Origin of the sequence: Streptosporangium sp. NPDC049078 (assembly GCF_040648855.1) — a bacterium.
Lineage (GTDB): Bacteria > Actinomycetota > Actinomycetes > Streptosporangiales > Streptosporangiaceae > Streptosporangium.
Genome location: NZ_JBEZEL010000012.1, coordinates 57,672 through 114,764 on the forward strand (window position 1 = coordinate 57,672; position 57,093 = coordinate 114,764).

Annotated in this window: 52 protein-coding genes and 1 tRNA gene (2 of these 53 running past the window's edge); 34 read left to right on the top strand and 19 right to left on the bottom strand. The window is 69.7% G+C overall.

Annotation, left to right across the window (positions count from 1 at the left end; genetic code table 11):
* From AB0B90_RS21420 to AB0B90_RS21460, 9 genes are all read left to right on the top strand, one after another.
* Window positions 1-138: the 3' portion of a Ppx/GppA phosphatase family protein gene (locus AB0B90_RS21420; RefSeq protein WP_350949997.1), read on the top strand. 822 nt of this gene lie to the left of the window's left edge; only the last 138 of its 960 coding nucleotides appear in the window; its start codon lies off the left edge, out of view; it ends in the stop codon at window positions 136-138.
* A 168-nt stretch (window positions 139-306) separates the two neighbouring features.
* Window positions 307-1,464, top strand: coding sequence for a hypothetical protein (locus tag AB0B90_RS21425; RefSeq protein ID WP_362924254.1), 1,158 nt, complete (start codon window positions 307-309; stop codon window positions 1,462-1,464).
* 282 nt (window positions 1,465-1,746) lie between these two features.
* Window positions 1,747-2,547 carry a uracil-DNA glycosylase gene (locus AB0B90_RS21430; RefSeq protein WP_362924256.1) on the top strand — a complete coding sequence of 267 codons (801 nt, stop codon included), beginning with the start codon at window positions 1,747-1,749 and terminating at the stop codon, window positions 2,545-2,547.
* Window positions 2,548-2,716: 169 nt separating this feature from the next.
* A complete protein-coding gene (locus AB0B90_RS21435) occupies window positions 2,717-4,033 on the top strand; it encodes an FAD-dependent oxidoreductase (protein WP_350949994.1) in 1,317 nt (438 codons plus the stop codon).
* A gap of 241 nt (window positions 4,034-4,274) precedes the next feature.
* Window positions 4,275-4,347 (top strand) — tRNA-Leu (locus AB0B90_RS21440).
* Window positions 4,348-4,559: 212 nt separating this feature from the next.
* On the top strand, window positions 4,560-4,943 hold the full coding sequence (locus AB0B90_RS21445) for a helix-turn-helix domain-containing protein (RefSeq protein ID WP_350949993.1): 384 nt from the start codon (window positions 4,560-4,562) through the stop codon (window positions 4,941-4,943).
* A 147-nt stretch (window positions 4,944-5,090) separates the two neighbouring features.
* Window positions 5,091-5,876, top strand: coding sequence for a Bax inhibitor-1/YccA family protein (locus tag AB0B90_RS21450; RefSeq protein ID WP_350949992.1), 786 nt, complete (start codon window positions 5,091-5,093; stop codon window positions 5,874-5,876).
* Between the two features lie 187 nt (window positions 5,877-6,063).
* A complete protein-coding gene (locus AB0B90_RS21455; RefSeq protein WP_350950018.1) occupies window positions 6,064-6,291 on the top strand; it encodes a DUF4287 domain-containing protein in 228 nt (75 codons plus the stop codon).
* Between the two features lie 68 nt (window positions 6,292-6,359).
* Window positions 6,360-6,770, top strand: a complete 411-nt coding sequence (locus AB0B90_RS21460) for a PPOX class F420-dependent oxidoreductase (protein WP_350949991.1) — start codon at window positions 6,360-6,362, stop codon at window positions 6,768-6,770.
* A 105-nt stretch (window positions 6,771-6,875) separates the two neighbouring features.
* On the opposite strand, the gene AB0B90_RS21465 is transcribed toward AB0B90_RS21460, so the two are convergent.
* From AB0B90_RS21465 to AB0B90_RS21475, 3 genes are all read right to left on the bottom strand, one after another.
* Window positions 6,876-8,096: an acetyl-CoA C-acetyltransferase gene (locus tag AB0B90_RS21465; RefSeq protein ID WP_362924259.1), complete on the bottom strand. Its 1,221-nt coding sequence runs from the start codon at window positions 8,094-8,096 to the stop codon at window positions 6,876-6,878.
* A 177-nt stretch (window positions 8,097-8,273) separates the two neighbouring features.
* Complete coding sequence (locus AB0B90_RS21470) at window positions 8,274-9,617, bottom strand: PQQ-binding-like beta-propeller repeat protein (protein WP_362924261.1); 1,344 nt, start codon at window positions 9,615-9,617, stop codon at window positions 8,274-8,276.
* Window positions 9,618-9,676: 59 nt separating this feature from the next.
* Window positions 9,677-10,651 carry an SGNH/GDSL hydrolase family protein gene (locus AB0B90_RS21475; protein ID WP_350949988.1) on the bottom strand — a complete coding sequence of 325 codons (975 nt, stop codon included), beginning with the start codon at window positions 10,649-10,651 and terminating at the stop codon, window positions 9,677-9,679.
* 134 nt (window positions 10,652-10,785) lie between these two features.
* Between AB0B90_RS21475 and AB0B90_RS21480 the strand changes: the two genes are divergently transcribed.
* The gene (locus tag AB0B90_RS21480) at window positions 10,786-12,156 is read left to right on the top strand and encodes a cystathionine beta-synthase (RefSeq protein ID WP_350949987.1); all 1,371 of its coding nucleotides are present in this window, start codon (window positions 10,786-10,788) and stop codon (window positions 12,154-12,156) included.
* A gap of 24 nt (window positions 12,157-12,180) precedes the next feature.
* Here the strand turns inward: AB0B90_RS21480 and AB0B90_RS21485 are convergent, their stop codons facing one another.
* Window positions 12,181-13,476: a histidine kinase gene (locus tag AB0B90_RS21485; RefSeq protein WP_362924263.1), complete on the bottom strand. Its 1,296-nt coding sequence runs from the start codon at window positions 13,474-13,476 to the stop codon at window positions 12,181-12,183.
* 315 nt (window positions 13,477-13,791) lie between these two features.
* On the opposite strand from AB0B90_RS21485, the gene AB0B90_RS21490 reads away from it, so the two are divergent.
* The gene (locus tag AB0B90_RS21490) at window positions 13,792-14,931 is read left to right on the top strand and encodes a cystathionine gamma-synthase (RefSeq protein ID WP_350949985.1); all 1,140 of its coding nucleotides are present in this window, start codon (window positions 13,792-13,794) and stop codon (window positions 14,929-14,931) included.
* 239 nt (window positions 14,932-15,170) lie between these two features.
* Here AB0B90_RS21490 and AB0B90_RS21495 read toward each other — a convergent pair whose 3' ends face one another.
* Window positions 15,171-15,599 carry a hypothetical protein gene (locus tag AB0B90_RS21495; protein WP_350949984.1) on the bottom strand — a complete coding sequence of 143 codons (429 nt, stop codon included), beginning with the start codon at window positions 15,597-15,599 and terminating at the stop codon, window positions 15,171-15,173.
* A 168-nt stretch (window positions 15,600-15,767) separates the two neighbouring features.
* Complete coding sequence (locus tag AB0B90_RS21500) at window positions 15,768-15,941, bottom strand: hypothetical protein (protein WP_362924265.1); 174 nt, start codon at window positions 15,939-15,941, stop codon at window positions 15,768-15,770.
* 272 nt (window positions 15,942-16,213) lie between these two features.
* Between AB0B90_RS21500 and AB0B90_RS21505 the strand changes: the two genes are divergently transcribed.
* Window positions 16,214-16,636: a DUF6292 family protein gene (locus tag AB0B90_RS21505; RefSeq protein ID WP_350949982.1), complete on the top strand. Its 423-nt coding sequence runs from the start codon at window positions 16,214-16,216 to the stop codon at window positions 16,634-16,636.
* Window positions 16,637-16,758: 122 nt separating this feature from the next.
* Here AB0B90_RS21505 and AB0B90_RS21510 read toward each other — a convergent pair whose 3' ends face one another.
* Together AB0B90_RS21510 and AB0B90_RS21515 are read right to left on the bottom strand one after the other, a co-directional pair.
* Window positions 16,759-18,702, bottom strand: coding sequence for a hypothetical protein (locus tag AB0B90_RS21510; protein ID WP_362924267.1), 1,944 nt, complete (start codon window positions 18,700-18,702; stop codon window positions 16,759-16,761).
* Between the two features lie 9 nt (window positions 18,703-18,711).
* Entirely contained in the window at window positions 18,712-20,109 is a 1,398-nt protein-coding gene (locus tag AB0B90_RS21515) for a sigma 54-interacting transcriptional regulator (RefSeq protein WP_350949980.1), read from the bottom strand.
* Window positions 20,110-20,469: 360 nt separating this feature from the next.
* Between AB0B90_RS21515 and AB0B90_RS21520 the strand changes: the two genes are divergently transcribed.
* A complete protein-coding gene (locus AB0B90_RS21520) occupies window positions 20,470-21,651 on the top strand; it encodes an FIST N-terminal domain-containing protein (RefSeq protein ID WP_350950017.1) in 1,182 nt (393 codons plus the stop codon).
* 124 nt (window positions 21,652-21,775) lie between these two features.
* On the top strand, window positions 21,776-22,984 hold the full coding sequence (gene ilvA / locus AB0B90_RS21525) for a threonine ammonia-lyase (protein ID WP_350949979.1): 1,209 nt from the start codon (window positions 21,776-21,778) through the stop codon (window positions 22,982-22,984).
* Between the two features lie 63 nt (window positions 22,985-23,047).
* Here ilvA and AB0B90_RS21530 read toward each other — a convergent pair whose 3' ends face one another.
* The 3 genes from AB0B90_RS21530 to hppD form a co-directional block, all read right to left on the bottom strand.
* Window positions 23,048-24,520 (bottom strand): M1 family metallopeptidase, encoded by a 1,473-nt coding sequence (locus AB0B90_RS21530; RefSeq protein ID WP_362924269.1) that lies wholly within the window; start codon window positions 24,518-24,520, stop codon window positions 23,048-23,050.
* Between the two features lie 73 nt (window positions 24,521-24,593).
* Window positions 24,594-25,229, bottom strand: coding sequence for an RDD family protein (locus AB0B90_RS21535; protein WP_350949977.1), 636 nt, complete (start codon window positions 25,227-25,229; stop codon window positions 24,594-24,596).
* A gap of 101 nt (window positions 25,230-25,330) precedes the next feature.
* Window positions 25,331-26,440, bottom strand: a complete 1,110-nt coding sequence (gene hppD / locus AB0B90_RS21540) for a 4-hydroxyphenylpyruvate dioxygenase (protein ID WP_350949976.1) — start codon at window positions 26,438-26,440, stop codon at window positions 25,331-25,333.
* Between the two features lie 102 nt (window positions 26,441-26,542).
* Here hppD and AB0B90_RS21545 point away from each other — a divergent pair, with 102 nt between their 5' ends.
* The 3 genes from AB0B90_RS21545 to AB0B90_RS21555 all read left to right on the top strand — a co-directional run bounded on the left by AB0B90_RS21545 (window position 26,543) and on the right by AB0B90_RS21555 (window position 29,592).
* Window positions 26,543-27,022 carry an Lrp/AsnC family transcriptional regulator gene (locus tag AB0B90_RS21545; RefSeq protein WP_350950016.1) on the top strand — a complete coding sequence of 160 codons (480 nt, stop codon included), beginning with the start codon at window positions 26,543-26,545 and terminating at the stop codon, window positions 27,020-27,022.
* A 102-nt stretch (window positions 27,023-27,124) separates the two neighbouring features.
* A complete protein-coding gene (locus AB0B90_RS21550; RefSeq protein WP_362924272.1) occupies window positions 27,125-29,305 on the top strand; it encodes a transglycosylase domain-containing protein in 2,181 nt (726 codons plus the stop codon).
* A gap of 137 nt (window positions 29,306-29,442) precedes the next feature.
* Window positions 29,443-29,592, top strand: a complete 150-nt coding sequence (locus AB0B90_RS21555; protein WP_362924274.1) for a hypothetical protein — start codon at window positions 29,443-29,445, stop codon at window positions 29,590-29,592.
* A gap of 359 nt (window positions 29,593-29,951) precedes the next feature.
* Here the strand turns inward: AB0B90_RS21555 and AB0B90_RS21560 are convergent, their stop codons facing one another.
* A complete protein-coding gene (locus tag AB0B90_RS21560; RefSeq protein WP_362924276.1) occupies window positions 29,952-32,003 on the bottom strand; it encodes a thioredoxin domain-containing protein in 2,052 nt (683 codons plus the stop codon).
* 588 nt (window positions 32,004-32,591) lie between these two features.
* On the opposite strand from AB0B90_RS21560, the gene AB0B90_RS21565 reads away from it, so the two are divergent.
* From AB0B90_RS21565 to AB0B90_RS21575, 3 genes are read left to right on the top strand one after another with little or no spacing between them, the layout of a single operon-like run.
* Window positions 32,592-33,191 (top strand): DUF2243 domain-containing protein, encoded by a 600-nt coding sequence (locus AB0B90_RS21565; RefSeq protein WP_362924278.1) that lies wholly within the window; start codon window positions 32,592-32,594, stop codon window positions 33,189-33,191.
* Complete coding sequence (locus AB0B90_RS21570) at window positions 33,149-34,096, top strand: cytochrome c oxidase assembly protein (protein ID WP_362924280.1); 948 nt, start codon at window positions 33,149-33,151, stop codon at window positions 34,094-34,096. The genes AB0B90_RS21565 and AB0B90_RS21570 overlap by 43 nt, the downstream gene beginning before the upstream one ends.
* A gap of 51 nt (window positions 34,097-34,147) precedes the next feature.
* Entirely contained in the window at window positions 34,148-35,308 is a 1,161-nt protein-coding gene (locus tag AB0B90_RS21575; RefSeq protein ID WP_350950389.1) for a hypothetical protein, read from the top strand.
* A 203-nt stretch (window positions 35,309-35,511) separates the two neighbouring features.
* On the opposite strand, the gene AB0B90_RS21580 is transcribed toward AB0B90_RS21575, so the two are convergent.
* The 4 genes from AB0B90_RS21580 to iscB all read right to left on the bottom strand — a co-directional run bounded on the left by AB0B90_RS21580 (window position 35,512) and on the right by iscB (window position 38,538).
* Complete coding sequence (locus tag AB0B90_RS21580) at window positions 35,512-35,829, bottom strand: GNAT family N-acetyltransferase (protein WP_362924282.1); 318 nt, start codon at window positions 35,827-35,829, stop codon at window positions 35,512-35,514.
* Between the two features lie 146 nt (window positions 35,830-35,975).
* Window positions 35,976-36,176 (bottom strand): hypothetical protein, encoded by a 201-nt coding sequence (locus AB0B90_RS21585; RefSeq protein ID WP_350950386.1) that lies wholly within the window; start codon window positions 36,174-36,176, stop codon window positions 35,976-35,978.
* Window positions 36,177-36,210: 34 nt separating this feature from the next.
* On the bottom strand, window positions 36,211-37,107 hold the full coding sequence (mca, locus tag AB0B90_RS21590) for a mycothiol conjugate amidase Mca (protein WP_362898887.1): 897 nt from the start codon (window positions 37,105-37,107) through the stop codon (window positions 36,211-36,213).
* Between the two features lie 27 nt (window positions 37,108-37,134).
* The gene (gene iscB / locus AB0B90_RS21595; RefSeq protein ID WP_362924284.1) at window positions 37,135-38,538 is read right to left on the bottom strand and encodes an RNA-guided endonuclease IscB; all 1,404 of its coding nucleotides are present in this window, start codon (window positions 38,536-38,538) and stop codon (window positions 37,135-37,137) included.
* Between the two features lie 411 nt (window positions 38,539-38,949).
* Between iscB and AB0B90_RS21600 the strand changes: the two genes are divergently transcribed.
* From AB0B90_RS21600 to AB0B90_RS21655, 12 genes are all read left to right on the top strand, one after another.
* Complete coding sequence (locus AB0B90_RS21600; RefSeq protein ID WP_362924286.1) at window positions 38,950-39,378, top strand: DUF4307 domain-containing protein; 429 nt, start codon at window positions 38,950-38,952, stop codon at window positions 39,376-39,378.
* Between the two features lie 112 nt (window positions 39,379-39,490).
* Entirely contained in the window at window positions 39,491-39,991 is a 501-nt protein-coding gene (gene greA / locus AB0B90_RS21605; protein WP_350950305.1) for a transcription elongation factor GreA, read from the top strand.
* Window positions 39,992-40,190: 199 nt separating this feature from the next.
* The gene (locus AB0B90_RS21610; protein WP_362924288.1) at window positions 40,191-41,486 is read left to right on the top strand and encodes a C40 family peptidase; all 1,296 of its coding nucleotides are present in this window, start codon (window positions 40,191-40,193) and stop codon (window positions 41,484-41,486) included.
* 270 nt (window positions 41,487-41,756) lie between these two features.
* The gene (locus AB0B90_RS21615) at window positions 41,757-42,284 is read left to right on the top strand and encodes a hypothetical protein (RefSeq protein ID WP_350950303.1); all 528 of its coding nucleotides are present in this window, start codon (window positions 41,757-41,759) and stop codon (window positions 42,282-42,284) included.
* 289 nt (window positions 42,285-42,573) lie between these two features.
* Window positions 42,574-44,373 (top strand): phosphoenolpyruvate carboxykinase (GTP), encoded by a 1,800-nt coding sequence (locus AB0B90_RS21620; protein WP_362924291.1) that lies wholly within the window; start codon window positions 42,574-42,576, stop codon window positions 44,371-44,373.
* A 212-nt stretch (window positions 44,374-44,585) separates the two neighbouring features.
* Complete coding sequence (locus AB0B90_RS21625) at window positions 44,586-45,575, top strand: TIGR04222 domain-containing membrane protein (RefSeq protein WP_362924293.1); 990 nt, start codon at window positions 44,586-44,588, stop codon at window positions 45,573-45,575.
* On the top strand, window positions 45,568-46,380 hold the full coding sequence (locus AB0B90_RS21630; RefSeq protein WP_350950300.1) for a DUF692 domain-containing protein: 813 nt from the start codon (window positions 45,568-45,570) through the stop codon (window positions 46,378-46,380). Before AB0B90_RS21625 ends, AB0B90_RS21630 begins: the two co-directional genes overlap by 8 nt.
* On the top strand, window positions 46,373-46,747 hold the full coding sequence (locus AB0B90_RS21635) for a hypothetical protein (RefSeq protein ID WP_362924295.1): 375 nt from the start codon (window positions 46,373-46,375) through the stop codon (window positions 46,745-46,747). The genes AB0B90_RS21630 and AB0B90_RS21635 overlap by 8 nt, the downstream gene beginning before the upstream one ends.
* Window positions 46,748-47,010: 263 nt before the next feature.
* Window positions 47,011-47,796: a TIGR04222 domain-containing membrane protein gene (locus tag AB0B90_RS21640; RefSeq protein WP_350950298.1), complete on the top strand. Its 786-nt coding sequence runs from the start codon at window positions 47,011-47,013 to the stop codon at window positions 47,794-47,796.
* Between the two features lie 282 nt (window positions 47,797-48,078).
* The gene (locus AB0B90_RS21645; protein WP_362924297.1) at window positions 48,079-48,555 is read left to right on the top strand and encodes a hypothetical protein; all 477 of its coding nucleotides are present in this window, start codon (window positions 48,079-48,081) and stop codon (window positions 48,553-48,555) included.
* A gap of 78 nt (window positions 48,556-48,633) precedes the next feature.
* Window positions 48,634-49,401, top strand: coding sequence for an isoprenyl transferase (locus AB0B90_RS21650; RefSeq protein ID WP_350950296.1), 768 nt, complete (start codon window positions 48,634-48,636; stop codon window positions 49,399-49,401).
* A gap of 221 nt (window positions 49,402-49,622) precedes the next feature.
* Window positions 49,623-50,966, top strand: coding sequence for a PhoH family protein (locus AB0B90_RS21655; protein WP_350950295.1), 1,344 nt, complete (start codon window positions 49,623-49,625; stop codon window positions 50,964-50,966).
* A gap of 222 nt (window positions 50,967-51,188) precedes the next feature.
* On the opposite strand, the gene AB0B90_RS21660 is transcribed toward AB0B90_RS21655, so the two are convergent.
* From AB0B90_RS21660 to AB0B90_RS21670, 3 genes are read right to left on the bottom strand one after another with little or no spacing between them, the layout of a single operon-like run.
* Window positions 51,189-51,920: a hypothetical protein gene (locus AB0B90_RS21660; RefSeq protein WP_362924299.1), complete on the bottom strand. Its 732-nt coding sequence runs from the start codon at window positions 51,918-51,920 to the stop codon at window positions 51,189-51,191.
* Window positions 51,917-53,314, bottom strand: coding sequence for a HAMP domain-containing sensor histidine kinase (locus AB0B90_RS21665; protein WP_350950293.1), 1,398 nt, complete (start codon window positions 53,312-53,314; stop codon window positions 51,917-51,919). The genes AB0B90_RS21660 and AB0B90_RS21665 overlap by 4 nt, the downstream gene beginning before the upstream one ends.
* Window positions 53,315-53,343: 29 nt before the next feature.
* Complete coding sequence (locus tag AB0B90_RS21670) at window positions 53,344-54,018, bottom strand: response regulator transcription factor (RefSeq protein WP_350950292.1); 675 nt, start codon at window positions 54,016-54,018, stop codon at window positions 53,344-53,346.
* A gap of 303 nt (window positions 54,019-54,321) precedes the next feature.
* On the opposite strand from AB0B90_RS21670, the gene AB0B90_RS21675 reads away from it, so the two are divergent.
* A complete protein-coding gene (locus tag AB0B90_RS21675; protein ID WP_362924302.1) occupies window positions 54,322-55,092 on the top strand; it encodes a lytic transglycosylase domain-containing protein in 771 nt (256 codons plus the stop codon).
* 60 nt (window positions 55,093-55,152) lie between these two features.
* On the top strand, window positions 55,153-57,093 hold the 5' portion of the coding sequence (locus tag AB0B90_RS21680) for a glycosyltransferase family 2 protein (protein ID WP_350950290.1). The gene runs 36 nt beyond the window's last position; only the first 1,941 of its 1,977 coding nucleotides appear in the window; it begins with the start codon at window positions 55,153-55,155; its stop codon lies beyond the right edge, outside the window.

A 57,093-nucleotide genomic window follows, 5' to 3' on the forward strand; every position in this document is an offset into this window, starting at 1 on the left:
CACCCGGGAAGGGTCGACGTGATCGGGGCGGGGGCGCTCATCCTGGACCGAATAGTGACCCGCTACGGCTTCGGAGACGTGGTCGCCAGCGAGCACGACATCCTCGATGGCATCGCGTGGTCGATTGCTGACTCGTAGCGAGATCTAGACAATTAACCCGTTTAGGGAGTATTGAGGAAAGCTTCCCGTTTATGGTTAGGTAAAGAAGCTTTAGTGAGGCTTTGCCGTAGGGCCCGGCGCAACTGTTGTCGGGGCGGCAACCGTCTCCCGAGCAATCTTGCTTCCCAACGAACGGAGCATCCCCTCATGAAGTCCGGACTAGCCACCAAGCTAGCCGCAGCAGGAGCCAGCGCGGCCATGCTGGCGACGATGGCAGTAGGCATGCTGGCCACGCCCGCAGCGGCGGCCAGTGGTTCGAGCCAGGCGGGTACGGTGGCCTCGGCCGTCGGCAAGCCGAAGCCGGCCGTCTCTGTCGGAACCCCCAAGGCATCGCCCTCGAAGTACAAGGGTGAGTGCCCCGTCGGCGTGACCTTCTCCTCGAAGATCAAGGTGAAGGCCGTCAAGAGCAAGACCACGGTCGCCTACCGGTGGCTGCACGGTGACGGCTCGAAGAGCAAGGTGAAGTCCTTCACCTTCCGCGGCAAGGGCGTCAAGAGCTTCACGGTCAAGGAGAAGTCCACCTTCAAGGGCAACGTCAAGGGCTGGCAGGCCATCCAGGTCCTGTCCCCGCGTGGCGCCACCTCCGCGAAGGGCAAGTTCTCGGTCACCTGTGGCTCCAACGGCGACAAGGAAGAGGTCGTCGTTCCTCGCCGCGTCGACGCCGACGCGTGGGTCGACGAGGGCAACTGCCAGGCTGCCCTGATCGGTCGCATCACCGCCACCGGTACCCGCTGGGTGCACTACCGCTGGGTCGTCAACGGCGAGGTCGTCGAGCGTGACGCCATCCGCGTCAACGGCTCGCGCAAGGTCGTCCACGTGATCAAGCCCGGTGAGAACTTCAGGGGCTGGGCCGTGCTGCAGGTCGTCGGCCCGGTGAAGGCGTCCTCCAACCGCGTCCACTTCAAGATCTGGTGCAAGGACACGTCGCCGAAGGTCTGGGCGTCCGTGGACGGTCCGTCCTTCTACGCGGGCACCTGCCCGACGACCCGCACCTTCACCGGCACGATCGGCGCGAGCGGCCGTACCACCGTGAAGTACCGCTGGATCAGCGACGGTGTGGCGGGCGACTGGAAGTACGCCCACTTCAGCGGCTACGGCTCGCAGAGCCAGAGCGTGTCCGACAGCTGGACCGCCTCTGCCTCCGGTGAGTCCAAGCGTGCGATCGAGATCTACGGTGGCCCGACCACCGGCACCGCGGTCGGCAAGGTCTTCTGCAAGCACCCGCCGAAGCCGACCCCGACGCCGACGCCGACCGTGACCCCCACCCCCACTCCCACCCCGACCGTCACCGAGACCGCCGGCTGAGAACGTCGAGGACACGGTAGGTCGGGGTAGCGCGCCCGGCGGCTGACGCCGGGCCGTGTCCCGAGTGAAACAGGCGGCGCCCGCACCCAGCGGGCGCCGCTTCTCGTTTCCCGCGCCGTCTTCCGGCTTCCCCGAGGCGGGAGGTGGTCCGGGCGCTCCCGTGCGGGCGTGAGTCGAGTGCTCCCGTGCCGGACGCCGTGAGGGCGTGAACCGGGTGGTCTCGCGCGCCGGGCGTCGCGAGCGTGGACCCGGCGCTCTCGCGTGTCGGGCACCATCGAGGACATGAGCTACGTTCCTCCCGGATCCGGCTGGCCCGGTGACCCCGCCCAGCCCGGCACCCCCGTCGCCCACGACCCCGCCGAAGTGCGGAAACTCGCGGGGGAGAGCCGTACCCTCGCGGAGCTCACGGCCGCGCAGTCGGTCTGCCGGGCCTGCCCGCGCCTGGTGGAGTGGCGCGAGGAGGTGGCGACGGTGCGAAGGCGGGCGTTCGCGGAGGAGACCTACTGGGGCCGGCCCATCGCGGGATGGGGTGACGAGAGGCCCGAGGTCCTCATCGTCGGGCTCGCCCCGGCGGCGCACGGCGGCAACAGGACCGGGAGGATCTTCACCGGAGACCGCAGCGGCGACTGGCTGTTCGCCTCGCTGTACCGGACGGGCCTGGCCGTAAAGGAGACGAGCCTTCGCGCGGACGACGGCCAGCGGCTCGTCGGCGCGCGTATGGTGGCCGCGGTCCGGTGCGCACCGCCCGCCAACAAGCCCGAGCCCGCCGAGCGGGCCGCCTGCCTGCCCTGGCTCTCCCGCGAGGTCGCCCTGGTCTCGGCGGAGGTACGGGTGGTCGTCGCGCTGGGTGGCTTCGCCTGGCAGGCGATCTGGCCCGCGCTGAGGGACGCCGGGTACGCCCTGCCGCGGCCGAGACCGCCCTTCGGGCACGGCGCCGAGGTGGAGATCACCTCTCCCCGGGGAAATCCCGCGCACCTTCTCGGCTGCTATCACCCCAGTCAGCAGAACACCTTCACCGGCAGGGTGACCGCACAGATGCTCGACGATCTCTTCAGCAGGGCGAACGCGCTTCGAGGCTTGTGAAGTCGATCACAAAGAGAAGATTGATCGGAATTCTGCTGAGAAGAGTGATGTTTCTAGCTGATGACGGAAATTAGAGCCAGCTTGCCAGATGGGCGGCTGGTGCGACGGGAAGCGTGAGCGTATCCTTGTGAAAGGTTTCACAAGCCTCGAAGCTAAGGACAGTGTCGAAGTGAACCGCAACTCCAAGCACATCGTGGTCGTGGGTGGAGGCTATGTCGGCCTCTACACCGTGCTGCGCCTGCAGCACACCCTCCGCAGGGAGCTCCGCGATGGAAGCGTGCGCATCACCGTCCTGACCCCCGAATCCCACATGACCTACCAGCCGTTCCTCCCCGAGGCCGCCGCGGGAAACCTCTCGCCCCGGCACGTCGTCGTCCCGCTCCGCCGCGTGCTCTCGAAGGCGACGATCCTCAACGGCAAGGTCTCCAAGGTCAACCACGCGGCCAAGACCGTCACCTTCGCCCCCAACGTCGGCACCCCGCACGAGATCGACTACGACATCGTGGTGATGGCCGCCGGGTCGATCTCCCGTACGCTCCCCATCCCCGGCCTGGCCGACGCCGCGATCGGTTTCAAGACGGTCGGCGAGGCGATCGCGCTGCGCAACCGGGTGCTCGAACTCCTCGACCGGGCCGAGAGCGACGACGACGAGGCCCTGCGCAGGCGTGCCCTGACGTTCGTCGTGGTCGGCGGGGGTTTCGCCGGCGTCGAGGCGCTGGCCGAGCTGGAGGACATGGCGGTCGACGCCACCCGCTACTACCGCAACATCTCCCGCGAGGACATGCGCTGGATCCTCGTCGAGGCCACCGACCGCATCCTCCCCGAGGTGGGCCCCGAGATGGGTGCGTGGACCGCCGAGCAGCTGCGTGAGCGCGGCATCGAGGTCAAGATGAACACCCGCCTCGATTCCTGCGAGGGCGGCCTGGTCAAGCTCTCCGACGGCGACGAGTTCGAGTCGGCCACCATCGTGTGGACCGCCGGGGTGAAGCCGAGCCCGGTCGTCAACGCCGGAGACCTGCCCCTCGACGAGCGAGGCAGGATCAAGACGACCGCCCGTCTCACCGTGGTCGGCGTCGAGGACGCCTACTCGGCGGGAGACGTGGCCGGGGTGCCCGACCTGACCAACCCCGGCCAGTACTGCGCGCCCAACGCGCAGCACGCCGTACGGCAGGCCAAGGTCCTCGCGGACAACATCACCCGGAGCCTGCGCGGGCAGGAGCTGGTCGACTACCGGCACAGGTACGTCGGCTCCGTCGCCGGGCTCGGCCTGCACAAGGGGGTCGCCAACGTCTACGGGATCAAGTTGCGCGGGCTCGCCGCGTGGTTCATGCACCGCACCTACCACCTGTCGCGGGTTCCCACCTTCAACCGCAAGGTCCGGGTGACGGCCGACTGGACCCTGGCGCTCTTCTTCAAGCGCGAGACCGTCTCTCTCGGAGAGATCGAGGAACCGCGCACGGAGTTCCGCGCCGCGGCGAGCAACTGAACGCCCGAAGGGCGAACAGACTCCGAGTGTGAACCGGACGTCCGAACCCGGAGAGTGAACGGAACTCCCGAACCCGGAGGTGGCCGACGAGGCCCACCTCCGGGTTCGCCGTTCCCGGCGATGTGCTATTCCTTGACCGGGTCCCCCGAAGGCGGGACGATCCATAAGATTCTCAGCGGAAGTGATGCGACGGTTGCCTTGAGCAGTTACGCATGAGTGGTCCGTTACGTATGATTACGGCGCCCCCGTAGCCCAATGGCAGAGGCAAACCCCTTAAAAGGGTTCGAGTGAGGGTTCGAGTCCCTCCGGGGGCACTCATGATGATCTGCGGAACAAGGCCCGCGACCAGTGAAAACGTGGTCGCGGGTCTTTTCGTGTTATCCGGCTCCGTGTGACCCGTGCCGAACGGTCGGGAGTACCCCTCCCAAATGTGCTCGCAAAACTTTTGGAGTTACATAACTGTGATCATTCTCCGTGGAGTGCCGAGGGCCGGGATTCGATGTATCCCTGGTATAAAATAGTAACCATGAGTAGCGAGGCGAACCTGGAGTCCGTGCTGGGGGCGAACGGGGTCGCCCGGCAGTTGATCGGTCATATCGGGGACAAGTGGTCCCTGCTGGTGATCGCGGCGCTGGGGCACGAGGCCCAGCGCTTCTCCCGGCTCAAGGCGCGGATCGAGGGGATCAACCAGCGCATGCTGACCCGGACGCTACGGGCCCTGGAGCGTGACGGCATCGTCGAGCGCAACGTCTACCCGACCTCGCCGCCCACGGTGGAGTACGTGCTCACCAGGATGGGGCGCGACCTGTCGGTGGCCGTGACCGGCATCTGCGAGTGGGCGCGCCGCAATCTCGAAGAGGTCGAGGCGTCGCAGCGGCTCTTCGACGAGCGAGCGGCAAGACAGACGTGAGGCCCGGGAACCGAAGGCGCCACCTGTTCGTTGGCACCATCGGCGGTAGCCGTACGGTCGCCTGGACAACATGGATATCAGCACGATACGGCCGTGTGACAACCGATCTAATACGCTGATCGCGTAGGTCGCAGCGTGGAGGCAGCGATGGAGAGCAAGAACCCCGTATTCAGTCGGCAGGCCAAGGGCCAGCAGCAAGGTTGGGGCATGCCGACCCCCACCCCTGACCAGCTTCAGGGCATGTACAACACGCCGTCGTACGCGCCGCCCGCACAGCGGACGATGACGATCGACGACGTGGTCGTGCGTGGTTTCATCACGCTTGGCACGCTTGTCGTCTCGGCGGCGGTCGCCTGGGTGCTCAACCTCGGCATGGTCGCGGCGATCGCCGGTGTCATCGTCGGTCTGATCCTCGCCCTGGTCATCTCGTTCAAGTCCAGCACCAACCCCGTTCTGATCCTCGGCTACTCGGTCGCCTACGGTGTCGCCGTCGGTGTGATCAGCCACGTCTACAACGATCTGTACAGCGGCATCGTCTTCCAGGCGGTGGTCGGTACGGCTCTGGCCTTCGCCGCCATGCTGACCGTTTACTCGCTGCGCATCATCCGCGTGACGCCGAAGTTCACCAAGTTCGTCGTGGCCGCCGGGCTGGGCCTGATGGGTCTCATGCTCATCAACCTGGTCGCCGGGTTCTTCATCGAGGACGGCATCGGCATCCGGTCGGGCGGCCCGCTGGCCTACGTGTTCAGCATCGCCACGATCCTCATCGGCTGCTTCTTCCTCCTCCTCGACTTCGACCAGGTCGAGCAGGGCGTGCGGAACGGAGCCCCGGAGAAGTACTCGTGGCTGATGGCCTTCGGCCTCACCGTCACCCTGGTCTGGATCTACCTGGAGATCCTGCGCCTGCTGAGCTACTTCTCGAGTAGCGACTGACGACAGCACGGAGAGGGCCCCGCCGGACGCGTTCCGGCGGGGCCCTCTCGTTTTTTCCGGCGACGGACGAGTGAACGGAAGGCAAAGGGGGATGGACGAACCGCGAAGGAAGAGAGCATCTCAGGGCTTGCTATCTGGGCTTTCGTGATGCACTGTCGAGCAAAGGAGCCTATCCGTGGAGGTGCCCATGTCGTTGAACCACTCGATGGAGACGCAGAGCAAGCTGATCGCCAGGGTTCCGGACATCACCGGACGTGCACTCCCAGAGTGGTTTCAAGCCATCGACAACGGCCCGTCGTTCCTTCGCTGTGACGAGCGAGCCACCTGGCTCGCCAACGAGCACGGGCTGACCCACGGCTACGCCGCGGCCATCGTGCACGAGCACGAGCGGCACCGCCGTACCCGCCACCTGTAAGCCGTCCATCTCCGTGAAGCCCGCGCCGCTCCGGTGGTGCGGGCTTCGGCGTGGGTCATGATGGAGTCATGGATCATGACAAGGCGCGCGGGTTCATCCGCGCCAACCACCGAGCGGTCATGCTGACCTCACACGCCGACGGCCGTCCGCAACTCTCCCCGGTCACCGTGGGGCTCGACGCGGAGGGGAACGCGATCGTCAGCACCAGGGAGACGGCGGCGAAGGTACGCAACCTCCGCAGGAATCCGCAGGTCTCGCTCTGCGTGACGACCGACGCCTTCTTCGGTGAGTGGATCCAGATCGACGGCGTCGCGGAGATCGTCTCCCTGCCCGAGGCGATGGATCTCCTGGTCGGCTATTACCGTGACATCTCCGGCGAGCACCCGGACTGGGACGACTACCGGGCCGCGATGGAGCGGGAGCGGCGGGTGATCCTGAGGATCGCGATCACCCGAGCCGGCCCCGACGTGCACGGCTGACCGCGTCCCGGACACACCCCGGCCGCGCGCTCGCCTGACCGGGGTGGCCCGCGTCGGGAGATATCCCCGGTACGCGGTGCCCGACGACACCGCGCCCGGCCCGGTTCAGCTGAGGCGTTCCAGGACCATCGCCATGCCCTGACCGCCGCCGACGCACATGGTCTCCAGGCCGATCGACCTGTCGTGGAAGGCGAGGCTGTTGATCAGCGTGGAGGTGATGCGGGCGCCGGTCATCCCGAAGGGGTGCCCGACCGCGATGGCGCCGCCGTTGACGTTGAGCCGGTCGATGTCGATCCCCAGGTCCTGGTAGGACGGGATGACCTGGGCGGCGAACGCCTCGTTGATCTCGACGAGGTCCACGTCGCCGATGGCCATGCCCGCCCTGGCCAGGGCCTGCTTCGAGGCCTCGACCGGGCCCAGGCCCATGATCTCGGGGGACAGGCCGGTCACCCCGGTGGAGACGATCCGGGCGAGCGGGGTGATGCCGAGTTCGGCGGCCCGGGTGTCGCTCATCACGATCACGGCGGCGGCGCCGTCGTTCAGCGGGCAGCAGTTGCCCGCGGTGACCGTGCCGTCGGGCCGGAAGACCGGCTTGAGCGCCGAGACCGCCTCGTAGGTGGTCCCCGCCCGAGGGCCGTCGTCCTTGCTCACCACGGTCCCGTCGGGCAGGGTGACCGGGGTGATGTCCTTCTCCCAGAAGCCGTTGGCGATGGCCTTCTCCGCCAGGTTCTGGGAGCGGACACCGAACTCGTCCTGCTCCTGCCGGGAGACGCCTTTCAGCCCGGCGAGGTTCTCCGCCGTCTGGCCCATCGCCACGTAGACGTCGGGCATCAGGCCGTCCTCGCGCGGGTCGTGCCAGACTCCCCTGCCGCCCTCCGCGGCACTCGCCGTGCGGGCCTGGGCGTCGAGGAAGAGCGGGTTCGTCGTGTCGGGCAGCGAGTCCGAGCTGCCCTTGGCGAAGCGGGAGACGCACTCCACGCCCACGGAGACGAACACGTCCCCCTCGCCCGCCCTGATCGCGTGCAGGGCCATCCGGGTGGTCTGCAGCGAGGACGAGCAGTAGCGGGTCACGGTGGTGCCCGGCACGCCGTCCAGGCCGAGCAGGGTGGCGACCACGCGACCCATGTTGAAGCCCTGTTCGCCGCCCGGCAGGCCGCAGCCCAGCATGAGGTCGTCGATCGTGGTCGGGTCGAGCTGGGGGACCTTGGCGAGCGCGGCCTGGATGATCTGTACGGTCAGGTCGTCGGGGCGGATGTCCTTGAGGGACCCCTTGAAGGCGCGTCCGATGGGCGAGCGCGCGGTCGCGACGATGACTGCCTCGGGCATGTGGCTCTCCTGGGTTGATGTCTGCTCCTCCTGCGGAGCGTACCGCGCGGTATGCCCAAAACCGCGCCCAGGGGCGTTGAAACAGAACTTTGTACGGGGAGCGCGAGGCCCCTTCCCGACCGGAGGAAGGGGCCCGGTCGCCCTGTCGGTGACGGGTGACGGCGGTACGGCCGGATGTCAGCCGTACATGCCGGGGGAGGTGCCGTCGCCGTCCCTGATCCCGTGCAGAGCGCCCTTCTCGTCGCGCCACATCCGCCAGCCGTTCTGACTGCCGGTGAACCAGAGGGGCGGGGCGCCCGAGCCGGACACCCGCTTGCCGTCGGCCAGCCTGTACTCGCACAGCGAGGCCACCGAGTAGAAACCGGGGTTCTGGCCCTTGAGTGCGAGCGGCTTGGGGTCGGTCACGCAGAAGGACCAGGCGCGCTCGTCCTTGACGTCGGCCGCGCGGGCGGTGGGAAGGTCGAAGGCGCTACCCGGCTCGCCGTGCCGCAGGAAGCCGACCTTCTCCATGCGAGGCGGGAAGGCGAGCCACCAGCCCGCCTCGGGCACCTGGTCGGCGGAGATCTGGCCGAGCACCCGGCCGCTCCCCGCCTCCAGTCTGGCGAACCCGCCGTACCGGCCCTCCTGGTCGACCGGGCGGACCACCGGGGCGAAGCCGGGACTGCCGCTGGGATAGACGCGGACCACCGACGGGCGCATCCAGTTGACCGTGCCGTCGGAGAGCTTGACGGAGAACAGGCCGAAGGCGGAGACCTTGCTCGTCTTCGGATTGGTGTAGGGGGCGACGTATCCGACGAGGTTTCCCGCCGTCGCGCCGAAGGACCAGCCTCCCGACAGGTCGACTCCGGCGCCGAGGGGCTGCTCGACGGGGAGCCGCCAGACGGCCTTGCCGGTCTTGAGGTCGTGCGCCTCCAGCACGGGGTGGCGGGCCAGACGGAGGAACACCACGCGCGAGGCGTCGGACCACTCGGCCTCGGCGATGCCGGGGATCTTCCACATGGCCTTGCCGGTGGCCGGATCGAGGACGACGACGCGGGCGCTCGCGAGCGCGGTGTTCTCGGACACGCACACGAACGCCCCGCACCGCTGCGGGCCGAAGGTGGAGTGCACCGGGCGACGCCACCTGCGGGCCCCGGTCCTGGCGTCCAGGCCGACGAGCGTGGCCTTCCAGTGGCCCCGCCTGGCGGGGTCGATCGTCACCGCGACGGTCTGCCCGGTGGCGGTCTCGACGATCGCGGGGGCGGGCACCCCCATGCCCGGCAGGCGGCCCGCCATGGTCGAGGGGTGGGCCCACAGCTTCCTGCCCGTGGCGAGGTCGAGGGCGACCGTCTCCAGCGTGCCGTCGGGCTTCATGGAGGTCGTCGTGGCGACGCCACCGGCGGCGGTGGTGCGGCTGACCGCGTTCACCTCGGTGTTGTGCCAGGTGGGATGGTCGGGGGTGGCCGCTTCAGTGCCGGAGCAGCCGCCCAGGGTCAAAGCTCCGGCGAGCACCAGGGCCGGTTTCGCGAGGGGCCGGATCACGGGTATTCCACTCCAATGCGGGCGAGGCGTTACGGCTTCGCAGCGGAGGGTGACCGTGTTCAGGCGTCGTTGGGCCGCATCCACGGCCTTCGGCCGAGTATGGTCACCCACCGTCCGTGAGGTCCGGTCGCTCGCCCGGCGACACGGGTCGCGGAGACCTCGGCGCCGGGCTCCTCCGCGGCCTTGGCCGCCGCGAGGTAGATCGACTCAGTGCGCCGGACCCGGGGCTCGGGCCAGAGTTCCAACGCACTGCATACGGAAGGTAGCACCGCGTAAGCGATCTGGAGATAGCCTTGGGTAGATGGGTGAAAACGATCAAGGCCGAACATCTCCGTGGGGTTCGTGTCGAACTCCGGCCCCAGCAGGTCGGCGAAGGCCACCGTCCGCCCACCCGCCTCGACCACGGCGACGGTCTGCGCGGCGGCGAGCTGGCGGCTCCATCGCCGCGTCACCCAGCGCAGAGGCTGTGCGATCGGCCGGACCGTGCCCAGGTCGGGGCAGGTGCCCACGACCACCTCCGCCCCCGCCTTCCGCAGCCGTTCGACCGCCTTGCGCAGGTGTCGTACGGCGTGGGCGGGCCTGCTCTGCGAGGTGACGTCGTTCGCCCCGATGAAGATGACCGCGATCTCGGGCCTGGCCTTCAACGCCTTGTCCACCTGCTCGCCCAGCTCCGCGGAGGTCGCTCCCGACCTGCCCGTCACGGTGAGCCGCACCGGCCGCTCGGCGATCACGGCCAGCCCGTTCGCGATCAGCACGGCGGGTGTCTCCGCGGGTTCCGAGGTGCCCAGGCCGACGGAGGTGGAGTCGCCGAGCATGACCATCCTGACGGGCTCGCCGTCGAAGGCCCCGTACACCCCGTCCGAAGGCGGTCCCTCCATGCCGTGCGGGCGGCCGACGGTGCGGCGGGCCACCAGCGCCTCGGCCAGTAGCAGGCCGTAGGTCGCCGCGCCGAGCGCGGTGAGGCCCCCTCCGCCCAGGGCGGCCGCCGCGGCGACGCGGCGGGCGACTCGCGCCGTACCCGGTGTCCAGCTCACGTGGCGTCGCTCCCTCCGTACGGGGCGGTAGCGTTGCCTTTGGTGACACAGCCGAGTCCCTGCCACCCCTACGGGGATCGCGGCGATTACGACAACAAGCCGACCGAGCTTTGGTATTTCGAGGTGATATCCCGGTGCGCGTACATGACTCGCTTGTCGAACTGATGGGCAACACCCCTCTCGTCCGACTGAACAAGGTGACAGAGGGCATTTCCGCCCAAGTGCTGGCGAAGGTGGAGTATTTCAACCCTGGAGGGTCGGTGAAGGACCGCATCGCGGTCCGGATGATCGACGCCGCCGAGCAGTCGGGAGAGTTGCGTCCCGGGGGCACGATCGTGGAGCCCACCTCGGGTAACACCGGGATCGGCCTCGCCATCGTGGCCCAGCAGCGGGGATATCGCTGCCTGTTCGTGGTGCCCGACAAGGTGGCCCAGGACAAGATCTCGGTTCTGCGCGCCTACGGTGCCGAGGTCGTGGTCTGCCCGACGGCGGTCTCCCCCGACCACCCCGACTCCTACTACTCGGTCTCCGACCGGCTGGCCAGGGAGACGCCGAACGCCTGGAAGCCCGACCAGTACTCCAACCCGCGCAACACCGAGAGCCACTACCACTCCACAGGGCCGGAGATCTGGGACCAGACGGAGGGCAGGATCACCCACTTCGTGGCGGGCGTCGGCACCGGGGGCACGATCAGCGGCACCGGCCGTTACCTCAAGGAGGTCTCCGGCGGCCGGGTCAAGATCATCGGAGCCGACCCCGAGGGTTCCGTCTACTCAGGCGGCACCGGGCGGCCGTACCTGGTGGAGGGCGTCGGCGAGGACATCTGGCCGGCCAACTACGACACCACGATCTGCGACGAGGTCATCGCGATCTCCGACAAGGACTCCTTCACCATGACCCGCCGCCTGGCCCGTGAGGAGGCGCTGCTGGTGGGCGGCTCCTGCGGGATGGCGACGGTCGCGGCGCTGCGCGTGGCCGAGCGGGCCGGGCCGGACGACGTGATCGTGGTGCTGCTGCCCGACGGCGGACGTGGTTACCTGTCGAAGATCTTCAACGACGAGTGGATGGCCGACTACGGCTTCCTCACCACCTCCAGTGAGGAGGGCCTGGTCAAGGACGTGCTGACCCAGAAGAGCTCCGGCATGCCGGAGTTCGTGCACACCCACCCGCACGAGTCGGTCGACACGGCCATCTCGATCATGCGCGAGTACGGGGTGTCGCAGCTTCCGGTGATGAAGGAGGAGCCGCCGGTCATGGCCGCCGAGGTGGTCGGCTCGATCCTGGAGCGCGATCTGCTCGACGCCCTGTACCGGGGCCGGGTGCGGCCGACCGACCCGCTGGCCGCCCACATGTCGCAGCCGCTGCCGACGATCGGCGCGGGGGAGCCGGTCTCCATCGCCGTCGAGGCACTGGAGAAGGCCGACGCCGCGGTCGTCCTCGACGACGGCAAGCCCGTCGGCCTGATCACCCGGCAGGACCTGCTCGCCTTCCTCGCCAGCCACTAGCCCGTTCTTCAGGGGAGGGCGGGGTCAGAGGGGAAACTCCGCCGTCACCTCCCAGGCCCCGGAGCGGGTGGGGCCGGCCAGCAGACGGCCGCCGAGAGCCTCGACGCGCTCGGCCATGCCCACCAGGCCGAACCCGCCGCCGAGGCGGGCGACCCTGACGTCGGCCAACGAGCCGTAGTTGCGCACCCGCAGCCGCACGGCGCCCCCGGTGGGTGAGGCGCCTTCGCGAGGCGGGGGGCCCGCCGGGGCGGAGGCGGTACGCCGGGCCCGCGGGTCCTGGTCGTTCCCCGTCTTCACGCGTACGCTCTCGGCCCAGGCGCGCAGGTCGGAGCCGTCGGTGAGCTTCAGGTCCGCCTCGACCCAGTCGGTGCCGGGGGCGTGCCTGCGGACGTTGGTCAACGACTCCTGAAGGACCCGGTGGAGGGTGGTCATCACCTCCGGGGCGACGGTGCCCTCGGCGATGCCCTGGCCGATGTCGAAGGTGACCTGGGGGCCCGCGGCGGAGAAACGCTCGACCATCGTGCGCATGTCCATGAGCGTGCTGCCCGGTGAGCGGGCGGCCCCGTCCTCCGCGCGCAGCACGCTGACCAGGCGGCGCATCGAGGTGAGCGCGTCGGCCCCCGCGTTCGCGATCGCCTCCAGGGAGGGGACCACGGCCTCGGGTTTCTGCTCGGCGACGACCTTTGCGGCCTGGGCCTGCACCACGATCCCGGTGATGTGGTGGGCGACCAGGTCGTGCAGCTCCCTGGCCAGCTCCAGGCGTTCGGACCGCCGTACCGTGTCGACGGCCTCCCTGCGGCGCTCCAGCTGGAAGCGGAGGTAGGCGCCGATACCGGCGGCGCAGGACCAGCAGACGAAGAGCAGGAAGCCCGAGGCCGTCGCCGGTTCCCCGCTCATGAAGTTCAGGCGGACGGAGGAGGTTTCGAGCACGATCATCGTCGCCAGGGAGAACAGCGCGGCCCGCCGCACCGGCTCGATCGCGCGCAGCCCGCCGACGGTGAGGACCAGCAGCGACCCGATCTCGGCCACGCCGGGACTGCCGTCGCCGTCGGTGATCCCGATGATCAGGGACGACAGGAACGACACCGTCAGCAGGGTGACGAGCCCGCCGACCCGCCGGCGGTGGCGTAGCGCCACCGCCACGACGCCCACCAGGCCGCACATGAGGCTCAGCAGCATCGCCGGGTTGAGGCCGCCCCTCGACGACGCGACGGCCGAGACCACCATCACTTCGATCAGCAGGAGCAGGACGAGCCAACCGATCAAAGCGATCTCGCTGAGTCTTTTGACCCAGTAGATCAGCCGGTTCGTCTCTCCCACGGTCACCGAGCCTAAGCCTCGTGGAGGAGTGGTCATATCGGCCGTTCGGCCGAATCGTTCCCCGGGGAACCGGTCCTTCAGCGGAAGCGGCGCGGGGAACTCGTCGCCGATGCTTGAGAGGTCGAAGGGGGAAAGAGATGACCATCATCGGGATAGTGCTCCTGTTCGCCGGGCTCGTGGTCGGTGCGGCCTTGACGCTCGCCGACCCGGTCCTGCTCTCGCGGATCGGCGGGGAGCGCGCGGAATAGCGGCGGGGCCGTAGGTGGTGGTTTCGGCTGCCCTGAGGCACCCGCCGCCGCGAGTAACGTTGACCCCATGAACCAAGGATTCGAGACGCTGGCCATCCACGCAGGTCAGGAACCCGACCCCTACACCGGGGCCGTGGTGCCGCCGATCTACGCGGTGTCCACCTACAAGCAGGACGGCGTGGGCGGGTTGCGCGCCGGATATGAGTACAGCCGGTCCGCCAACCCGACCAGGACCGCGCTGGAGGAGGCCATGGCCGCCGTCGAGGGCGGCAGCCGTGGTCTGGCCTTCGCCTCGGGCCTGGCCGCCGAGGACGCGGTGCTCCGGGCGATCTGCAGGCCGGGCGATCACGTGATCATCCCGAACGACGCCTACGGCGGCACCTACCGTCTGTTCGCGAAGGTCCACGAGCGCTGGGGGCTGCACTACGACCCGGCGCCGCTGGGCGACCTGACGGCGGTGGCGGCCGCCGTGACCCAGAAGACCAAGATCATTTGGGTGGAGACGCCCACCAACCCGCTGCTCGGCATCGCCGACATCGCGGCACTCGCCCAGCTCGCGACCGAGTGCGGCGCGCTGCTGGTGGTGGACAACACCTTCGCCTCCCCGTACCTGCAGCAGCCGATCGCGCTGGGCGCGGACATCGTCGTGCACTCCACCACCAAGTACGTGGGCGGCCACTCAGACGTGGTCGGCGGCGCGCTCGTCGCGCGGGACGCCGGAGTGGGCGAGGAGCTCGCCTACCACCAGAACGCGATGGGCGCGGTGGCCGGGCCGTTCGACGCCTGGCTGACGCTGCGCGGTCTCAAGACACTCGGGGTGCGGATGGACCGCCACTGCGAGAACGCCGAACGGGTGGTGGACCTGCTGCTCGCCCATCCTCGGGTGTCCTCGGTGCTCTATCCGGGCCTGGCCGACCACCCGGGGCACGAGGTGGCGGCCAAGCAGATGAGGCGTTTCGGCGGCATGGTCTCCTTCCGGATGGCCGGAGGCGAGGCCGAGGCCGTCGAGCTGTGCAACAGGACCAAGCTGTTCACCCTGGGCGAGTCGCTCGGCGGCGTGGAGTCGCTGATCGAGCACCCCGGTCTGATGACCCACGCCTCGGTGGCGGGCTCGCCGCTGGAGGTGCCCGGCGACCTGGTGCGCCTGTCGGTCGGCATCGAGTCGATCGACGACCTGCTGGCCGACCTCAGCCAGGCGCTGGGCTAGGAGCGGGCGCCGGTCCAGGAGCCGGATCCTGGGCCGGGAACGGGCGTCCGGCCGGGATCGGGTGCCGGACCGGGTGCGGGCGCCCGGCCGGGAACCGGCGCCGGGCAGGCGGCGGCCACCGGGTTCGGAAACGGGCGCGGCAGGGGGCAGCCGTGGCCAGGAAACGGGCGCGGCAGGGAAGCGGCCGTGGCCAGGAAACGGCTGCGGCCAGGAAAGGGGCGCGGTGGGAAAACGCGGGCTCAGGCCGGGCTTCCCCAGACCATCAGCACCAGGATGACCATCCAGATCAGCACGATCACGCCGGAGAGGGCGGCGATCCGGCCGACCTGCACCTTGGCGTCGTCGTCCGGGCTCTCATTGGTGAGGACCCGGATGGCGGTGCGCTGGTCCCGCTCCACCATGACCAGCAGCACCGCGGCGACGATGAAAAGCGTCATGGATACCGACAGATACGGCCTTCCAAGGAATTCGCGGCCCAGCAGCGCCCCGAACAGGAAGACACCGACGGACGCGAAACCGTAAATGCGCGTGGTCTTGTGGAGATAACGCAGGACATCGACGTTCTTGGTGCGGATGAATCTGGGAGTCGACATCGTGGCGGCGGTGATCGGACCCAGGGCGAAGATCGCGAAACCGATGTGCAACCAGAGCAGCAGGTGGTCTGTCATGCGCCAGACATTAGTATCCGGTGATCTCGTCTGGGTACGGCTCGCACGGTGTCACCCGACGGCGTGGCCTTCCTTGATGATCGTTTGAAGGGTCTTCCGCGGAATGGGCGGACGTGCTCCTCGTCCTCCGCCTTTTCACCGGCCCCGTGGTCGAGATGTCGCCGCCGTTCACGACAGGGACGGTTCACCCTCGGCGGTGTCGTACCTGCCCGGACGGTCGTCATCGCGCTCATGGTCCGAGATCGCGTTCTCCTCGCGCGCGTGTGGCACCATGCACACCTCGAAACAGACGCAGACGATGAGCATCAGCACCACGAGAATTCCCGCGAGCATCGGGCTCACTTCTTCCCCCTCCACAACGGTGTTCTTCCTTTATCGGGTAGACAGCGCGGACATCGATGCGGTTGTCACGAAAAGGTCACGGTTGAGGTGAGAGGTGGAATTGACGGTACGCGATTGTCGATCTTCGCGTTCCGCGCGGAGCACGTCCGAGGCGTTAGTAGGATCGTGGGCGAGCTCGTTACCGTGTGATGAGACCGGCGGTGGTGAAACCGTGGTCGTGCCGGACGGGCGTTCGACCAGACAGAGCAAGACGGCACAAGGGAGTGCCCGCCGTGGGTGTCAAACATGTTGAGCCGTATACCGAGGAGTGGCGCGACCAGCCGTCCCGCTATGCCGGCCTCGTCGTCGAGGCGCTGGGCGAGGCGGTCGAGAGCTGGTGGCAGGGTCCCTGCGACCCGCGCACCGTCACCATTCGCCTGACCGGCGGCGACGCGCTGGTCTGGGACGAGGAGAGCGGCTGGCGCCGTGGCCGCTACGCGAGCGGCGACCCCGCCACCCCCACGGTCCTCGCCGACGCCCGCTATCTCGGCGGAGGTCTCCTGCCCTCCCCTGAGCGGGTCCCCTCCGCGATCGCCGACGCCCGCGCGGGCGTCGGCAACAGCACGGCATGGCGGCCCTGCTACCGCTCCTACCGCCACTATCGCGACGGCTTCGATCTGGCGCTCGACGGATACGCCGCCTACGCCAACGCCTGAGCCCGCCTCGGGCCGCGAGCCCACGTCGACCCGGGCCCGCCTCGGCGAGTGCGGCGGGCCCGCAGGAACACGTCAACGCCTGGTCCGCCTCGGGCCGGGAGTCCAATCACCCCGGGCCCGTCTCAGCGGGTGCGGCGGGCCCGCAGGAAGTCGCTGACGACGTACTCGCCCAGGCGGTCGGCGCCGGGGGAGAAGACCCGGCCGCCGTTGCGTCGTCCGACCTCGTTCACGAACTCCTTCAGGCGCTCGTCGTCGGCGAGCATGAAGACGTTGAGCGTCGCCCTGCGCCGGGTCATCTTGTCGACCTCCGCGAGGGTCAGCTCCAGCGTCTCCTGGGTCGGTGGCCACTCGAAGGCCGCCGAGCCGTTGCGCCGCAGGTGGGCGGTGGGTTCGCCGTCGGTGACCACGAGCACGACCGGCTCGAAGTCGGGGTGGCGGTCCAGGTGGCGTCCGGCGATCAGCAGGGCGTGGTGCAGGTTCGTTCCCTGGACCATGTCCCACTCCAGCCCCGCCAGTTCGTCGGGCTGCAGCACCCTGGCGTAGTTGGAGAAGCCGATGATCTGCACCGAGTCCTGGGGGAACTTCGAGGCCACCAGCGCCTGCAGCGCCATCGCCGTCTGCTTGGCGGCGGCCCAGGTGCCGCGCAGCGCCATCGAGTAGGACAGGTCGACCAGCAGGCACACCGCGGCCGCCGTGCGCCGCTCGGTCTCGGCGACCTCGAAGTCGTCGACCGACAGGGTCACCGCGCCGCCCCCGCCGCGCCGGACCCCGTTGATCACGGTACGGACCACGTCGATCGGCTGCTCGTCGCCGAACCGCCAGGGCCGTGATGACCCGGTGAGCTCACCGGCAGAGCCCGCGTCCACCTGGTCGTGGTCGCCGCGGCGCCCGCTCTCCAGGGAGGAGAAGACACGGCGCAGCGCGGTCTCTCCCAGGCGTCGTACGGCCTTGGGGGTGAGCTCCAGCTTGCCGCGCCGGCGCAGGAGGTAGCCCTGCTGCTCCAGCTCGCGCTCGACCTGCCTGAGCGCCTCCAGGTCGTCGACGGCGGAGCGGCCCAGGGCGCGCCGGATCGCCGCCTCGTCGATGTCGTCCAGGCGGGCGCCGGGGTAGTCCTGGCGGAGCGCGGCCTCCAGCTGGGTCAGGTCGGCGAGCTCGTCCAGCGCGCTCACGGCGTCGGACATCCCCATCGGCTCGTCGCCGCTCAGCCGCTCGGGGGTGTTCCAGGCCAGGTCGGGACGACGGGCGTGGAGGGACTCGCCCAGGCGGCGCATCTGCTCGTCCAGCCCGGCCTGCTGGAGGGTCTGCTCGATCAGGTGGTCGAGCTCCTCGCGTTGGGCCGGGGTGAGGGAGGCGAGCAGGCGCTGGGTGGCCGCCGCCCGCCGGGCCAGGGTGTCGACCAACTCCTCCAGGTTCCGGGGCGACTCCGGGAACATGTCCCCATATTTCGACATGAACTGCTCGAAGTCGGCCTGGGTGTGCTCGCCCCGGGCATCCCGGTCGAGCATGTCGTTCAGATCGGACATCATCTCCCTGACCCGCTCCATGGCGGCCGGGTCGGGGTTGGCCAGAGACTGCCGCATGCCGCGGAACTGGCTGTCGAGCACCTCCCTGCGCAGCAGGTCGCGCAGCTCCTCGAAGGTCTTCCCGGCGGCGGCCGAGCGCCACCGGTAGGCGCCCAGCTCCCGGATCGCGCTCGCCGTGTCGTCGGGAAGAGCGGCCAGCTCCGCCTCGCGCAGCCGGGCCTCGTCGGAGGGGTCGGGGAACAGTTCGGCCCGCTCCTGGCCGATCGCCTTGTCCAGCAGCGCCCTGGCCCGCTCCAGCGTGCCGTCGATACGGCCGCGCTCGCGCAGCTCACGGCGCCGCCTTCGCACCTCGCGGAGAAGCTCCTCAAGGCCACGACGATCCTGCGCGCCCGGCAGGCCCTCCTTGAGCAGGTCGCGCAGGGCGTGGGACGGGTTGGAGCCGGACAGGATCGCGTCACCCATCCGGTCCAGCGCGGAACGGACGTCGTACGGCGGGGCGAGCGGGTCGGGCCCGTCCCGGTATTCGCCATAGCGATAGCTCATGCGGACACCTCAGGTGCGGTAGACCGTCGTGCCGTCCACCTCGTCCTTGGACAGCCGACGCAGGAGGTAGAGGCCCTCCATGGCGAATTCCAGCGCGGCGGCGGCGTGCCCGGGGGACTCGTCGCCGATGCCGAGCTGGGACATGATCTTTGCCAGGCCCGGAACGGGGCCGACCCTGCGCAGCAGCTCGCCCGCGGGTACCGCCACGCCCGACTCGACCTGGACGCCCTCGGAGAACTTCTCCAGCAGCGGGTTCAGGTCGCTGCCGCCGAGCGTGCCGCGGAACGTCTCGGCCACCGCCCTGCGCAGCAGGTGCGCGAGCACCTCGGTCTCCCGGCCCTCCTCGCTGACCTCGAACTCCACCTTGCCGCGCAGCGTGTGCACGATCCCCGGCAGGTCGGCGACCCTCGCCACCGCGTGATCCTCGCCGGTCAGCGCCGCACGCCGTACGGCGGAGGCGGCCGCGGTCTCGGCGGCCGCGATGGAGAAGCGGGCCGAGACCCCGGAACGGGCGTCCACCGCGGTGGACTCGCGGACCAGCCGGGTGAAGCGGGCGATCACCTCGATCAGGTGGTCGGGCAGGTCGGCGCCCACCTGGTCGAGCGCGGCCTCCTGGCGGATCAGGACCAGCTCGGTCTCGATCGACAGCGGGTAGTGGGTGCGGATCTCGGCGCCGAAGCGGTCCTTCAGCGGGGTGATGATCCGGCCGCGGTTGGTGTAGTCCTCGGGGTTGGCGCTCGCGATCAGCAGGATGTCCAGGGGCAGGCGCAGGTTGTAGCCCCTCACCTGGATGTCGCGCTCCTCCAGCACGTTGAGCAGCGAGACCTGGATGCGCTCCGCCAGGTCGGGCAGCTCGTTGACGGAGAACACCCCGCGGTTGCTCCTGGGGACCAGGCCGTAGTGGACGGTCTCCGGGTCGCCGAGCGTACGCCCTTCGGCGATCTTGATCGGGTCGATGTCGCCGATCAGGTCGCCGACGGAGGTGTCGGGGGTGGCGAGCTTCTCGCCGTACCGCTCGTCCCGGTGCTTCCAGGAGATCGGCAGCTCCTCGCCCATCTCGTCGGCCAGGCGGCGGCAACGGACGCACGAGGGTTCGTAGGGATGGTCGTTGATCTCGCAGCCCTCGACGGCGGGGGTCCATTCGTCGAGGAGCCCGGTCACGGTGCGGATCAGCCGGGTCTTGCCCTGCCCTCGCTCACCGAGCAGGACCAGGTCGTGCCCGGCGAGCAGCGCTCGCTCCAGGTATGGCAGGACGGTGTCGTCGAAGCCCACGATGCCGGGGAACCGCGGCTCTCCTGCCCGCAGGCGGGTCAGGAGATTCTCACGGATCTCGGCCTTTACCGTACGGTGAATATGGCCGCTCGCGCGCAGCTCGCGCAGAGTACGTGGCTCTGGGATTTGAGGCACGGGACCGAGCCTACGTCCACAACGCCCGATCCGGCACTCTCATCCCTCTTTCGGATCTTGACGATTGCGTGAGGGACAACGTGAGTGCTTGTCTCCCCAGTGGGGAGAATCGCTCCAAGACAAGGTATCGACCGGTTCCCCCGCCGGGGAGCCGGGGCACCCCGGAAGGGGCCGCCACGTGGGGTCTTCGGCATTCGCGGTCGCACGGCACTGACGGGCCTCACGCTCTCGGCTAACGTCGGTTCACAACGATTCATGGCAGGCTTCAGGGCTTCAGGACGGGCTTCGGACGAGATCCGGACACTCTCCGGCGAGCCACACGACGAGGGACAAGAGGGAGAGGCGAGACAAGTGGCGTTGATGACGAGCCGCTTCGCCGACGGCCTCGCGGTGGGGGCCGATCTGGTCTCCGCGGCCGAGGCGGCGGTACGCCAAGCCCTGTCCGGCTTGTCCGGACCGGCCGACCTGCTCTGTTTCTTCATCTGCGGCGACGATCCCGACGACGTCTCCCGCGCGGGGCTGCGCGCGATGAGCATGGCCCCCGGCGCCGCCGTCCTCGGATGCAGCGCCACCGGGGTCATCGGCGACGGGCAGGGGGTCGAGGTCACCCCCGCGGTGAGCGCCTGGGCCGCCTCCCTGGGCGGGGCCCGGCTGACGACCTTCGCGCTCGACACGCTGAGGGCCGACGACCGCTTCGTGGTGGTGGGTCTGCCCGACCGCGCCCCCGACGATCACGCGGCCATCCTGCTCGCCGATCCCTACAGCTTCCCCACCGACGGCTTCGTCGAGCGCTCCGAGGAGGTCATGGGGAACCTTCCCCTGATCGGCGGCCTGGCCAACGCGATCCAGGGCCGCGGCGCGGTCCGGCTGTTCGCCGACGGGGAGATCCACACCGAGGGAGCTGTCGGGGTGCTGCTCAGCGGTGCCCTCAACGTCAGCACCGTGGTCAGCCAGGGCTGCCGCCCGATCGGCCCGACGATGACGGTCACCTCCGTCGAGGACAACCTCCTGCTCGAACTCGCCGGGCAGCCCGCCCTGGCGCGGCTGGAGGAGATCGTCAGTGCCCTGGACGAGGACGACCGCGACCTGGTCGCCTCGGGCCTGCAGATCGGCGTCGCGATGGACGAGTACGCCGAGAAGCACGAGCGCGGCGACTTCCTGATCCGGGGCGTGCTCGGCATCGACCCCGAGCGGGAGGCCGTGGCGATCGGCGACGTCGTCGAGATCGGCCGCACCGTCCGCTTCCAGGTCCGCGACGCCGCCACCGCCGACGAGGACCTGTACGAGTTGCTGGACGCGCACCGCGCGGAGTTCGGCCGGGTGGACGGCGCGCTGCTGTTCTCCTGCAACGGCCGGGGCTCGGCCATGTTCGGCAGCGCCGACCACGACGCCGTCGCCGTCCGCGACACCCTGGGTCCCATCGGGGTGGCCGGGTTCTTCGCCGCGGGAGAGGTGGGCCCGGTGGGCGGCCACAACCACGTCCACGGCTTCACCGCCTCGGTCCTGGTCTTCTCCTCCCACCAACCGGCCGGCGGCTCCTGACCTCAGCCGACCTTGAGCTGTTCGTCGCCCGAAGTCGGCGATGAGTTTGAGAGTGCCGGACCTCCGGTTCCCGCGACCACCGCGCCGTCCGGACTGCGGGTGCGCTCGTCGTACGATGATCCGCATGTCAGGCACCCAGGTGACCTACGACGACGTGGTCGCCGCGCGTGAGCTGCTGGCCGACGTCGCTCTGCGTACCCCTCTGCTCCATTCCCACGTGCTCTCCGAGATCATCGGCGGGCCCGTCCATCTCAAGTGCGAGCACCTGCAGCGTTCCGGGTCGTTCAAGATCCGGGGGGCGTACGTCAGGATCGCCGGGCTGACCGAGCAGGAGCGGCGTCGGGGGGTGGTCGCGGCCAGCGCGGGCAACCACGCGCAGGGGGTCGCGCTCGGGGCGGGGCTGGTCGGCGCCGGGGCGACGGTCTACATGCCCCTGGGGGCGCCGCTGCCCAAGGTGGCCGCGACCCGGTCGTACGGCGCCGAGGTGCTCTTCGCGGGCGAGACCGTGGACGTCGCGCTGGAACGGGCGCGGGAGCACGCGACACGGACCGGCGCCGTGTTCATCCACCCGTTCGACCATCCCGACGTGATCGCCGGGCAGGGCACGATCGGGCTGGAGATCGTGGAGCAGCTGCCCGAGGTCGGCACGATCGTGATGTCGCTGGGCGGGGGCGGTCTGGCGGCCGGGGTGGCGCTCGCGGTCAAGTCGCTGCGGCCGGGCGTGCGGATCGTCGGGGTCCAGGCGGAGAGGGCCGCCGCCTACCCGGCGTCGCTGGCCGCCGGGCATCCGGTGGAGGTCAGGCCCGCCTCGACGATGGCCGACGGCATCGCGGTGGGCCGTCCGGGCGAGCTGCCCTTCGAACTGATCCACTATCTGGTCGACAGCGTCGTCACCGTCACCGAGAGCCAGATCTCCCAGGCGCTGGTGCTCTGCCTCGAACGCGCCAAACAGGTCGTCGAGCCCGCGGGCGTGGCCGGGGTGGCCGCGATCCTGGCCCACCCGCACGTCTTCGAGCCGCCGGTGGTGGCCGTGCTCTCCGGGGGCAACATCGACCCGCTGCTGATGGCGAAGGTCCTCAGGCACGGCCTGGCCGCCGCCGGGCGCTATCTCACCCTGCGGGTCCGGCTCTCCGACCGGCCGGGCGCGCTGGCGGCGCTGCTGTCGCGGCTGGCGGAACTCGGCGCGAACGTGCTCGACATCGTGCACGGGCGGCTGGGCATGCACCTGGGGGAGGTCGAGGTCCAGCTCCAGATGGAGACCAAGGGGCCGGTGCACTCCGAGGAGGTGCTGGGCTCCCTGCGCGTCGAGGGATACAAGATCATCGTCACGTGAGGGCGCGGCAGTGGACGGACGACCTTCCCGGCCAGGACGACCGCCCTGACCAGGACGGCCTTCCTACCAGGTGGTGGGCTTCCTCGCGGTGAACAGCCAGGCGTCGAAGAGGGCGTCGAGCTTCTTGCCGGAGATCTTCTCGGCCATCGCGACGAACTCCGGGGTCGTGACGTTCCCGTACCTGTGGGTGGCGTTCCACTCCTTGAGGAGCTTGAAGAACGCCGGGTCGCCGATCCGCTGCCTGAGAGCGTGGAGCGTCATGCCGCCCCGGGTGTAGACGGAGTCGTTGAACAGGTCGTCGGGCTTGGCCTGGCCCGGGGTGTAGCCCCAGATGGGATCTTCGGCCCCGGCGCCGTAGTGCCTGCGGAAGAGCTGCTCGGCGGTGGCCTCGCCCTCGTGCTCCGACCAGAGCCACTCGGCGTAGGTCGCGAAGCCCTCGTTGAGCCACAGGTCCTTCCAGCGCGTGATGCTGAGGCTGTCGCCGAACCACTGGTGGGCGAGCTCGTGGGCGATGATGGCGTCGTCGGGGTCGAACCCGCCGTACATGGGCTTGGTCTGGTTCTCCAGCGCGTAACCGGCGGGGAAGTCGTCGACCACGCCTCCGGTGGAGGAGAAGGGGTAGGGGCCGAAGACCGTGCTCCAGTAGTCGGTGACCCTGCCCGACACGTCGTACAGCTTCTTCAGCGAACCGCGGAACCTCGGATCGACGGCCGCCAGGTTCTTCACACCCCCGGGGGTCGTGCCCTGGAGCATCTCGAACCTGCCCAGCGTCACGGTGGCGAGGTAGCTCGCCATCGGGTGGCTCTCCCGCCACTGGAAGGTCGTCCTGCCCCCGGCGCTCTTCGGCGTGCCGACGAGCTCGCCGTTGGCCAGCGCGGTCAGCCCGGCGGGAACGGTGATCTCGAAGTCGTAACTCGCCTTGTCCGAGGGGTGGTCGTTGCCGGGGAACCAGGTCTTGGCGCCGTTGGGCTGGCAGGTGACGAACGCGCCGTCCTTGGTCGGGATGAAGCCGTACGTGCCCAGGTTGGAGGAACCCCTGACCGGTTTGGGCTCACCGGCGTACGCGACCTCGACGGTGAACGCGGCGGCGTTCGGGATGAACGCGGCCGGGGTGACGCTGAGCTCGGTCCCCGCCCTGTCGAAACTCGCGGGCTTGCCGTCCACGGTGACCCGGCTCACGGTGAAGCCGGAGAGGTCGAGGTTGAAGCTCGCCAGGTTCTGGGTGGCCCGCGCCTCGATCCTGGTCACTCCCGACAGGTGCTTGGAGGGCGGGTCGTAGCTCAGCTTGAGCCCGTAGTGGCCGACGTCGTAGCCGCCGTTGCCGTCGGTGGGGAAGTCGGGGTCGCCGATCCCCGAGGCGCCGGGCGCGGCCTCACCGCCACCACCGCCACCGGCGACGACGTCGGAGGCGACCGGCTTCACGGAGCCCGTCGGCGGGACGCTCTCCCCGTTCGACGCCGAGCAGGCGACCGTGCCAACGGTCGCGAGCGTGCTGAGAAGAGCGGCGGTCGCCGCGGCCAGCCGTTTGGACGCCATGCGTTAAAGCCCCTTTCCCGGCCGGACGGCCGAGCCCCGTGGAATGGCACACTACGCGACCGACCTGCGTCGATCAGGCGTCTATGACAAGCGTCCTGGCGGCGAGGTCGTGCACGGCCTGCTTGCGTGGGTGGAAAAGGATGAAAGCCACATCTATCCAGCCCAGGCAGCAGGTGGAGTACATCAGCCAGGAGACCAGTTCACGCAGCGCGACCTGTCCGACACCGGCCCTCCGCCCTTCGGTGTCCGTCACGCGCAGCCGAAAGATCTTCTTGCCGAGCGTCTGCCCGTTCCAGTAGGCGGTCAGCAGCCAGTAGTACAGGAAGCCGATCACCGTGACCAGGAAGGTCTCCGCGTAGGGTACCTGCACCGACAGCCCGCTCGCGGCGCCCGTGACGGTGTTGACGGTCCGGTAGGTGAAGGGCGAGGAGATGAGCCCGACGATGAGAAGGTCGAGGATTCCCGCGAAGAGGCGGCGCCAGCGGCCTCCCAGCCTCATGGCGTCCGACGGGGGAAAATCACCGGGCGGATACCCCTCGGCCGTGTAGCCGAAGACGGGGTCGAACCCCCGCCCGTGTTCCCGGCCATGGCCGGGACCGAAGCCGGGCCCCTGGCCGGGGTTCGAGCCCTCGTGGCCCGGCCTGAGCGGCTCGGGATCGGACCACGGGTCCGATCCCCGGTCATCCGGCGGTGGCGGTACTGATCCCATCCAAGGATGATCACCTCAGGGTCGCCATCGCAAAGCCAAGGACGGTTATCGTCTTCCTTTCGGCGCGGAGACCTCGCCCTCGGACGTGGGGAGGAAGCCGGTTACAGGTTCCCTCGCAGGTCCTGCTCGCGCTCGATCGCCTCGAAGAGCGCCTTGAAGTTGCCCTTGCCGAAGCCGAGTGAGCCGTGCCGCTCGATCAGCTCGAAGAACACCGTCGGGCGGTCCTGCACCGGCTTGGTGAAGATCTGCAGCAGGTAGCCGTCCTCGTCCCTGTCGACCAGGATGCCGCGCTTCTTCAACTCCTCGATCGGCGCGCGGACCTCACCGATGCGGGCGCGCAGCTCCGGGTCGTCGTAGTAGGAGGCGGGGGTGTCCAGAAAGCTCACACCGGCCTCGCGCATGTGGTCGACCGTGCTCAGGATGTCGTTGGTGGCGAGCGCGATGTGCTGCACGCCGGGGCCGCCGTAGAACTCCAGGTACTCGTCGATCTGTGACTTCTTCTTGGAGATCGCCGGCTCGTTGAGCGGGAACTTCACCTTGCGGGTGCCGTCCGCGACCACCTTGGACATCAGTGCCGAGTACTCGGTGGCGATGTCGTCGCCGATGAACTCCGCCATGTTGGTGAAGCCCATGACCCGCCGGTAGAACTCCACCCACTCGTCCATCCTGCCGAGTTCCACGTTGCCGACGCAGTGGTCGACGGCCTGGAACAGGCGGCCGTTGCGCACGTCGGGGGCCGCCACCAGGGGCTTCGCCGCGACGTAGCCGGGCAGGTACGGGCCGCTGTAGTTGGACCTGTCGACCAGGGTGTGCCGGGTCTCGCCGTACGTGGCGATCGCGGCCGTCACCACCTTGCCCTGGTCGTCCTCCATGACGTGCGGCTCCACGAGCCCTCGCGCGCCCTGGGCGATCGCGTGGGCATAGGCGGCCTCCACGTCGGGGACCTCGATGGCGAGGTCGATCACGCCGTCGCCGTGCTCGGCGACGTGGCGGGCGACCCCGGTTCCGGGCCGCACCGCCCCCCGGAACTCGAACCTGGCGGAGCCCGAGGTGAGGACGTACGCCACCTCGTCGCGGCTGCCGTTCTCCGGGCCTCGATAGGCCACGAGCCGCATGCCGAACGCGGTGGAGTAGTAGTGGGCGGCCTGCTTGGCGTTGCCTACCGCGAAGACCACGCAGTCCATACCGTTCACAGGAAAGTTGTCGCTCATGCGAATACTGTCTGTTTTGTTGGGCTGTTTGTGCAACACTGTCTTCGAAGACCAGACAATATGCACACCTACTCGCCGTCCATCGCGGAGCATCTGTACATCATGACGATCGACCAGCTCGACGCCCGGCTCATCGCCCTGCTGGCGGCGGAGCCCCGGCTGGGGGTGCTGGAGTGCTCACGGCGGCTCGGTGTGGCGAGGGGGACCGTGCAGGCACGCCTCGACCGGCTCGCCGCCCGGGGGGTGGTCACCGGGTTCGGCCCCGACGTCGACCCCGCCGCGCTCGGCTACGACGTGATGGCGTTCGTCACCCTGCAGATCCGCCAGGTCAGCGGGTACGATCCGGTCGCCGATCAGCTCGCCGCCATTCCCGAGGTGCTGGAGGTGCACACGATCACCGGCGGTGACGACATGCACTGCCGGGTGGTGGCACGCAGCAATGCCGACCTGCAGCGGGTAATTGACCTGATCGTTGACGTCCGGGGCGTGGTCAGAACCTCGTCGGTGATCGCCTTGGACACCCCTGTGCCATACCGTGTTCTGCCTTTGGTGGCCGATGTCCCGCGCAAGGGGAAGGGCTAGCCGTACCATGCCAAGCAGGGGCCAGACACCGTTATCCATCGTTTACCCTTAACGGTCCGCAACCGTCGGGGGTCAGCGGCGGGTCCTATCGGGGGGTCACGCGTGTCAAAGGGCGGGACGAGCAGTCGCAGGAGGAAACTCCTGAGAATCACACTCATCGTCTTCGGTGTCGGTATCATCTCGGCGATCGGCCTGCTCGGGGTGGTGTGGGCGATCACTCCCATCCCCGACAGCACGCAGCCAAGGGCCACCGCGCAGGGGTCGGTGATCTACTACCGTGACGGCAAGACCGTGCTGGCCAGACAGGGCGTCAACCGCAAGAGCGTGACCCTCGACAAGGTGCCGCAGAGCCTGCGGAACGCGGTCATCGCCGCGGAGAACCGCTCCTTCTACGAAGACCAGGGCGTCTCCCTCTCCGGCACCTTCCGTGCCATGTGGTCCACGATCAGCGGCCGGCAGCTCCAGGGTGGCTCCACGATCACCCAGCAGATGGTCCGCAACTACTACAGCGGTCTCAGTCAGGAACGTTCCATAATCAGGAAACTCAAGGAGGTCATGATCTCCTTGAAGGTGGACCAGTCGAAGTCGAAGGACTGGGTGCTGGAGCAGTATCTCAACACGATCTACTTCGGCCGGGGCGCCGACGGGGTCCAGGCGGCGGCCGACGCCTACTTCGGCAAGGACGTGAGCAAGCTGAGCGTCGCCGAGGGCGCCTACCTCGCCGCGGTGATCCAGCAGCCCTCCAGGTTCGCCGACCCGCGGGGCCCCGACCTGCACGCGGCGAGGGACCGCTGGAGGTCGGTGGTCGACGGGATGGTGGCCACCGGGGCCGTCACCTCGGAGGAGGCCGCCGCGCTGACCTTCCCCACCCTCCGCAAGCCCAAGGCGATCTTCGCGCCCAAGGGGCAGGAGGGCTACATGCTCGACCAGGTGACGGCCGAGCTGAAAAACAGGGGCTACACCGACGAGGTCATCAACCAGGGCGGGCTGAAGATCGTCTCGACCTTCGACAAGAACCTGATGGCCGCCGCCGAGCGTGCCGTCACCTCGATCCTGCCGGACGACACCCCCAAGAAGGTCCGCACCGGGCTCGCCGCCGTCGACCCCGCCACCGGTGAGGTCGTGGCCTTCTACGGCGGACGCAGCTACGCCGCCAACAAGTTCGACAACTCCTTCTCGGCCAAGGTGCAGGCCGGATCGACGTTCAAGACGTACACGCTGGCCGCGGCCCTGGACAACGGCTTCGGCCTCGACACCAGGGTCGACGGCAACTCCCCGCTCAGGATCGCCTCCGCCGACATCCCCAACTCGGGCGGCTACTCCTACGGCGAGGTGAACCTCGTCAAGGCCACCCAGAGCTCGGTGAACACCGCGTTCGTCGACCTCGGCCAGAAGGTCGGCCTGAGCAAGGTCGTCAAGGTCGCGGAGAGTGTCGGAATCCCCCGCAAGCAGCTCGACCCGCACCGGGGCGCCGCCACGCTCCCACTCGGCGTGGCCTCGGTGAGCGCCGTGCAGAACGCCTCGGGCTACGCCGCCTTCGCCGCCGAGGGCGTCCACCGCGAAGCCCACGTGATCCGTTCGGTCACCGACGCCGAGGGCAACGTCGTCAAGAGCTCGACCAAGGGCAAGCGTGCCTTTGGCGAGCAGGCCGCCGTCGACGCCACCTACGCCCTCACCCAGGTCGTGGAGGGGGGCACCGGCTCCGCCGCCCGCCTCTACGACCGTCCCGTGGCGGGCAAGACGGGCACCACCGACGAGTCGGCCGCCGTGTGGTTCGCCGGGTTCACCCCGCAACTGGCCGTGGCGGTCGACATGTTCCGTGACGACAACAAGCCGGTGACGGTGAACGGCAGTGCCCTGTACGGCGGTTCCTACCCCGCGCAGATCTGGCGGGCCTTCATGACCGAGGCGATGGAGGGCAAGCCGGTCAAGGAGTTCAAGGAGCCGTCCAACTACGGCTACGCCCCGTACGACTACAGCTCGGGCGACCAGCACGGTGACGACCAGACCGGCGGTCAGGACACGACCACGCCCGGCCCCGACGAGGCGGCCACCCCCGGCCCCGACCAGAGCGTCACCCCCGATCAGCAGACTCCAGGCCCCGACCGGACCTCGGCCCCCGAGGACACCGGCAGAGGAACGGACGGTCCCGGGCCAGGCAGGGGTGAGGACCTCGGTGGCGATGGCGGCGGAGGCAGCAGGGGAGACCGAGGAGACAGGGGCGGTGACTTCGGTGTCGACGACCTGGGCCGCAGGCTCGGCGACCCCGGCCTGGACGAATGACCCGGCCCGGAAACCGAACCGGTCGGTGTCTTACACCTGCTGGTGACGTCGACCATGCCACCCGCACCTGATGAAGGAACGGCCGGTCGAGTTCTCCTCGCTGACGCCTTGCCGGTCCTTACGGCATCGCCCCTGAAGTGGTTTCTTACGGCATCGGCCCCGTAGTGGTTTCTTACGGCATCGGCCCTGAAGTGGTTTCTTACGGCATCGGCCCTGAAGTGGTTTCTTACGGCATCGGCCCTGAAGTGGTGCGCGAGACACGCGTCAGCTACGGCGATCAGCCCTGAGCGGTCCCGTCGCGAGGGCTTCAGCGCCGGAGAGCAGGCTGGGCGGCCGGAGAGTGAGCGACTACGGCCCGCACGCGGTACGGCGGGGTGGAGGTGCGCGGAGGTGGGTGGGTGTTCCGGCCGGCGTATAAAAGCCCGCAACCGTCGCGCCCGAGCAGGCCGGAGGCCTGAAACACCGGGGAGCAACTGAGACGGCCGGCCGGAGCACCCACCCACCGGAGCGCGCACCTCGGATCAGCCGGAAAACAGCCGCAGCGCACACCCGACCCACCCGCACCCCGAGCTGACCTAGACCGGGGCAACCGACCGCGATCCGGCCAGGCGACCGCTCCGCCCGGGCCGTTGATCCCGGTCTGCCGTTACGCCTCGCCCGCCAGCTCGGCTCGAAGGGCCTCGGGGGTGGTGACGGGCATCCTGCAGGTGAAGCCGCGGCACACGTACGCCGCGGGCTCGCCGCCCACCAAACCCCGCCCGCCCAGCAGCGGAACCTCCCCGGAACCGGATCCGGAACCCGGATCGCCGAGCGCCAGCACCAGACCCGGTAGGGGAGACAGCAGGGCGGTCCTGTGCAGGGCGGTCGTCACCGGATCGCCCGCCGGGCCCACGATCGCGACCTCGATCGGACCGGACAGCGCGGCCTGGGCCGCGGCCAGCCCCCACCCGGCGAACCTCGCGTGTTTGCCGGCCAGCACGGTGACCGTGCCCAAAGCCGCCTCGGCGGCCTCGCGGTGCCTGGCCGAGCCGGTCAGCGCGGCGTACGAGAGCAGCGCGCCCGCGGCGGCGAACTGGCCGGACGGCGTGGCGTTGTCGGTCGCGTCCCGTGGGCGCTGGAAGAGCGGTTCGGCGTCGTCGGCGGTGTCGTAGAACCCGCCGGAGCCGTCGGAGAACCGCTCCAGGACGGTGTCGAGCAGCGCCTCGGCCCGGTGGAACCAGCGGACCTCGCCGGTCACCCCGTACAGGGTGAGCAGGCCCTCCGCGAGGTCGCCGTAGTCTTCCAGGACTCCGGCGTTGGCGCCGGCCCTGCCGTCGCGGGAGGTGCGCAGCAGCCGGTCGCCGTCCACGTGGAGCTCGTCGACCAGCATGGCCGCCTCGCGCGCCGCCTCGACGAGGTCCGGCCGCTCGAACAGGGCGCCGGTCTCCGCGAGGGCGGCGATGGCCAGGCCGTTCCAGGCGGCCACCACCTTGTCGTCCCGTCCCGGCCGTACCCGGCGGGACCTCGCGGCGAGCAGCGCGGAGCGTACCCGGGCGAACCGCTCCTCCTCGCCGGGGTCGGGGTCGGCGAGGAGCTGCAGCACCGAGGTGCCGTGCTCGAAGGTCCCGGTCACCTCGAACAGCTCGATCGCCCAGAGCCCGTCCTCCTCGCCGAGGACCTCACGGAGCTCCTCGCGGGTCCAGGCGTAGAACTTGCCCTCCACGCCCTCGCTGTCGGCGTCCAGGGCGGAGGCGAAGCCCCCCTCGGGGGTGCGCATCTCGGCCAGCAGCCAGTCGGCCGTCTCCAGCGCCACCCGCCTGCCCAGCGCGGAGCCGGTGGAGCGCCACCAGTGCGCGTAGACCCGCAGGAGCAGGGCGTTGTCGTAGAGCATCTTCTCGAAGTGAGGAACCACCCACTCGGCGTCCACGCTGTAGCGGGCGAAGCCTCCGGCGAGCTGGTCGTAGATGCCGCCCCGCGCCATGGCCTCCAGCGTCCGCCCGGCCATGGAGATCGCCGCCTCGGCGGTCGCCCGCCCTCCGTCTCCCCCGGCCGCCGTCGCACCCTCGGCCGCCGCGCCCCCGGTGGCCGCGCCGTACCGCAGCAGGAACTCCAGCGCCATCGACGGCGGGAACTTGGGTGCCCCGCCGAAACCGCCGCGGATCGGATCGAAGGACTCGGCCAGGTTGTGCACGGCCCGGGTGAGCGTGTCCGGCGTGGGAAGCGGCCCGGACGGCAGCGCCGACCGCTCGTTCAGCGCCTCCACGATCTTCGAGCCCTGTTCCAGCACGGCCTCCCGCTCGCCGGTCCAGGCGTTCGAGACCCCGGTCAGCAGCCGCTGGAACTGCTGCCTGGGAAAGTAGGTGCCGGTGTAGAAGGGGTGGCCCCCGGGGGTGGCGAAGACCGTCATCGGCCAGCCACCGTGACCGGTCATGGCCTGGGTGGCCGCCATGTACACCGCGTCGACGTCCGGCCGCTCCTCGCGGTCGACCTTCACGTTGACGAAAAGCTCGTTCATCAGAGCGGCCGTGGCCCGGTCCTCGAAGGACTCGTGGGCCATCACGTGACACCAGTGGCAGGCCGAGTATCCGACGCTGATCAGCAGCGGCACGTTCCGCCGGGTGGCCTCGGCGAACGCCTCCTCACCCCATTCGAACCAGTCAACGGGATTGTCCGCGTGCTGCAACAGATACGGGCTCGTCGCGTCCTTCAAACGGTTCATGGGAGTCCTTTCTTGCGGGCGACCGGCACTGAAGCAGGAACCCTCACGGGCGACCGTGGGAATCGCCCTCGTTGACGAGCTGATGACGTTGACGATGTTGGCGACGGGGAGGAGGCAGGGGAGCCCTTTCCCGCGTGCGCGGTGCGTCAACGGTGGGTCCTCCTGTCAGTAGTGCCGGTCGCAGCCCTTTCCCGCGTGCGCGGTGCGTGATTCCTCTCGCGAGGTGCGCGGAGGTCGCGCGTCGTGGTTCTTCCCGCTCGCTGCCCCTCACACCAACCCCGGAGGGGGACGACGCCGCGAACGCGGGCGGGACACCCGTCGCGCGGTCGCCATCGCCATGATCGATCTCCGTGCGACCGTGGTCGAAATTTTAGGCCGTGAGCGACGCACCCGGGTGCGTCGCTCACATACGCCCGCCGGTGGTTCTGGTGAGGTTTGCCGGGGAACCCCGCCACATCCACGGGCGGAGCGGCCCCTCTTCACGGTGAAGCGGCGGGTCGGCGGGCGGCATGTGATCACGGACCACGTTGACCCGTACGTGGAACGGACAGAACTGACCGGGCGCGAGCCGGGAACGAGGGGGCCGTGATGACGAACGGACCGAACGGACCGAACGGACCGGGCAGGCCGGGCGGGCCGGGCGGGCCGGAAGGCAAGGCCGGTGCCGGGCGGATCGCCCTGCCGGGCGCGGTGCTCGGCGTCGGGCTGGGAGGGTTCGTCGACGGCATCCTGCTGCACCAGATCCTGCAGTGGCACCACATGCTGTCCAGCACGAACACCGACAACATCGGGGTGAGGTACTACCCGGTGGACACCGTTCCGGGGTTGCGGATGAACACGCTGTGGGACGGGTTGTTCCACGCGTTCACCTGGCTGGCGGTGCTGATCGGTCTCGGCCTGCTGTACTCGCGGGTCCTGCACTCCCGTGGCCGGGTGTGGAGATCGCGGAAGCTGTGGGGCTGGATCCTCGTGGGATGGGGGGTGTTCAACCTGGTGGAGGGCGTGATCGATCACCATCTGCTGGGCATCCACCACGTACGGACCGGGCCGTACCAGACCTGGTGGGATCTGGGATTCCTGCTCCTGGGCGCGCTGCTGGTGCTCGGCGGGTGGCTGTTGCAACGCGGTGGCGATCCGGTCGAACTGTGCGACGAGGGCGGGCGTACCCCCGCCGCGCCGACGTCGTGATCGCCCTGCCCCAGGGGACGCACGGGGTCCACGAAGGCCACGGGGTCCACGGGGTTCACGGGGGCGACCTGGTGGCGGCACTGCCGCCGACGGTCCTCGCCGTGGTGGCGGTGGGATACGTGCTTCTGGCGGTGCGGTGCGGCCGTGAGCCCAAGGGCTGGAGCCGATGGCGGACGGCGGGTTTCCTCACGGGCGTCGCGCTGGTCGTCGCCGCCGTGACCGGCCCCGTCGCCGCGTTCGCCGGGACGGACTTTCGCGGGCACATGCTGCAGCACCTGCTGATCGGCATGCTCGCGCCGCTGGGCCTGGTGCTCGCGGCCCCGGTGACGTTGCTGCTGCGTTCGCTGCCGCCGGTCCACGGGCGGCGTGTCGGCGCGGTGCTGCGCTGCCGGGCGGTGCACCTGCTGACCGACCCTTGGATCGCGCTGCTGCTCAGTGTGGGGGCCATGGTGGCGCTGTACTGCACCCCGCTGTATCGGATCACCTCCACCGGCGGGCTGCCGCACCACCTGACGCACCTGCATTTCCTGCTGTCCGGGTGCCTGTTCGCCTGGGTGATCGCCGGTCCCGATCCGGCGCCGCGACGCCCTTCGGTCCCCCTGCGGCTGGTCGTGCTGGGGGTGGCGATCGCCGTACACACCGCGTTGTCGCAGCTGATGTACGCCGGACTCCTCGTCGACGTGCCGGTGCCGGCCGGACAGCTGCGCGGAGCCGCGGAGATCATGTACTACGGCGGGGACATCGCCGAACTGCTGCTGGCGTTCGCGCTGGTCAGCACCTGGCGCCCCGCGCGGGCGGCTGGCCGTGCCGGCCCCGGATCGAGCCCCGGATCGAGCCCTGAATCGGGCCCCGGATCGAGCCCTGAGGCTTTCCCGGCGGGCCCGGTGTCCCGGTACGGGAGGTGACACCGGGCGGGAAGGTGTGTTCGCGGCGCTTCGGGCGTAGGCTCACTGGGCGTGGATCTCGACTTCGTCTGTGTGCACGCCGGAAGGGCGGCTTCCGAGCTGACCCGGCGTGATGTTGCCCGCGCGCTGCTCGCCGTGCCGTCAGGGGTGGCGCTGGTGGCGCTGCCCGATCTGAGGCGGGCGCTGCTGGCGGCGGGAAACCCGCTGTCGGTGCCCTTCTGGGACTCCGCGAAGGCGACGCTCAGCGCGATCGAGTCCGGCGCCGCGACCGTGGGGGATGTGCAGCGCTGGATGGAGTCCACGGGCACCGAGCCGCTCCTGCTCACCCCGAGCTTCTTCGTCTGGCCCGAGGAGGACGAGCGGGGGCCGGTCGGTGAGGAGATGTTCCGCGGGCTCGTCGCCCACCTGGAGGAACGGGTCGCGGCGGGGGAGGTCGACCCGGACGCGCTGGCCCGGGGCGACGAGGGGGCGAGGGAGGCCTACGCGGACCTTCAGGAGCGCTGGCTCACCAGCCCGCTGCCCGACGGCCGGGTCCCCGGGACGGCGGTCTCCGACGAGCAGGACGAGGAGCTGTTCGCCGCCTGGGACGAGGAGGAGGCGTTCGCCCTGAGCGAGCTGCGGCGCATCCTGGCCGAACTGCCCGACCCCGAGCGGCCCGTCAGGGAGTTGCGGGCCGCGGCGAGCAGGCTGCGCGAGGTGCTGGGCAGGCCCGGCTATCCGGGCAACGTGCTGCGGGCCTGCGCCGGGTACGAAGGGGAGCCGCTGCCGGCCGACGACGAGGAGCTCTGGCTCACCGTCACGGCGGGCATCGCGGGGCCGATCTCCGACCTGTCGGAGGAGGACGACCGGCTGGAGATCTTCTCCGATCTGGACGGGGAGCTCAGCCACGAGGACTCGGTGCTGGCCGCCCTGTGCGCGATCCACCACGCCGACTGGCTGGCCGTGGTCGCCGCCCTGGCCAGGCGTGGCCCCGGGGTGCTGGCGTCCCCCGAGCGGATCGCGAGGCTCATCGCCGAGTCGGAGGACATCGACGTCGATCTGGACGAGCCGGAGGACCTGGAGGCGGCCGAGACGCTCTTCAGCTCGGTCACCCCGCTCTGGGCGTGCCTCGGGATCGTCGACAGGACCGAGGTGCTCACCTCGCTGGGCCGATGGGGGCTACCCAAGGCGCTGGAGCGCGCCTGGTCCTCGACGGACACCCTCGGCGACTGACGGGGACGCTCGCGTACGGACCCCGTACGACCGGGAGGAAGCCAGGATTCCGACGCGTGCCCGTACGGCTCAGGGGAGCCCTCGTGAGCCCGCCGGGGCCAGGCCGCGGCGCCGTCCGGTGACCGGCGACCCTCGGGTGACCTTCCGCCCTCGATTCCCGGCCACCGACTCCCCGCTCTCGGTTTCCGGTGCGAACCGCGAGGTCAGGCTTCCTCGTCGAGGAGGTCGCGATAGCCCTCGGGCACCAGATCCCGGTATTCGGGGTGGCGCCGGATGTAGCGGGAGATGAACGGGCAGAGCGGCACGACCGACTGTCCCGACGAGCGGCTCGCGTCGAGGGCGGCGGAGGCGAGCCTGCTGCCCAGGCCCTTGCCCTCGTGCTCGGGGAGGATCTCGGTGTGGGTGAAAATGATCTTCCCGGCGCGCAGGCGGTACGCGGCGAATCCGGCGACCTCGCCCTTCAGCAGGATCTCGAAGCGGAGGGCCTCGGGGTTGTCGGAGACCTCGATGTCGTCGGCCATGCTCGTCCTCGCTCGTTCTCGGGGGTTATCGATTCGGCCCACTGCCGTGCGTGTCGCACGGCGGCCGGTCGGGGTCGTGGGGCCGGGGATGTGGGCGACCACCCCGGGCACGCCGGAGGTGCGCGGGGTCGTCCGAGCTGTCGGGGCTAGGGAGCGGTCGGCGTCGTGGTGGTGACGTCGGTCTTCTGCTCCCTCAGCTCGGCCTCGGAGGGGACCTCGATCCTGGAGATCTGCTTCCTCATCGACTTGACCAGCATGTAGAGGGCGAACCCCAGACCGGCGATGACGAGGAAGCCCAGGAGGCCCGGACTGACGTCACCCTTGGTGACGATGTCGAATGCAATCACATGTCAAGTTTGCCACCGCCACCCCATGGTCGCGTCAGTGGCAGGCGTGCGAGACCGTGTCCGCGGGGACCTCCGCGTGGACGCCCGTGAACAGGTCGTCCTCGGGAAGCCCGACGTCCACGAGCGATCGGGCCAGGTGGTAGTCCTCGGTCGGCCAGATCTCGCGCTGCAGGTCGCGCGGGCAGACGAACCAGAAGCCGTCCGGGTCGACCTGCGTGGCGTGCGCGAGCAGCGCCTCGTCGCGGAGTTCGAAGTAGTCGCCGCAGGGGATCCGGGTGGTCACCGGCCACTTCTGCGGGCGATCTTCCCAGCGGGAGATCCAGTCGGCGTACGGGGAGCCGATGCCGCGGGCGTTCATCGCCTCGTGCAGCGCCTCGAACCGGTCCTTGGTGAAGCCCATGTGGTAGTAGAGCTTCATGGGCTGCCAGGGCTCGCCGGTGCCCGGGTAGCGGTCGGGGTCGCCGGCCGCCTCGAACGCCTCGACCGAGACGCGGTTGGTCATGATGTGGTCGGGGTGCGGGTAGCCGCCGTCGTCGTCGTAGGTCAGGATCACGTGCGGCCTGAACTCGCGGACGGCCGCCACCAGCGGCGCCGAGGCGATCTCCAGCGGCTGCAGGGCGAAGCAGCCCTCGGGCAGCGGCTCGCTCTCGTCCTCGGGCAGGCCGGAGTCGACGAAGCCCATGAAGCGCTGCCGCACGCCGAGGATCTCGCGGGCGCGCTCCATCTCCAGGCGCCGGACCTCGCCGATGTTCTCAAGAATCTCCGGGCGGTCCATCTTCGGGTTCAGGATCGACCCGCGCTCGCCTCCGGTGAGCGTACAGACCAGCACGTCCACGCCCTCCGCCACGTAGCGCGCCATGGTGGCGGCGCCTTTGCTCGACTCGTCGTCGGGATGCGCGTGAACGGCCATCAGCCTGAGCGGTGCACTCACCAAAACCTCCTGAGGATGTTCCGGCCTTCAGGCCGGGGAGGAGTCGGGGGCGGGAGGGCCGCCGAGGCCCGAGCGTGTCCTGATCGGTCGGTCATTTGGATCGGCTTCTTTCTGTGTCGTGTAGCCGTAGCCGTCCGCGCGTTGAAGATGGCGGACATGGCGGTGGTTGATCCCGGTGATGCGGCCGTGCCGGGTGGTGATGTCGAACGAGCCGGAAGAGCGGACCAGGACTCGCCCGGTGTGGACTCCGGCCTTCTTGCCCGCCGGGACGGCCGCGCGGACCAGGTCGCCGGTTTGGAAGCCGTGGTGGCGTTTGATCCGTGGCCGCACCAGGCGGGGGAAGCCGTGGCGGTCGGGGGTGGTGCGGGTGTAGGTGCCGCGCCCGGTCGCCGTGACCACCAGGATCGTGGACGGCCAGGCGGTCACGGTCTCCAGGTGGCCGACGTGCAGGGCGTCCAACGTGTGCGACTTGGCGGCGCCGGTACGCGACCGGTTCCACCTGGTGCGCCCGCCCGAGGCCGTCGCGACCGGCAGGCCGGTGGCCTGCAGTGCCCGCCACAGTGCCCAGCGGGTGGCGTTGACGGCGGCGGCGTCGCGCAGCGGCGCTTTCGCCTGCTTGAGGATCTTCGCCAGGAGTGCGGGCTTGGCCTTCAGGAACTCTTCGATCGGGGTGGCGTTCTTGGCCTGGTTACACGGGATGCAGGCCAGGGTGAGGTTGCTGACGCGGTCGGAGCCGCCCCGGCTGCGGGGATGGATGTGGTCGAGGTTCAGCGGCACACCGCTCGCGCCGCAGTAGGCGCAGGCGCGCCCCCACTTGGCGAGCAGGTATTCGCGGACCTCGTACCCGGCGAGGGTACCCCGCTGGTATTCGGCTCCTTCGAGCGGCTTGCCCGCGACGAGGGTGTGGGTGTCGAAGGAGACCTTCTCCACGTGGACGGCGGTGATGGGCGCCCACCGGGCCAGCCGCGCCACCTGCGACATCGTCGTGTCCACGCGGTGGCGCAGCGACGGCGCCAGCCACCCTTGAGGTTTCGCGCGGTTGCTGAAGCGGGGGACGCGGTAGCGCAGGTTCCGCGACCTGCGGCCACGGCGCAACGCGGCCCGCGCGCTGAGCCTGTCGCGGATCCGCCCGCCCCGATGGTCGAGCTGAATGCCGAACAGGCCGGTGCGGCTCCCGTCACGGTCGGCGAACACACTGATGCCGGTGTGCTGGGAGCCGGGGTCGATACCGACGTGCACGCCTTTGACGGCGGAGTCGGCCACCAGCCGGTCTTTGAGGCGGATCACGAACGGTGTGCGGCGCACCACCACCGCCCGACCGGCCGCCAGCAGGCGGTGGGCACGGGCGGGATGGCACGGGTCGAGCGGGTGGCCGTGGACGTCGAGGACGAACACGGCCGGGTGAACCTCACGGTTGGCTCCCTCGGACACCTCGGTGCCCTGGGGGTGACGCCGAACGGCCGGTGCGTGCCGTACGGTCTCCCCTCGCCCATGTCCACCGCCAGGTGCGGCGAAGCCGCGTCCGTGAGCCGTTTCGTCCCGACCCGGGTTGTCTGCTCCCACGGATTCCAGAGCAGCCCGCTGAGGAAGCACGGGCTGGTGGGTCTGCTGTCTTACGGTGAACGTAGCCATCGAGGATGCACCTCCTGTTCGTGATGGCTGGGGCTGGTCAATACGGGCTCAAGGCACCAGGCGGCACCTCAAGCCCCCTCCTTCAGGCATTCAGGAGGGGGTCGTCGACTCTAGGGAGAGGTTAGTTTCTCTTGGGCGGTCGCGAGGGCGAGGCCCTCGCAGGGGACAATTGTCTCGGATAACACCGAGGTAGTGCAGGGAGATTCCGTCATGGCCACCAGCGAAGCCGAGAAGGGCCGTCGGGACGGTCCCGTCCTCGGCACCCCGGGCGACTTTCCCGACCGCCCGGAGCGCAGGGGGCGTTTCGTGGTGCACGCCGTGATCGCGATCCTCTGCGTCGTGTGCGCCGGGGGGTGGGGCTACGTGATGTGGGCGGCGAAGGGGGACACGGAGGTGATCGACCAGGTCATCGCATTCGACACCAGTCGCGGCGATTCTGCGCAGATCACCTTCGAAGCGGTCAAACCATCCGATCGCGCGGCGCTCTGCCGCCTGCGGGCCACCGATGTCAGCCACGTCGAGGTCGGCAGCAAGGAGGTCAATATTCCGGCTGGTGAGGGGTATGTTCGGCTTACCGAACGGCTAGAGACCAGTGCTCAGGCCACTTCCGTTCACGTCCAGTACTGCTATCTCGTATAGTGAGACATTTGGGGAGGCGGTCGAGGGGTTAACTTGTTAGCCTTTCGAGATTCGACCGACAGCAACCCCCCAGGCACCAAGCACGAAGCCCCCGAGGAAGCAAGGAGAACCCGTGGCCGACTCCCACAACGAGAGCGTCACCTGGCTCACTCAGGAGGCGTATGACCGCCTGAAGGCTGAGTTTGAGCACCTCTCGGGGCCCGGGCGCGTTGACATCGCCAAGAAGATCGAGGCGGCACGCGAAGAGGGCGACCTGAAGGAGAACGGCGGCTACCACGCCGCCAAGGACGAGCAGGGCAAGATGGAGGCCCGGATCTTCCATCTCCGCCAGATCCTGGACAGTGCCAAGGTCGGTGAGGCGCCCCGCACCGAAGGCGTGGTCGGCCCCGGAATGACGGTCACCGTCCGTTTCGAGGGCGACGACGAGGAGGTCGCCTTCCTGCTGGCCTCGCGCGAGGAGAGCGGCGCCCCGATCGACGTCTACTCGCCCAAGTCGCCGCTCGGTTCGGCGATCAACGGTAAGAAGATCGGCGAGAAGGCGACCTACACGATGCCGAACGGCCGTTCCAACACGGTCGAGATCCTTGAGGCCGTGCCGTACATCGGCAACTGACCTCCGCGAACCCTGATCGATTCGCTGATCCGCCGGGACGGGCGTCCCGGCGGATTGCCGTGTGCCCAAAGATTTGACAGGCTTTCGCAAAACTTGTGGCTGCATTGCAGATTGGGTGCTTTTCGGTGGGTTTGCGTGCATCCTGGGACGGTCTACGGCACCCTCGTAGGGCTGGAGTTCGCGGGGAAGGGGATATGTCGTGTTCAAGCGGCGACCACGTGTCTCCGACCTGATCCGGGAAGCCCGGCAGGACCTCGCCTACACCCCTCGTCCCCGCTACAGCTACCGCACCGCCCGCCTGATGAGGCGGGCGGTTCCGATCCTGGCGGTCCTGCTCGTCGGCTTGCTGGCCACCGGTCTGATGGTCTTCACCCAGATGCCGGAGACCGAGCCCGAGAAGATCACGATGCGCAAGTCCGTCGCCACCCTGCCGACCCAGGTGGCCAAACCCGTTCAGGACGGGCAGAACGGTAGCTCTCCGGAACCGGTGGCGCCGCTCACCTCGATGCGGCAGCCGCACCTGTTCGTCGTCGCGAGCAGGCCGCTCAGCGCGGCCGCGGTCGCCAAGGTCGCCCAGCTCTCCGGGGTGCGGGCGGTGGAGCGCGCCGACGCCGCCGAGGTGGTCCTGGACGGCAAGCGGGTGCAGACCCTCGGGGTGAACCCCTCGACGTTCCGTGCGTACACCCCCAAACCGACCGCGCGCTCCGACCGGCTCTGGCGGAACGTCTCGGCGGGGGAGGTTGCCGTCTCCTTCGTCCTGGGCAACGACGGCGGTATGCCGCTGGGCAAGACCTTCACCACCGCCGGGCGTGAGCTGCGCGTCGGCGCCTACGCCACGATGGGCATGGGCGCCATCGACGCCGTGGTCTCCCGGCCGACCGCCCGCGCCCTGGGCATCCCGGAGAACAACGCGCTCGTGGTGAGCGCGCCGAAGGCCGACTCCGCGAAGCTGCGCCTCACCCTCCTGCGCGCCCTGCCCAAGGGGGCACAGGTCGCGGTGATCAACCCGGTGCTGCGGGCTCCCGGCAAGACCACCGCTCCCGGCAGGACCGTGACTCCCGACAAGACCGCGACGACCTGGTCCGCGAGCTCCTTCATGACCGCCCCGCAGGTCACGACCGCCCTCACCGCCGCGATCGGCAAGCTCGGCCGCCCGTACGTGTGGGGGGCGGAGGGACCCGACAGCTTCGACTGCTCGGGCCTGGTCCAGTGGGCGTACGCGCAGGCGGGGATCAAGGTGCCCCGGGTGACGCACCAGCAGTTCGTCTCAGGACCCCAGATCCCGCTCGCCCAGGCGCAGCCCGGTGACCTGCTGTTCTGGCGGCACGACCCCACCAACCCCGGTTATGTCTCGCACGTGGCCATTTACTGGGGAGACGGCAAGATGCTGCACGCTCCCAGGACCGGCGACGTGGTCAAGCTCGTCCCCGTCACCACCCGCAACTTCGCCGGGGCCGTCCGGATCAGCCCGGGGGTCGCCGCCCGGGTCCGCTAGCCCGGTGCCGCCCGGGTCCGCCGGCCCGGTGTCGCCAGGGCCGCCGGCCCGGTGCCGAGCGGCGCCGCCGGCCCGGTCCCGCCCTGGTGCGCCGGTCCGGCTCCGCCGGCCCGATGCCGAGCGCGCGACTTCGATCGCCCTCGGGTGATCGCCCGCCGCGCTCGCCCGGGGACCTGACTTCGGCCACTCCGTTTCCTCGCCCGCGGGCGCCTCTCCGGTCTTCCCTCGCGATGCTGGCTTCGATCTACGAAGCGATGTAATCTAAATTACATGGAAAACGACGAAGCGGTGGAGAAGCTGCGCGGCTGGTTCTCGGGGAGGCTCCCCGAGGAGTGGTTCGAGGGTGGAGTGGAGATCGTGCTCGACCGCGAGGAGATCACGGTGGTCGGCAGGCTCCGGGCTCCCGCGCTCGGTGACGACGTCTCGGAGGTGGAGCGTTCCGCCGCGGTGGAGGGCGGCATCCTGCGTTTCCGCGAGGAGACGAGGGAGCGGCGCGTCGAGATCGCGCTGGAGGCCGAGCATCGTTTCCGCAGGAAGGTCTCCTGGGGCGTCGCGGTCGGTGACGAGACGGTGATGTTCACCACACTCTCGGTGCCCGTCATGACCCGGCTCAAGCAGTCGGAGCGCCAGGTGCTCGACACTCTCGTCGCCGCCGGAGTGGCCCGCAGTCGCAGCGACGCGCTCGCCTGGTGTGTGCGTCTGGTGGGCAACCACACCGACACCTGGCTGGCGGATCTGCGGGACGCGCTGCAACACGTCGACCGTGTGCGGGCCGCGGGGCCGGACGTGAATTCCTGACCCCATCGGGGAAAATGGCGAAAAAATTGGTCTGAACCTGTCCGGTGATTGGTTTAGACCTTTCTTATTGGCCTATACCATTGGTGGAACGGCTTTTTTAGAGTCACTTCTTTTGGGTAGGGGTTTCGAAACCCCGCGCCTCCTGCCTGGGCATACGTCGGCAGGGGCGTCGGGTCTGGGGTGTCGAGACGTGTGATCGCGTTAATTCAGTGGTCTACGCCAATTGGATTGGACGCGGTCCGGTCGTCAATGATGCCTTGGTCCCGGGAAGTGTAAAGGAGCCCAAGTAGTGTCTGTTGTCGTAGATGCCACCGCCGTCAGCCCGACCCGCCACGAGGAGCTCGCGGGGTGGGTCAAGGAGATCGCCGAGCTGACCCAGCCGGACCGGATCGAATGGTGCGACGGCTCCGAGGCCGAATGGACCCGCCTGACGAACCTGCTGGTCGAGCAGGGCACCTTCACGCGCCTTTCCAAACGGCAGAACAGCTTCCACGCCGCCTCCGACCCCAGCGACGTCGCCAGGGTCGAGGACCGGACCTACATCTGTTCCGAGCGCGAGGAGGACGCGGGGCCGACCAACAACTGGATCGCTCCCGCCGAGATGCGCCGTACCTTCGGCGAGATCTTCAAGGGCAGCATGCGGGGCCGGACGATGTACGTGGTGCCGTTCTGCATGGGCCCCCTGGGCGGTGAGATCTCCCAGCTCGGCGTGGAGATCACCGACTCGCCGTACGTGGTCGTGTCCATGCGCGTCATGACCCGCATGGGCGAGGACGCCCTGCGGCTCATCGAGGAGCGCGGCGGCTACGTCAAGGCCGTCCACTCGGTCGGCGCCCCGCTGGAGCCCGGCCAGGACGACGTGCCGTGGCCGTGCAACCCCACCAAGTACATCAGCCACTTCCCCGAGACCCGCGAGATCTGGTCCTACGGTTCCGGGTACGGCGGCAACGCCCTGCTCGGCAAGAAGTGCTACGCCCTGCGCATCGCCAGCACGATGGCCCGCGACGAGGGCTGGCTCGCCGAGCACATGCTCATCCTCAAGATCACCCCGCCCTCGGGAGAGACGCGCTACGTCGCGGCGGCCTTCCCGAGCGCCTGCGGGAAGACGAACCTCGCCATGCTCCAGCCGACCCTCCCCGGGTGGAAGGTCGAGACGATCGGCGACGACATCGCCTGGATGCGCTTCGGCGCCGACGGACGGCTGCGCGCGATCAACCCCGAGGCGGGATTCTTCGGCGTCGCCCCCGGGACCGGCGAGTCCACCAACGCCAACGCGGTCAAGACGCTGTGGGGCAACAGCATCTTCACCAACGTCGCCCTCACCGACGACGGCGACGTGTGGTGGGAGGGCCTCACCGACGAGCCCCCGGCGCACCTGACCGACTGGAAGGGCCGCGACTGGACGCCGGAGTCCGGCGAGCCCGCCGCGCACCCCAACGCCCGCTTCACGGTCCCGGCCGCGCAGTGCCCGACGATCGCCCCCGAGTGGCAGGACCCCGAGGGCGTGCCGATCTCCGCGATCCTGTTCGGCGGGCGCCGCGCCAGCGCGGTCCCCCTGGTGACGGAGGCATTCGGCTGGCGGCACGGCGTCTTCGTAGGGGCGAACATCGCCTCGGAGAAGACCGCCGCCGCCGAGGGCAAGGTCGGCGAGCTGCGCCGCGACCCGTTCGCGATGCTTCCCTTCTGCGGTTACAACATGGGCGACTACTTCGCCCACTGGCTCAAGATCGGCCGGCGTGAGAACGCGCGGCTGCCGCGCGTCTACTACGTGAACTGGTTCCGCAAGAACGACGAGGGCAGGTTCATCTGGCCCGGCTTCGGCGAGAACACCCGCGTTCTCAAGTGGATCGTCGACCGCCTCAACGGCGAGGCGGGGGCGGTACGCACCCCCATCGGCCTGCTCCCCGAGCGGCTCGACACCGAGGGCCTCGACGTCTCCGACGAGGACATGCGGACGCTGCTGAGCGTCGACGAGGAGATCTGGAGGCACGAGGCGTCGCTCATGCCCGCCTTCTTCCAGACCTTCGGCGACCACCTGCCGGGAGAGCTCTGGGAGGAGCACAAGGCCCTCGTCGCCCGCCTGGGCTGAAAGGACCGTGCCATCCGGGCGTGCCGGAGACCGGGAGCCCAGGGCTCCCGGTCTCCGGCGTACTCGGGGCGGGTGGCTGCATTTCGCCTGGTGACCGACATCTCACTGAGTCGCCGTCGAAGTCGGGCGAAACTTCTGCCAGGCTGTGCGCGTCCATCTGAGTGCACGGGACGCCGCTCCTGTGGCCCACCTTTCCCCCCGAGGAGGCGGACATGGAGTTCTCGCTCTTCGTCATCGCCTGTGTCGTCGGCCTGGTCATCCTCTCCACAGCCCTCACGGTGCGCCGTGAGCACCGCCGGGTCCGCTCGGCCATGGCCGGCCACTACGGCGGACCGCCGAACCCGTACGAGCTCGCCTATCTCGCCGGAGGGCCGCGCCGCGTGATCAACACCGCGCTCGGCCTGCTGGCCAGGGCCGGGGTGATCCGGGTCTCGCGAGGCGGGCACACCAGCCTGGTCGCCGGCGCCAAACCCTCTCCCGATCCGATCGAGCACGCCGTCATGGAGGCGCTCCACCTGCGCGGAGGCTCGGCCCCCGTGGGTGAGGTCCGCCGCGCGGTGGCCGAGGGGCGGGGCGTGGAGAGTCTGCGCTACCGGCTGCTGGGGCTCGGCCTGCTCGTGCCCGAAGGTGCGCTCGACCACGCGCAGGCGCTGCTCAGCCGACTCCAGATCGCCTCGATCATCGAGGTGATCGTCGTGGCGGGCATCCTGCTCGCCGGGGCGACCGGAGGACTGGGCACCTTCGCGCTCCTGGTGGGGATGATCTCGGCGATCGGCGGCTTCTCCGCCTACTCGCGGCAGAGGCGGGCCCTGCGCGACGCCCTGAGCAACGCGGGCCACCAGGTGCTCGCCTCCGCCCGCGAAGCCCATGTGCGAGGCAGCCGCCCGCTGGTGCCCGACCTGGCCTTCGCCGTCGGCATTCCCGTCGCCCTGTACGGCCTGAGCGAGCTCAACGAGCCCGGACTGGAGGAGGAGCTGCAGCGTCAGACCGCGGGCGCCGCCAACAGCTGCGCCACGGGCTCCTGCGGGGGTGGCGGCTCGAACTCCGGTGACGGCCTCTCCTTCGGAGGTGGCGGCGACTTCGGTTCCGGCGGCTGGGGCGACTCCGGTGGGTCGGGTGACAGCGGCGGATCGAGCGACGGCGGCGGCTCCAGCTGCGGTTCCAGCTGCGGCTCCGGTTGCGGTGGCGGGTGCGGTGGCTGAGCCTGGGGCGCTGGGGGTGGGCATCGGCTGGCGGCCGGAGATCGACCTGACCGTGGAGCGGCTGCCCGGTGTCGACTTCGTCGAGGTCATCGCGGAGAACGTGAACCCCTCCCGGCTCCCCGAGTCACTGCGGGTGCTGCGTGCCCGCGGGACACCCGTGATCCCGCACGGTGTCGGGCTCGGCATCGGTGGCGCCGAGTCCCCCGACCCGCGGCGGCTGGCGCATCTGGCGGACTGCGCCCGAGCCCTGGACGCGCCGCTGGTCAGCGAACACCTCGCCTTCGTACGGGCGGGCGGGATGGAGGCCGGGCACCTGCTTCCCGTCCCGCGCACCCGGGCCGCGCTCTCGGTCGTCGCCGAGAACGTGCGACGGGCGCAGGACGCCCTTCCCGTGCCGCTGGCCCTGGAGAACGTCGCCGCCCTGTTCGGCTGGCCGGAGGACGAGATGACCGAGGCCGCCTTCCTCGGCGAACTGGTGGAGATGACGGGTGTCGGGCTCCTGATCGACGTGGCGAACCTCTACACGAACCAGGTCAACCTGGGGCTGTCGGCCGTCGCCGCGTTGGACGGCCTGCCGCTGTCCGAGCTGGCCTACGTCCACGTCGCCGGGGGCCACTCCCACCGGGGGCTGTGGCACGACACCCACACCGCGCACGTCCCCGAGGACGTGCTGGACATCCTCTCCGAGCTGTGCGCGCGGGTCGAGCCACCCGGTGTGCTGCTCGAATGGGACGACGACTACCCCAGCGACGGCGCCCTGGAAGGGGAGCTCGGCCGGATCCGCGGTGCGATGGCCCGTGCCTGAGGACGGGGCGAGGGAGGCGCTGGCCAAGGCGCAGGCGGCCCTGGTGGCGGCCCTGGTGGCCGGGGAGGAGGCGCCCCGGGGTTTCGACCGGGAGCGGCTGCGGATCCAGGAGGCCGCCCTGATCTCCAAGCGGCGCAGGACCGTGGCCAGACTGCGGCCCGATCTGGCCGCGCTGCTCGGCGACGGCTTCGCCGGGGAGTTCGACGTCTACGCGCGGGGCCGTCCCAAGCCGCAGGACGGTTCCCACGCCGATGCCCGTGACTTCGCCGACCACCTCCGCGCGGCGGGACGGCTGCCGGAGGAACCCGTGGCCCCGGAACCCGGCCCCCCGCCCCGCCGATGGTGGCTCCTCGGAGGACGCCGCTGAGCCGGGTGCGCCGGGCCGGGTGCGCTGAACCGCGTGCGCTGAGCTGGTTGCGCCGGGCCGGGCGCCTGTCGCGCCAGGGTGTCTTGACGGGCCTCACCGGGTGCCTTCGAGCGGACGTGTTCAGCCGGGAGTCGCCGGACCGGAGGTGCCGAGCCGGGTGACCGATATCGGTCGCGCCGGACAGGGCGCGGCAGAAACTTCTGGTCCTCCCCGTTCGTCCACCGGGTAGTGAACCTCAGGCAGGGACCATCGCGGAGGCCGTCATGCAGACCGTACAGATCGTCGTCGTGGTGGGTCTCGCGCTTCTGGGAGTGGCGGGGCTGATCGCGCTGCGCCTCGCCGTGCGCCCCTCGCGCGTCTACGAGGGGCCCGAGCTGACGCCGTACGAGCTGGCGCTGCTCGCGGGCGGCCGGTCCAGAGTGGCCGACACCGCGCTCGCCTCACTGACCGCCGTAGGGGCGGTGAGGGCACGGCGCGACGGGTGGCTGACGCAGGTGTCAGGCCAGGTCGGCGTGCTCACCCAGCCGGCGCAGACCGAGGTCCTCGACCACCTCGGGGGACAGGCGGGCGGCGTGCCGGTCTGGGCGATCAGGAACAGAGTGGCCCAGGGGGCCGCGGTGACCATGCTGATCGCGCGGCTGAGGGACCTGGGGCTGATCGACGCGCCCGGTTCGGGACGGGCCGACCCCACCCACCCCAACCGTGCGGGGAAGACCGCGCTGGCCCACTACCGACTGCGCCACCGCGAGGACAGGTCCCTGCCACCCCGCGCCGGAGACCACGTCGACCATGACGAGCTGAACATCCTGGGGGTCGCCCTGCACGGTCTGAAGCAGTGGGAGGACGGGCGGCTGGCGGGGATCCTGTCCATGGAGGGCCCGCCACCGCCTCCCGCGCTGCGACGCGGCTCCTCCCGCCGTCACGGTGCCTCCGGCGCCTCGGCGAGTTCCTCTCACGGTTGTGGCGGGGGTTACGGCGGTGGCGACGGTGGGGGCGACTCCGGTTCGGGTTCCAGTTGCGGGGGCGGTTGCGGCGGGGGCGGCTCCTGAGGATCCCCGACAGGCCGGGTGACGCCGCCCTGAGGACGTGTGCGGGGTGGCGGCACCGCCGCCGGGGTGGTGTGGGCCTCGGGGGCATGGGTGGCGCGGCCTTGGGAGTGCGTGCCGGGGGTCGCCTGGATGGCGGGGACGTGGGGGCGTACGCCAGGGGCGTCGCCCGGATGGCGGGGACATGGAGGGCGTTGATCATGTTTTGGCGGACTGGGGCTGGATACCCTCTCTGAGGTGGGGGGACTGCGTTGTCTTGATGGTTCTTATCTGACCGTTACGCCAGTGGCGTGCCGTGACAGTGCCGGTACGCCGTACGAGATCACCCTGCGGCTCCACCGCGACGGCGCGCTGTACGGCACGGTGGGTGAGCGGTGCGGCTGGTTCCTCACCCGGCTGGCGCGAGGGGTCGCCGAGGCGCGTGCGGGGCACGAGGCCCGATGGCCCGACCCCGACGACCGCTTTCCCGGCGACGAGGAACTGTTCGCCTTTCGTTACCGGGCCAGGAACGGTGTCGTCGGCGGGGGCGAACTCCGCTGCCAGCTGCGGACCATCCCGATCTGGGTCCCGGGGCGACGGGGGCCCGGTGGAGAGTGGCGGGTCACCAGAAGGGCGTTCCTGGAGGCGTGGGGCAGCGGCGGGGTGGGGATGCGCGCCGTTCTGACCTCCTCCGAGCTGGGCGTTTTCGTGGAGGCGCTCGTCGCGGAGGCCGAGGAGTGCCTGAGATCTCCCAACCCGGGCAAGGCCGCCAGATCCCTGTAGCGGGGGCCGAGAGGTCCGCGGGGCGGTGATAATTGCCTGTCAGTGCCCATTCGTGGCAGTGCTGAGGGAGGGGCTTCAATGGGCGTGCGCGATCTCGTCTACCGCCTGTACGAACGCCGGCTTGAGTCGAAGCTGTCCCGTCACAAGGAGATGGTTCCCCGGCACGTCGGCGTGATCGTCGACGGCAACCGGCGCTGGGCGCGCTCGATGGGCCTCGACGACGTGAGCCGCGGGCATCGCAAGGGCGCGGACAAGATCTCGGAGCTGCTCGGCTGGTGCCGGGAGGCCGGTGTCGAGGTCGTCACCGTGTGGTTGCTGTCGAGCGAGAACATCAACCGCTCCAAGGACGAACTGGACCTCCTGGTGAAGATCATCGAGGATGTGGTCCAGGAACTCGTGGCCGACGGATGGCACATCAAGCCCATGGGCGCGCTTGATCTTTTACCTGATCACACGGCTCGGGTGCTCAAAAACGCAAAAGAAGCGACATCACATCGTCCCGGTTTGATTGTGAACGTTGCTGTTGGGTATGGAGGAAGGCGTGAGATCGCTGATGCGGTGCGCTCCCTTCTCCAGGAGCACGCGAGCAAGGGCGCAAGTATCGAGGACCTTGTCGAGGTCCTCGATGTCGAGCACATCGCGGAGCATCTCTACACGCGCGGCCAGCCCGATCCGGATCTGGTCATCCGGACATCGGGGGAGCAGCGGCTCTCGGGTTTCCTGCTCTGGCAGAGCGCTCACTCCGAATTCTACTTCTGCGAGGCCTACTGGCCTGACTTCCGCAGGGTCGACTTCTTGCGGGCTCTCCGCTCCTACGCCGCGCGACACCGCAGGTACGGTTCCTGAAATTCCACATGAACGACCCCTTTCGGGCGGTCTTAAGCAGTTGGAAGTCGGGCATTCAGGACGTACCGTAAGAAGTAGGAGAGCACAGCTCACCTACGCCGGAGAGGGCCCGCCTTTGCGTCACGACCTGCTGAGGAGGGCCGGTCAACGGTCCCTGCTCGACGTTCTCGTGAGCGGGCCCCTGGCCGGTCCGCATCCCAGCTCATGGCAGGGCACCGTCAATGGTGCCCGGGGGAGAACGCGTGGCAAACCCTTCGTCCTCACCCACGTCGCCGGCAGTGCAGCGGCGCACGTACGTCCTGGACACCTCGGTGCTCCTGGCGGATCCAACGGCGATGAGCCGTTTCGCCGAGCATGAGGTCGTCCTCCCGATCGTCGTCATCACCGAGTTGGAGGGCAAACGCCATCATCCAGAGCTCGGATATTTCGCGCGCAAGGCGCTGAGATACCTCGACGAACTCCGGGTGACACACGGACGTCTGGACGAGCCCATGCCGATCGGCGAGGGCACCATCCGGGTGGAGCTCAACCACAGTGACCCGTCCATCCTGCCCGTCGGGTTCCGGCTCGGCGACAACGACACCCGCATCCTGACCGTGGCGAAGACCCTCGCCGCCGAGGGCCACGACGTGGTGCTGGTCTCCAAGGACCTGCCGATGCGGGTGAAGGCCGCCTCCATCGGGCTCGCCGCGGACGAATACCGCGCCGAACTCGTGGTGGAGTCCGGCTGGACCGGCATGGACGAGCTCCAGGTAACCGCGGAGGACGTCGAGACCCTCTTCGAGCACGGCACGGCCGACCTGGTCGACGCCCGTGACCTGCCCACCCACACGGGCCTGCGTCTGCTGTCGAGCAGGGGTTCCGCGCTGGGCCGGGTGCTGCCCGACAAGTCGGTGCGGCTGGTACGCGGCGACCGCGAGGTCTTCGGCCTGCACGGCCGCTCCGCCGAGCAGCGGATCGCGCTCGACCTCCTGATGGACCCCGAGGTCGGCATCGTCTCGCTGGGCGGCCGAGCGGGCACCGGCAAGTCCGCGCTCGCCCTCTGCGCGGGCCTGGAGGCGGTCCTGGAGCGCCGTCAGCACCGCAAGGTCATCGTCTTCCGTCCCCTGTACGCCGTGGGCGGCCAGGAACTGGGCTACCTGCCCGGTTCCGAGAACGAGAAGATGGGCCCGTGGGGGCAGGCGGTCTACGACACCCTGGGCGCGGTCACCACACCCGAGGTGATCGAGGAGGTCATGGACCGGGGCATGCTGGAGGTGCTTCCGCTCACCCACATCCGCGGCCGGTCGCTCCACGACGCCTTCGTCATCGTGGACGAGGCGCAGTCGCTGGAGCGCGGGGTGCTGCTCACCGTGCTGAGCCGGATCGGCGCCAACTCCCGGGTCGTCCTCACCCACGACATCGCCCAGCGCGACAACCTGCGGGTGGGGCGCCATGACGGCGTCGTGGCGGTGGTGGAGAAGCTCAAGGGACACCCGCTGTTCGCGCACGTCACGCTGACCCGCTCCGAGCGCTCGCCGATCGCGGCGCTGGTCACCGAGATGCTGGAGGACATCACGATGTGACGGGGCGTCGGACGCCGCCGGAGCGCGGTCGCGGGCCGTACGGGCCCGCGACCGCGCTCCGCGCGTTGTGGCTCTGCGCGTTGTGGCTCCGTGCCTCCGGTGGCGGCCGGTGCGTCGGGGCGCCCGCGGATTCCGGTGTCCGTACCCCTGGCCTTCGCGGGATTCCGGTGCCCCATGCGCGCCTGGGCCCGGGTGCCCGGGGGGGAGGAGGGACGGGGTCTGTCAGGGGGGCAGCCGCACTCCGGGGGCCGCGAGATTGCGGAACTCGAAGCAGCCCCGGTCGCCCATCGTCTCCGGGGTACCGGGGAAGAGCCGGGTGACCTCGACGCTCCAGATGCTCTCCTGCTTGTTCTGCCGGATGGTGCAGGTGATCTGGGCGAGGGCCTCCTTGGTGACCTTGCCCTGGCCCGTGATGATCACGTTCAGCCGGTAACCCAGGTTGTCGTTCGGCTCGTTGCGCTGATCGGTGTTGTCGGTGTTGTCGGAGTAGCGGGTCGTCTTGGTGTCGTAGTGGCTGAAGTCGTTGAGCGCGCTGGTCAGCCCCGCCTTCGGCGGCTGCTTGCCGGCCCGGAAGAGCGTGTCGATGATGTTCTTCGCCGAGTCGGAGACCACCGGGATCTTGACGGGCTCCAGCCGGCCGTCGCGGAGCAGATAGACCGTCACCCAGGTGGGGCTGTAGCTGATCACCGGCGGACGGCCGTAGTCCTGGACCTCGGTGGGGGAGATGCCGCATCCGCCGAGCAGCAGGGAGGCGGAGAGCAGGCAGGCGAGCCACCTCGCACCGGAAACGGCCGGCCGGGCGAGCCACCTCCTGCCGAGGGACGTCGTGGGGATGAGCCGTCTTCCGCCGAGGCCGGTCGGGAGGGTGGGCCGTCCGCTGTGGGGGACGGTCGAAAGGACGGGCCGCCTCCTGCCGAGGGCCGTCGGGCCGTACGGGCGGGTGAGCCGTCTCATGCCGGGGGGAGCCAGACCGTGAAGAGGGTTCCCGGCCGCTGCGCGCGGACCGAGATCGTGCCGCCGTGCAGCTGGGCGTTGGCCCGCGCGATGGACAGGCCGAGCCCGCTGCCGTCACCCCGGGCCCCGGCCTTGTAGAAACGGTTGAACACGAAGGGCAGATCCTTCGCAGGGATGCCCTTGCCGTGGTCGCGCACCTTCACCTCCAGGCCGTTCGGGGTGCTGCGGGCGGTCACCATCACCGGGGGCTCACCGTGGCGCAGGGCGTTGCCCACCAGGTTGGCGACGATGACGTCGAAACGCCTGGGGTCGACGGAGAACGTGAGTCCCTCCGGCACGTTCACCCGTACCCGGTCCGACCAGCCGCGCGTGTCCAGGCAGTCGCAGACCACGTCCACGATGTTCACGGTGTCCACGTTCAGCGTGGCCGTGCCCGAGTCGAACCGGCTCGCCTCGATGAGCTGCTCGATCAGGGTCCGCAGCCGCTCGATCTCGCGCAGCACGAGGCGTACGGCCGTCGCGGGCTCGGGCGGCAGGCGTTCCGCCTCCTCGGAGAGCATGTCGGTCACCGCGGTCATCGCGGTGAGCGGTGTCCTGAGCTCGTGGGAGACGTCGGCGACGAAACGGCGGGACATCGCCTCCAGCGAGCGCAGCTCGGTGACGCTCCGCTCCAGGGCGGCGGCGGTGTCGTTGAACGTGGCGGTGAGCTCGGCGAGCTCGTCCTGGCCGTGTACGGGCAGGCGGGTGTCCAGGTGGCCCGCTCCGAGCGCTCGGGCCGCCGAGCCGAGCCGCCTCACCGGCAGCAGGAGCTGCCTGGCCGACAACAGGCCCAGGGAGAGGGCGATGATCAGCATGGCGACGCCGGCGACGGCGAGCGGCTGCCGCAGGCCGCTCAGGAGCCGGTCCTCCTCGATGAGGGGGGCGAACACGTAGACGATCATCCCGGTGGGCTGCGCGGTGTGGATGGGCTCGATCCGCCAGACGGGGGTGCCGATGAGCAGCCACATGTCGCCGCGGATGGTCATGCGCTTGGCGACCATCCGCTGGGTGGCCCTGGCGGCGAGGTCGCCGGGGACGTCCTTGGTGCCGAAGTCGCCGTCGGGGTAGACGTACTCCTCGTAGCGGACCACCACCCTGCCGCCCTGGGGACGCAGGCTCCGCTGCAGCGTGCTGATCTCCTCGTCGGTCGGTGGGCCGTCTCCCGGCCAGAGTCCGCCGACGGGCACCCTGATGCCCTCCAGGGTGTCGCGTACGTCGCTCACGGCCACATGCTCGGCACGTCCGATCATGCGGCTCTTGACGAACTCGTAGCCGATTCCCGCGACGACCGCGGAGGCGGTGACGGCGATCAGGGTGAAAGTGATCACCAGGCGCCCGCGCAGACCGGTGTACATCCGCCGGAGAGCGGGAGGGAGCGCCGGTCTCACGGCGGGCTGAACCGGTAGCCGAATCCCCGTACCGTGTGGATGAACTCGGGCTCGGCGGGGACCGCCTCGATCTTGGCACGGACCCGTTGGACGCAGGCGTCGACGAGCCGGGAGTCGGCGACGTGGGTGTGGTCCCAGACGGCCCGCAACAGGTATCTGCGGTTGAGCACCTGGCCGGGGTGGCGGACGAGTTCGAGCAGGAGCCGCAGTTCCGTGGGGGTGAGGTGGACCTCGCGGCCCCCCAGTGCCACCTTGAGCGCGCCCCGGTCGATGACCAGGTCGCCGAAGGTGATGCGGTCGGAGGCGACCGACTCCATCCGGCGCAGGACGGCGCGGATGCGGGCGTCGAGCACGCGGGGCTCGACCGGCTTGACCACGTAGTCGTCGGCCCCCGCCTCCAGTCCCACGACGACGTCGAGGTCGTCGCCCCTGGCGGTGAGGAGGATCACCGGCAGCTGGTCGAGCCTGCGGATACGGCGGCACACCTCGACGCCGTCGATGCCGGGCAGCATGACGTCCAGGATGGCGATCTCGGGTCGGCGCGTTCTGATGTGCTCAAGGGCCTCCTCACCGCTGGTGTAAGCGGTGACGGAGTGTCCCTGCCGGGTGAGCGCGAGCTCCAGCCCGATCCGGACCGAGGGGTCGTCTTCGACGAGAAGGATGCCTGCCACCGGGTAATCATTCTCCCAAGGCTTGGTTGGTTCCGCTGGGTCACAAAACCCAGACATAACGCAAACAGTACCTGAATTAGGTGGTCAGACCACGATTCGGGCACTTTCATGATCATCAATGTGGTCGAAGTTATCCCATAAGGCAAAATGTGAGCAAAATCACTCCCATGCTTTCATTGCCGGGAAAGTACCCGTGGCCTGGCGGTTGTGTCACCGGAAACCCCTGCGGGTACGGCCGAGCGCCGACCAACTCTCCCGTTCCGGTTGCGGACCACCCCCCTCCCCACGGCAAGCTCATAGGTCGTGAGTCCAGGATCACAGGAACTGAGGGAGCGCTCGGCGCCCGGTGCCCGCCGCGCGAGCCGCAGGGCCGGCAGAGGGAAGGCCGACGCGGGGAAGGCCGACGCGGGAAAGTCCGCCGCGCCCAGTTCGAAGCGCGGCATGACCACCAAGCGGGCCCTCATCCTGGGCACCGCGCTCGTGGTGCTGGTCGGCGTGGGCGCCTTCACCGCCTACACCGCCGTTCAGAACGCCTCGGCACCGAAGACGACGCCGCTCACCCTGGACGAGATGGCGCAGATGCTCGGCTCCGACCCGTTCGGCTCGGACCTGGAGTCCGACATGCTGAAGGCCCAGGCCGCGCAGGCGCTCAAGGCCGACAAGATCGCCGCCGAGCGCGACAACCGCAAGGCGCTCAACCAGGTCAAGATCGTTGACGAGGCGCCCGGCGGTGGCGGCTTCAACCCGCAGCAACTCCCCCCGGGCACCTCCAACCCGACCGGCAACAGGGCACTCGGCAAGCAGATGCTGGACGCCAGAGGCTGGTCCGGCGAGTGGGGCTGCCTGGAGAAGCTCTGGATGAAGGAGAGCGGCTGGAACGAGCGCGCCATGAACACCTCCAGCGGCGCGTACGGCATCCCTCAGTCCCTCCCCGGCCACAAGATGGCGAGCGCGGGCAGCGACTGGCAGACCAACGCGGCCACCCAGATCGAGTGGGGGCTGGGCTACATCAAGGGCCGTTACGGCTCGCCCTGCGGCGCCTGGGCCCATTCCCAGGCCAAAGGCTGGTACTGAGAGACCAGGAGTCGGCAAGTCTGATCGCCTCCCGGCGTCCCGCGCCGCACCCTTGGCCGCATGGACGTGAAGGTCAGCGTGGTGGTGCCGGTGCACAACCCCGGTGATGGCGCCGACGCCTGTATCCGGTCGGTGCTGGAACAGTCGATGGCCTCCGAGGACTACGAGGTCATCTTCGCCGACGACGGCTCCGACGACGGGATCCAGCAGCGCCTCGACACCCTGGCCGCGGTGCGGTCGAACGTCAGGGTGCTCCACCTGGAGCGGACCGGCTCGCCGATGCGCGGCCGCAACCTCGCCCTCATGGTCGCCAGGGGCGAGTACGTCTACCTGCTGGACCAGGCCGACCGCCTGGAGAGGGACGCCCTGGAGCGGATGTACGCGCGGGCCGTGGAGACCGGGGCCGACATCCTCCTCGGACGGCTGATCAACGACCGGAGGCCGTCCTCCGCGGTCTTCGACGCCGACCGCGAGAACGCCGACATCGTGCGGGACCGGCTGCTCACGCTGCTCACCCCGCACAAGCTCTTCCGCAGGGCCTTCCTCGACGCGGAGGCGCTGAACTTCTCCGACCCCGGCGGCCTCCTGGCCGAGCAGACCTTCGTGCTCCGCGCCTATCTGCGGGCCGAGAACATCGTCGTCATGGCCGACGGGGTCTGCTGCCACGTCACCGAGCGTCAGGAACCGCCGCAGGACCCCTACGTCTGGGCCGCGGAGCTGCGCGAACTGCTCGACGTCATCGACGACGAGGTCCCAGAAGGCCGTCGGCGCGACCGGATGTACGCCCAGTGGTTCCGCGGCGCGGTGCTGCGACGGCTCGGCGGGAACCGGTTCGTCACCTCCTCCGCGGATCGGGCGGTCACCTTCACGACCCTGCGCGAGCTGGTCGTCCAGCGCTTCCCCCCGCGCCTCGACCTCCTGCTGCCCGTACCGCTGAGGGTCCGTGCCGCACTGCTCCGCGCCGGCAGGCTCGACCAGCTCGTCGCGCTGGCCGGAGCCATGCGCGGCGTCCACCTCCAGGCCGACCTCGACGACCTCGCCTGGGACGACGGCGCGCTCACCCTGCGGCTCACCGTGGAGATGACCCAGGCCGACGGCACCCCCATGCGCTTCGTCCCCTACGGGGAGGGCGGCCTGCTCTGGGAGCCTCCCGTCCCCCTCGACGGGCTCCGCCTGCCGCCCGAGATGGCCGACGTCAGCCAGGCCGCGGCCAAGGCGCGGTTCGAGGTCTACGTCAGACACGAGGACACCGGGACGATCCACTTCCTGCCCTCGGACTGTTCGATGACCCGCTGCCGTCACCGCAACGGGGTCAGGCTCCAGATCACGGGCACCGCCCGGCTGGACATCGACTCGGCGGCCATGGACGGACCGCTGCCGCCGGGACTGTGGGAGATACACGTGCGCATGTACGGCGGGGTGCAACAGGCGAGCACCCGGGTGACGGGGTCGCCGCTGAACTGCACGGGAATGGTCGCCGACTGCTCCAGGCGGCTCGTCGTCCCCTGGTGGTCCGACAGGGGGGAGCTGGGGATCTGCGTGGAACCCCGCTCGTTCCCCGAGTCGATCGTCCTGGTCTCACCGGGTACGACGGTGATCAGGCAGCGCAAGCACGTCTTCGTCGTCGTGCCCGTGCCCTACGTGCCGCCGAGCGGAGGGCCGCCCGCGGAGCTGGTGTTCCGCCAGGCCGAAGGCAGGGAACGCGAGGTGACCGCGCCCGCGCTGGTCGAGCCCGGTGTCCCGGGGGAGCTGGCGGGACGGCTGATCGCCAAGATCCCGACCAGGCTCGCGTACCGGGAGGGGTTCCTCGCGCCGGGGATCTGGGCGCCGTTCCTGCGGGTCGACGGCGAGGAGACCGGGCTCCGGTTCAAGGTGGAGATGAACCGCGGTGGCCGGGTGGAGATCCGTAAATCCGCCGCCGCCGAGCCCTCCGAGCCCTGGTACCCGCTGCTGAAACGGGTCGCGCTGCGGATACCGCTGGTCAGGAACGCGGTCCGGGTG

Bases quoted from the DNA above. Each gene is read 5' to 3' on its own strand.
- AB0B90_RS21425 (WP_362924254.1), top strand. From the start codon at position 307: ATGAAGTCCGGACTAGCCACCAAGCTAGCCGCAGCAGGAGCCAGCGCG.
- AB0B90_RS21430 (WP_362924256.1), top strand. From the start codon at position 1,747: ATGAGCTACGTTCCTCCCGGATCCGGCTGGCCCGGTGACCCCGCCCAG.
- AB0B90_RS21445 (WP_350949993.1), top strand. From the start codon at position 4,560: ATGAGTAGCGAGGCGAACCTGGAGTCCGTGCTGGGGGCGAACGGGGTC.
- AB0B90_RS21450 (WP_350949992.1), top strand. From the start codon at position 5,091: ATGGAGAGCAAGAACCCCGTATTCAGTCGGCAGGCCAAGGGCCAGCAG.
- AB0B90_RS21455 (WP_350950018.1), top strand. From the start codon at position 6,064: ATGTCGTTGAACCACTCGATGGAGACGCAGAGCAAGCTGATCGCCAGG.
- AB0B90_RS21460 (WP_350949991.1), top strand. From the start codon at position 6,360: ATGGATCATGACAAGGCGCGCGGGTTCATCCGCGCCAACCACCGAGCG.
- AB0B90_RS21465 (WP_362924259.1), bottom strand. From the start codon at position 8,096: ATGCCCGAGGCAGTCATCGTCGCGACCGCGCGCTCGCCCATCGGACGC.
- AB0B90_RS21490 (WP_350949985.1), top strand. From the start codon at position 13,792: ATGAACCAAGGATTCGAGACGCTGGCCATCCACGCAGGTCAGGAACCC.
- AB0B90_RS21495 (WP_350949984.1), bottom strand. From the start codon at position 15,599: ATGACAGACCACCTGCTGCTCTGGTTGCACATCGGTTTCGCGATCTTC.
- AB0B90_RS21510 (WP_362924267.1), bottom strand. From the start codon at position 18,702: ATGAGCTATCGCTATGGCGAATACCGGGACGGGCCCGACCCGCTCGCC.
- AB0B90_RS21520 (WP_350950017.1), top strand. From the start codon at position 20,470: ATGACGAGCCGCTTCGCCGACGGCCTCGCGGTGGGGGCCGATCTGGTC.
- ilvA (WP_350949979.1), top strand. From the start codon at position 21,776: ATGTCAGGCACCCAGGTGACCTACGACGACGTGGTCGCCGCGCGTGAG.
- AB0B90_RS21530 (WP_362924269.1), bottom strand. From the start codon at position 24,520: ATGGCGTCCAAACGGCTGGCCGCGGCGACCGCCGCTCTTCTCAGCACG.
- AB0B90_RS21535 (WP_350949977.1), bottom strand. From the start codon at position 25,229: ATGGGATCAGTACCGCCACCGCCGGATGACCGGGGATCGGACCCGTGG.
- hppD (WP_350949976.1), bottom strand. From the start codon at position 26,440: ATGAGCGACAACTTTCCTGTGAACGGTATGGACTGCGTGGTCTTCGCG.
- AB0B90_RS21545 (WP_350950016.1), top strand. From the start codon at position 26,543: ATGACGATCGACCAGCTCGACGCCCGGCTCATCGCCCTGCTGGCGGCG.
- AB0B90_RS21560 (WP_362924276.1), bottom strand. From the start codon at position 32,003: ATGAACCGTTTGAAGGACGCGACGAGCCCGTATCTGTTGCAGCACGCG.
- AB0B90_RS21565 (WP_362924278.1), top strand. From the start codon at position 32,592: ATGACGAACGGACCGAACGGACCGAACGGACCGGGCAGGCCGGGCGGG.
- AB0B90_RS21580 (WP_362924282.1), bottom strand. From the start codon at position 35,829: ATGGCCGACGACATCGAGGTCTCCGACAACCCCGAGGCCCTCCGCTTC.
- AB0B90_RS21600 (WP_362924286.1), top strand. From the start codon at position 38,950: ATGGCCACCAGCGAAGCCGAGAAGGGCCGTCGGGACGGTCCCGTCCTC.
- AB0B90_RS21615 (WP_350950303.1), top strand. From the start codon at position 41,757: ATGGAAAACGACGAAGCGGTGGAGAAGCTGCGCGGCTGGTTCTCGGGG.
- AB0B90_RS21625 (WP_362924293.1), top strand. From the start codon at position 44,586: ATGGAGTTCTCGCTCTTCGTCATCGCCTGTGTCGTCGGCCTGGTCATC.
- AB0B90_RS21640 (WP_350950298.1), top strand. From the start codon at position 47,011: ATGCAGACCGTACAGATCGTCGTCGTGGTGGGTCTCGCGCTTCTGGGA.
- AB0B90_RS21650 (WP_350950296.1), top strand. From the start codon at position 48,634: ATGGGCGTGCGCGATCTCGTCTACCGCCTGTACGAACGCCGGCTTGAG.
- AB0B90_RS21655 (WP_350950295.1), top strand. From the start codon at position 49,623: ATGGTGCCCGGGGGAGAACGCGTGGCAAACCCTTCGTCCTCACCCACG.
- AB0B90_RS21660 (WP_362924299.1), bottom strand. From the start codon at position 51,920: ATGAGACGGCTCACCCGCCCGTACGGCCCGACGGCCCTCGGCAGGAGG.
- AB0B90_RS21665 (WP_350950293.1), bottom strand. From the start codon at position 53,314: ATGTACACCGGTCTGCGCGGGCGCCTGGTGATCACTTTCACCCTGATC.